The following is a 57,671-nucleotide window of genomic DNA, read 5'->3' as shown; positions in this document are numbered from 1 at the left end:
CTGCCCCGCATCCTGCGCAATGGTGTTGTAGAGCGCGCCGTGCGGTTTGACATAGGTGACGCGCGTGCCCGCCGCCCGCGCCAGCCCCTGCAGCGCGCCGATCTGATAGATCACGTCGGCGCGCAGGTCATCGGGGGCCACATCCATGTTGCGACGACCAAAGCCCACGCGATCGGGATAGGAGACATGCGCCCCCACCGCCACACCGCGCGCGGCGGCCTGTTCCAGCGTCGCCATCAGCCCCCGCGGATCGCCCGCGTGAAACCCGCAGGCCACGTTGGCCGAACTGACGATGTCCAGCATCGCGGCATCATCGCCCATCTGCCAGGCGCCATAGCCTTCGCCAAGGTCGCTGTTCAGGTCGATCGTCGTCATGGTGTTCCCCCTTATTGGCCCAGGAAGGCAAAGATGCTGCTGACCGAAACCGCCCCCATGTACCAGGTCAACGCGCAGGTGATGGCGCTGGCCCACAGCAGAATGCGGTTGTAACGGTGCCCGCCCATCAGGTCGCTGCGTGCAAAGCCGATATAGGTGAAGATCGTCAGACCGATCGGCAGGATCAACCCGTTGAAGCCACCGACAAAGACCAGGATCGCCGCCGGTGCCGTCCCCATCGCAACATAGACCGCCAAGGAAAAGGCGATGAAGGCGACGGTGGCCAGACTGCGCGCGCGTTCGGACCGAACGCCGAAGATGTCGAGAAAGCTGACCGAGGTATAGGCCGCCCCGATGACCGAGGTCAGCGCCGCCGCCCACAAGACGATGCCAAAGACGCGCATGCCCCATTCGCCCGCCGCGACCGAAAAGGCCTGTGCAGCCGGATTGGCCGCCTGGCCCGACAGGTCCAGCGTCACGCCGGATGCGACCACGCCCAGGATGGCCAGGAACAGGATGAAGCGCATGACGCCCGTCACCGCGATGCCGGTCAGGGCGGCACGGGTCACGGCGGACAGATTTTCGGGTCCGGTCAGGCCCTTGTCCAGCAGGCGATGCGCGCCGGAATAGGTGATATAGCCGCCGACCGTGCCGCCGACGATGGTGGTGATGGTCGCGAAATCGACGAAGTCCGGGAAGACCGCCTGACGCAGCGCCTCGCCGACGGGCGGGTTCGACACCAGCGCGACAAAGACCGTCAGCACGATCATCACCAGCCCCAGCCCCACGATCATCCGGTCCAGCAGCAGGCCCGCGCGGCGCGACAGGAAGATGGCGATGGCCAGCACCGCCGACAGGGCGCCGCCGATCTTGGGGTCCAGCCCCAGCATCGCGTTCAGGCCCAGGCCCGCGCCCGCGATGTTGCCGACGTTGAAGGCCAGACCACCGATGATGACCAGCACCGCCAGCAGGAAGCCCGCCCCGGGGATCGCCATGTTCGCCGTCTGCGAGGCCCGCCGCCCGGTCAGCGCGGTGATGCGCCAGATGTTCAGCTGGACCACGAAATCGATGATCACCGACACCAGGATCGCAAAGGCGAAGGCCGATCCCATGCGGGCCGTGAAGGTGGCGGTCTGGGTGATGAAACCCGGCCCGATGGCCGAGGTCGCCATCAGGAAGATCGCGGCGATCAGGCCTCCGCGCAGGGCTGCGGTGTCGGGCCGTTCGGAAACGTGCATGGGCGGGATCCTCCCTGGATCTGATGTCTTGATTGCCCACAGGCTGCCCGCCGCGCCCATGATCGGTCAACTTTTTTATGACGATATGGTGTATTTTGTTGAACAATCCGTTCTGTTTCGCCGGATAATTGCCAATAAATCAGGCATTCCACCTTCGGCTCTTGTTCATTGGGCGGCGATTCGATCAATCTGGGGCGCAAACAGGGACGGACCATGACAAGCCAGACGACCACTCCGGGATTGGCCGAGGAAACGGCCAGCCGATTGCGCGCCAGACTGGTATCGGGTGAATTGCACCCCGGCGAGCGCCTGTCGGAGGCGCGGCTGGCAGCCGAGCTGGAGGTGTCGCGCAACACGCTGCGCGAGGTCTTCCGCCTGCTGACCCGCGAAGGGCTGCTGACCCATCTGCCCAATCGCGGCATGTCGGTGGCGGTGCCGTCGATGGGGACCATCCTGGACATCTATCGCATCCGCCGCCTGATCGAGGTGCCTGCCTTGGCCCAGGCCTGGCCCCGCCATGCGGCGGTGGGCCGGATGGCGCAGGCCGTGTCAGAGGCGTTGCAATGCCGCGACCGCGACGACTGGCTGGGCGTCGGCAGCGCGAACATGGCCTTTCACGCGGCGATCGTAGATCTGACCGACAGCCCCCGGCTGGCGGGGTTCTTCGCGCAGATCACCGCCGAACTGCGCCTGGCCTTCGGGCTGATGGACACGCCCGAATTGCTGCACGCCCCCTTCATCGAGGCCAATCGGCAGATCGTCGATCTTCTGCAACAGGGCCAGCCCCAGGCTGCCAGCGAACGCCTTGCGACCTATCTGGACCAATCGGAACGGGTGGTGATGGCGGCCTTTGCGCGCATCGACGGACAATAGAACGCCCGCAGCCCTTATCAGGGGGCTGCGGGCGCGGGTTACGCGTCCGGCATGGGACCGGGGATCAGGTGGGGATCAGGCCACGTTTAGCACGAAGAAGTCCTGATCGGTCAGATCGCTCAGCTGGTTGCCCGTCAGCGTGATGCTGTCTTCATCGAACTGGATGACGACATCCGCACCCTGCTGGCGGACCGTTCCAAGGGCCTCCAGATCGGCCAGCGACTGAATGCCCAGACCGGTCAGATCCAGCAGGTCGTCGCCGTCCAGGTCGAAATCGGCGATGCGATCCTGTCCGAAGCCCGCTTCGAAGAAGACGAAGGTATCGTCCCCGGCGCCGCCGGTCAGCTTGTCATCGCCCATGCCACCGAAGACGATGTCGTCGCCGGCTTCGGCGCGGACGTTCTGGTCGCCATCGGCAGCCGTCCAGCGGGTCTGGGTCAGCATGCCGTCCTGGTAGCTGCGGGCGATCGAGGAACCGTCCGCATCCTCGATCAGCTGACCGATCCGCTCTCCGCCCTCGAAGATGGCGGTCTTGGTGCGGCCGTCGTCCAGCAGGACCTCGCGGCGCGAGAGGTTGCCTTCGGCATCGAAGACATCGGTGCTGGTGGCGCGCGGCGTCAGGTCGGCGGCATCGGCGGTGGTGACGGTCAGCTTGGTCCCGTCGGCGGCATAGCGGAGCGTGGTGATCGTGCCATCATCGCCGTCGATGACGCGTTCGCGCAGCGTGCCGTTTCCGTCGAAGGTCCGGGTGATCTGCGACCAGTCGGCGTTGCCCGCCGCATCCAGACGCACATCCTGGCTGGTAAAGCCTAGGTTGGTGATCGCCAGATCCTGGTCGCGGCCTGTGTCGGCCTCGGCATAGGCCGTCTGCGCCGTGCCATGATTGGCCGCCAGATATTCCGCGAAGGCATCCTGCTCGGTGCCGTTATCGGCGAAATCGGCCACCCCGTCGCGCAGCCCGTCGGACGTGCCGTCATTGTCCAGATCGAACAGGTCCACCCGATCGGGATTGGCCAGATCGAAGGGATAACCGTCGCCATTCGGGATCAGGAAGTTCAGCGTCACGGTGCGGATCGCAAGATCGGGATCGGCGACCAGGTCGCCGTTGCGCACCAGCGCCAGGACCGAGGCGCCGTTTTCATCGACGATATCGGCCTGCGTCACGCGTTCCCCGGCAGGCAGGTCGGGATCGAAGCTGAAGCTGATGCCCGCGAATTGCCCGAAGGCGCCGCCCCCCGCCGATGCCGCCGCATGTTCCAGCACCTGCAGCAGTTCGGCCGGGGACATGGTGACCAGCGACAGCCCGTTGTTGAAGGCCAGCGCCGAAGCGATGTCGTTCTGCGAGATCGCACCTGCAGGCTTGATCACGTTGCCCTCGCCATCGACCAGTTCGCCATTGGGCAGGCGGATGGGCGCCGTGGCGCCGGCGGGCACCACCGTTTCGCCGATCGAGGCGCGGATCCCGCCGCCATTCTTGATCGAGACCATGACGCTGCTGTCATAATCCTTGGCGTAATCCAGGTTGGCCATCGCGGTCAGGTTGCCGAGGTTGGTTTCCTGCGTACGCACGCCGTCCGGATCGGTCGCCGTCGCGGTGCCCGTGCGGTTGCCGTTCAGGAAGACGTCGGAATAGCCGAAGATGTTGGACTGGGTGGCGACGATCTGATCCTCCAGCTGATCGACGATCGCCTGGATTTCAGGATCGACCAGATCCTCGGCGCCCAGATCGGCGACGCCCTGGTCGTCGGTCGCATAGGCACCCGACACCGCCGCATCATAGCTTTCGGGAATGATATGCCCGTCGGCGTCGAAATCGACCACCAGCCGGCCGACATATTTATAGCTGCCATCGGTGTTCACGACCGCGATCGGGTTGCCATCGGCATCGGTGGTGAAGATCGGGTACTGGCCCTGCACGCTGTCGCCGTCGCGCGGGCGGTCATCCTCGTCCAGAAGGCGGGTGTTCGAACCGCCCGCCACGATGACATCGACGCCCGACAGGCGCGGTGCCAGTTGTTCCTCCATGCCCAGGACCTGCATGTGGGCCAGCAGGATGACCTTGTCCATGCCGGGATTGGCCGCCAGCAGGGCGTCGACCTCGGCCTGGATTTCAGCGGCCAGCGCGTCCAGCTGTTCGGGGGTGGGGTTGTTGTCGAACTGGCCCGGCGCAATGCCCACCGACCCCGAGGACGCGATCCGCGCCAAGGTCGGCGTGGTGGCGCCGACGATGCCCACCAGTTCCGTCTGGCCGGTCTGTTCGCTGTCCATCGACAGCACGACCGACGAGGTGACGGTGCCCGCCTGCGGCGCCTGACCGCCCGCGACCTCCAGCCCCGCAAGGTTGGGATCGGTCGAGAAGTCCAGGTTCGCCGACAGATAGGGGAACATCGCGCCCGCGAAATCCGCGCCCAGGATGTCGCCCGGCGCATCGCCGCTGATCAGACCCGCCAGATTGGCGGTGCCGAAATCGAATTCGTGATTGCCCAGGGACATGGCCTGCACGCCCAGTTCGTTCTGGATCTGGATGTCGCCGATGCCCTTCGACCCGAAGACCGCCTGCGATGCGTCATAGAAGGGCGACCCGATGAAGGCATCACCCGAGGACAGCGTCAGCGTGTTGTCGGCAATGCCGTCGCCGCCCAGATCCTGGCCGCGCAACCCGTTCAGCACCGCCGACAGGTTCGGGGCATCGGCCAGCGCGCCGGTCGATCCCTCCTGATCCGAGAAATGCAGCAGTTCCAGCGAGAAGGTTTCCGAAACCGGGGCCTGCCTCTCCTCGACCCCATAGATGCCGATCGTGGCGGAACCCTCGTTCGTGACGATATACAGCGCCTCGCCGGTGGGGCTGTCCTCGGCGGGGATGAACAGCGTGCCTTCGGGGGCGGTGTCGCCGGCCTGTCCTGCGGTGGTGACAAAGCTGACATTGGCGGGATCGGTGATGTCGAAGATCATCGTGGTGTTGGCGCGCTCCAGCCCGACGAAGGCATAGGTGCTGTCGCCGATCTGGCCGATGGTGACGCCTTCGGGTTCGGGGCCCTTGTTGTCCGACCGCCCGTCATCCCACAGCTCGGGATACTGTTCGGCCAGGATGCGCTCCAGCGCATCGCCGCTGTCAAAGACCATGCGACCGTCCTGATCCAGGATCGAGAAGGACCGACCCCCATAGGTCAGGATCTGGTCGATATCGCCGTCGCCGTCGGTATCGCCATCCAGCAGCGACGATCCCGACACGTTCAGACGACCCAGACCCTCATCAGCCTGCAGGGCTTCGGCATCGGGGAAGGTGGTGGGGTCCAGGGCGACGTCCTTCAGGCGCGTGCTGTCGCCTTCGGGGGCGAAATCGTCGCGGTCGTCGCCTTCATTGGCGATGACATAGTAGTCGCGCCCATCCGCACCGGTATAGGAGGAGATCGCATCCGGCATGAACTGCCCGATCACCGGATTGCCGGTCGTCAGGTTGATCCCGTCATCGCGGTCCGAGAAATCGGCCAGCAGCCCCGCGAAATCCTTGCCGCCAAGCGGCACGATGCGGTCGAAGCTGTTGGTGGTCAGGTCCAGGACGGCAACAGCATTCGCCTCTTGCAGCGTGACCATGGCGGTCAGTCCGTCGGCGGAAACGGCGATATATTCCGGTTCCAAGTCGTCGGACACGCTCTGGCCGTCGAAGATCCGCACGCCGGCCTCGCGCAGGGCGTTTTCCTGACCATCAAAGGCGGTGAAGTCGACCTGAGTGACGGTGCCCGTCGCAAGGTCGATGACGGAAACGCCACCCTTGGGGTTCGACAGCGACAGGTCGGTGGGCTCGCCTTCGTTGGCGACCAGCAGCTTGGTGCCGTCGGGGGTGAAGGTCAGCATGTCGGGCAGCGCGCCAACGTCGAAGCTGGTGACCAGATTGCCGTCCAGATCCAGGATGACCACCCGTCCAGGATCGGTCTTGGGATCGGCGGGCAGGGCCACGGCGATGACGCTGCCATTGGTCGCGACCGAGGTGATGTCGGTCGTCGCGAAATCAAACCCTGCGGCGGTGAAGTCGATGGACTTGGCAAGCACCGGCGCCGAGGGGTCGGTGATGTCCACGATCTGCAGCCCGGTGGCGGCGGTCACGTAAAGGCGCCCGCCCGTATGGGCGGCGATCTCGGCCCCGGCCAGGTCGAAGGACCCCTTGTGGTCCAGGGTCAGCGCGCCGGTGGGGGCGGTATCGCCTTCGAAGGTTGCGCCGTCATAGATTTCGGGCGTGACGGGGCTGTCATCCTGGTCGAAATCGATGCCCACCACGATCGGGTCGTGGTCCGAGGCGCGATAGGGCGTGTCGCCGTCAAAAATCGAAGGATCGCGACCGAAATCAAGGTTGTAATCCAGCGCGTCGGCTTCGTCCGAATTGATGTTCCATTCGATCGCATCGACGATGTGGTTGAACATCTCGAGCGAGGCCAGGGCATAATCCAGCCCGCCCAGCATCGCGTCGAACAGGTAGGAATAGCCCAGTTCCACGAATTCGGCGGCCAGATCGACGAAGCCCGCCGTGTCGATCAGATAGGCCAGCGGATCTTCGGAGGCATAGGAATTCAGGTCGCCCAGCAACAGCATGTTCGGCGTGTCGGACCCGGTCGGGTTCGTCCCCAGCCAGTCGTCCAGCGCCTGCGCGGCCAGCAGGCGCTGGTTGTTGAAGTTGCCCGCACCGTCGCCCGCATCGGCATCCGCGCCGTCGCCGGTGCCGCCCTTGGATTTGAAATGGTTGACCACGACGGTCATCTGATCGCCGCCCGACAGCGTCTCGAAGGTGGTCGCCAGCGAAGCGCGGCTGGTCGAGGGACCGTCGAAGATGCTGCCCGTGCTGCTCTGCGCCAGCAGGGCCGGATCGACCTGCGCGTCGGTCAGGAAGGCGGGCGCGGTGCCCGGCGCCACCTGCACCATGTCGGCGCGATAGATCAGGCCGCCGGCGATGGCGTCGTCGCCCACGAATTCGCTGCCCGGATCGACCCAGGACCAGATCTCGGCCCCGGCGCTTTCGTTCAGGGATGCGACGATGGCCGCGATGGGCAGGCCCCTGTCGCCCTGCGCGCTGGTCGCCCCCGGAGCCATGCCGGGGTCAAGGAAATCGTTTTCCAGTTCGACCAGCCCGATGACATGGGCGCCCGTGCCCTCGATGGCGGTGATCAGCTTGTCCAGCTGGCGGTCGTATTCCTCGACGCTGTCGGCACCGCGACCCTGCTGGTCAAGACCCGGTCCCACGCCTTCGTTGCCCGACCCGTCGATCGAGGTGAAGAAGTTCAGCACGTTCATGCTGGCGATCTTGATGTCGCCTGCCACCTCGGCGATGGCGTCGGGGCGGGGGTTCGTGTCCTCGAACGTGTTCTGCCCGTCCTGCGTCGCCCGGATGCGCCAGGTCGCCCCCGAGGTCGAGCTGCCCGCCCATTGGTAATCCAGGACGCCCGTCAGGTTCGTGACCGTGTCACCCATCGAGGGCGCGGTCGCGTCGGAATATCCCTGGAACCCGTCCAGATTGCCGATCGGCTGGTTCTGCTGGTTCAGACCGTCATCATAGACGACCTGACGGCTGCCGACCTCCTGCAGATAGGCGTCATTGCCGGCGGCATCGGGGGTGTTGAACTGGCTGTAGGTGAATGGGCGTTCGCCGGTGATGGTCGTGCCGCCCGGTCCGGTCTGTTCAAAGCCGTTGGTGTCGAACAGCGTGATCTCGTTGAACCGGTCCAGCTGGAACTGTTCGGTGATGGTCAGCGTGTCGGGCACGGTGACCAGCATCCCCTCATGCGCCTCCAGATCGGCCTGATAGCCGCCTGACTGATCGCGCGAGACATCGCCGCCCAGCTGCAGCACCGCCGCCGTCGGCATCGGGTTGCCCTGCGACAGGACCTGCACGTCGGTGACGCTGCCGATCTGGGTCTGGCCGAAATATTCGCCGACCGTGCCGGTGACGCGCACGCGGTCACCGATCTGCACATCGGTGCCAAAACCGTCGTCGAAGACGAAGATCCCTTCGGACGTCCCCGCATCGCCGTCGGCATCCGCATCCTGTTCCTGCAGATAGAAACCGCCCAAGCTGCGCCCCTGGTCGCCGTCGCCATCCTGGAAATCACCCACGACGATGGCATCGACGGTCACGACCTGCCCGACCAGCGGGCTGGCATCGCGATTGTCGTTTCCGCCCGCAGGGTTCGACCCCTGGCTGTCGGCATTGCCCTGGATGGTCGAGATTCGCGTAACCTCGTCATTCAGGATCGTGCCCTGGGCGGTGGCCTGGGTGATCGCCAGGGTGCCGGTGGGGTCGGACAGGGTGACGCTGAAGGTTTCGGGCAATTCGGGATCGGTATCGCCGGTGATGGCGATCTGGATGGTGGCGCTGGTCTGGCCATCGGCGAAATCGACTGTGCCCGACGCGGCGGCATAGTCGCTGCCGGCGGTGGCGGTGCCGTCCGCGGTCGCGAAATCAAGGCTGGCTGCGCCCGCGCCATCGCTGCGGGTGACGGTGAAGACCATCTGGGCGATGCCGTCGTCACCCTCGGCAACCTGGGCGTCGGCAATGGCATAGGTGGTGACGGAGGGACCCGACACGAAATCCTGCCCCGTATTGGCCGCACCGGGGGTCGCATTCGCCGCAGCCGCCCATGTGAAATCACTGGCCTGCGACCCCGATCCGGTCAGCTGCAGCGACATGCCGATGCCCGTTCCGCCATCTTCGGCCACGCCGACATCGACCGAGGTCATGCCCATCGCGGGCCCGTCCACCGCCGTCATGACGCCTTCATATCCCAGGAACTGCACGACCGCGCCGGCGCCATCGACCAGCGCGATGGCATCGGGCGACCCGTTCTGGATGCCCGGCGCGGCGACCGTCAGCGTGCCATAGCCCTGCCCCATGTCCGACAGCACGCCCGACAGCGGCAGCGTGCCATACATCGCGCCGTTGTTGCCGTTATAGAGAGCGACGCTCCACCCCGTCAGGTCGGTGCCCGCGGGGCCCGCGATCTCGATGAACTCTCCCTCGTCGGCGCCGGCATTGTCATAGTGGAATTCGTTGATGAAGATCGCGGTCATCGGAGAGCCTTACTGTGATGGGGCAGGCGTGTCGCGGGCCGCCTGATGGCAGGGTCCCGAAACGCATGCGGAAACAAAAGGGCACTGGCTGGGCCAGCTTTTGCCGACATGGTTAACGAAGTTTCGTAACGGCATTTTGACGAAGACATGTCCGAATGATGGTCAACTGCCCGTTGCATTGGCAAGTCTCTTGTCGCGCGTGCGGTGGAACAGGGCGGCGACCGGCAGGCCCAACGCGCCAAGATGCGGCGATGTCGACAGGACGGTCGCCCGGTTCGGTCGGGTGCTTGCGGTTGCGCGCGCCTTGTGGCGATGTCAGGGTTTTCGCAGCACCGTGACCGCGCATGCCGTTTCACAAGACGGTTGCCTGCATGTCCAGTTTGGTCACATTGGAACGAACCGAAGCGGACCCTTCGTGTCCTCGGACTGGGATAACATGATGACCATACCCCATCGATCGCTGGCCGGCGCCTGCCTTGCCATCATGCTGTCGGCCACCGCGCCCGCCATGGCGCAGGACGCGGACGCCGTGACATTCGCCCAATCGGTCGAACCTCAGGGCCTGGACCCGACCGTTTCATCGCCGGTGGCGGCGGGGCAGATCACCTGGCAGACCGTCTTCGAAGGGCTGGTCGCCATCGACCGTGACGGCCAAATCGTCCCGCAGCTGGCCACGGAATGGGCCATCGCGGATGACGGGCTGACCTATACCTTCACGCTGCGCGACGGGGTGACCTTCCAGAACGGCGCCGCCTTCGACAGCGCCACCGCGAAATTCGCCATCGAGCGCATCCTGTCCGAGACCTCGACCAACGGCCAGAAGGCCAATTACACCGCCATTGCCGATGTGCAGGCCCCCGATCCGGCGACGCTGGTCCTGACGCTGTCGGAACGCAATGCCGACCTGCTTTACTGGCTGGGCTATCCGGCCGCCGTCATGGTCGAACCCACCAGCGCAGAAACGAACGGCACCGCCCCCGTCGGCACCGGCCCCTTCAAGGTCGATGAATGGCGCAAGGGCGACCGGGTCATCATGTCGGCATGGGACGGTTACTGGGGCGAAGCGCCGGCAATATCGCGGGTGACGGCCCGTTTCATCGGGGATGCGCAGGCGCAGGCGGCGGCCCTGCAATCGGGGCAGGTGGACATCGTCGGCGACCTCAGCGCGCCCGAACTGTTCGAACAGTTCACGACCGACCCCGCCTTCACCGCCGTCGCGGGCGCCGGAGAAATGGAGGTGGTGGCCGGCATGAACAACGACCGCCCCCCCTTCGACGATCCGCGCGTCCGTCAGGCGTTGATGATGTCCATCGACCGGCCCAGCCTGGTCCAAGTCGTCAGCGCCGGCCAGGGCACGCCGATCGGGTCGCATTTTTCGCCCGCCAACCCGTTCTACCAGGACCTGACGGCACTGTTCCCCTATGACCCCGAAAAGGCCAAGGCGCTGCTGGCCGAGGCGGGGCATGCCGAGGGCTTCAGCTTTGATTTCAAGGTCCCCAACCGCGACTATGCCCAACGCTCGGCCGAGATCCTGCAGGCCTTCTTTGCGCAGGTGGGGGTGACGGCCAATATCCAGACCTCGGATTTTCCGGCCGCCTGGATCCAGGACGTGTTCACGGACAAGAATTACGACATGACCATCATCGGCCATGCCGAGCCGCTGGATATCGGCATCTATGCCCGCCATCCCTATTACTTCAACTATGACAGCGCTGCCTTCCGCGACCAGATGGCCGCCATCGCCGCCGCCACTTCCGAGGAGGAGCGGGCGGCAGGCTATCAGGCCGCGCAGGACATGCTGGCCCGCGATCTGCCCGCGTTGTTCCTGTTTTCCTATCCCAAGCTGGGCGTCTGGAAGGCGGGCCTGGAGGGTGTCTGGGAAAACGGGCCGGTGCCTGCGAACGACATGACCGACATCCGCTGGTCCCAGTGATCCGCCGATGACCCCGTCCCCTTCCCGCATCCGCCGGCTGGCGGGGGCCGCGCTGATGCTGCTGGTCACCTCGCTGGTGATCTTCCTGCTGATCGAGGCCGCGCCGGGCGATCCGGCCGAGATCATGCTGGGCACCTCGGCGCAGGCGGATACGCTGGCCGCCCTGCGCGACCAGCTGGGCCTGGATCGCCCGCTGATGGTGCGATATCTGGCATGGCTGGGCGGCGTGGTCACCGGGGATATGGGACAGTCCTATACCTATGGCGTGCCGGTCGCGGGGCTGATCGCGGAACGCATGCTGGTCACGCTGCCGCTGACGCTGATGGCGACGCTGCTGGCGGTTGGCGTGTCGATTCCGCTTGGGGTGATGGCGGCGGCGCGTCCGGGCCGGGCGGGCGACGGGCTGGCCACGGTCTTTGCCCAGATGGGGATCGCCGTGCCGAATTTCTGGATCGGTCTGCTGCTGATCCTGGTCTTCGCGCTGAAGCTGGGCTGGTTTCCGGTGGGCGGGTTTCCGGGCTGGGGCGACGCCGGTTGGGGCGCGGCATCGGCGCTGATCCTGCCCGCCGTGGCACTGGCCATCCCGCAGGCGGCGGTCCTGACCCGCGTCACCCGCGCCGCGGTTCTTGACGTCGCGGCCGAGGATTTCATCCGCACCGCCCGCGCCAAGGGCCTGTCGCGCCGCCGCGCGCTGTGGCGTCACACGGTGCCCAATGCCCTGCTGCCGGTGGTGACGATGCTGGGCCTGCAGATCCCCTTCCTGATTTCCGGCGCGGTGCTGGTGGAAAACGTCTTCAGCCTGCCGGGCATCGGCACGCTGGCCTATCAGGCCCTGTCGCAACGCGACCTGATAGTGGTTCAGAATGTCGTGCTGCTGTTCGCGGCGATCGTCCTGGCGGTCAATGCCGGAACCGACGCGCTTTATGCCCGACTGGACCCCCGGCTGAAGGCGCGCCAGTGATGCGCCTGCCGAAATCACTGATCCTGGGCGCGGCGATCACCGCCATCATGGTAGGGGCGGCGGTGCTGAGCCGCGTCTGGACGCCCGCCGACCCCACGGCGATGAACATTGTGGCCCGCCTGCAGGCCCCGGATGCGGCGCATTGGTTCGGGACCGACCCGATCGGCCGCGACGTGCTGTCGATCATCATGGCGGGGGCGTGGACGTCGCTTGGCATCGCGGTGCTGGCAACGGCCATCGGCGGCGCGGCGGGCACGTTGCTGGGGATGACGGCGGCGGCCGGGGGCGGGCGGGCGGAACGGCTGGTCATGGGTTTCAACGGCGTGCTGTTCGCCTTTCCGCCGATCCTGTCGGCGATCCTGCTGGGGGCGCTGATGGGGCCGGGCGCGGGGACCGCGATCACCGCGATCGGGGTCTTCATGGTGCCGGTCTTTGCCCGCATCAGCCGCGCCGCCGCGATCCAGATCTGGGCGCGCGACTATATCAGCGCCGCCCGCATGGCCGGCAAGAACGACGTGCGCATCACGGCGGAACATGTGCTGCCGAACATCCTGCCGCAGATCATCGTGCAGCTGGCCATCCAGACCGGCCTTGCCATCCTGTCCGAGGCGGGCCTGTCCTTTCTGGGCATGGGCGTGTCGCCCCCCACCCCCAGCTGGGGTCGGATGCTGTCGGAAAGCCAGACCTATCTGGCCGCGGCGCCGCATCTGGTGCTGGCGCCAGGGCTGGCCATCGCGGTCACGGTGCTGGGGCTGAACCTTTTGGGCGACGGGCTGCGCGACCTGACCGATCCGCGACGGGGGCAGGCCGGATGATGCTGGAGATCCGCGATCTGCGCGTCACCTTCGGCGAAAGGCCGGCGCTGAACGGGATCGACCTGTCGCTGGCGCGCGGCCGGACGCTTGGGGTCGTGGGCGAATCCGGGTCGGGAAAATCCGTGATGGCGCTGGCCGTGATGGGCCTGCTGCCCCGGACCGCACGCGCCACGGGGCGCATCGGCTTTGACGGGCGCGACATCCTGACCATGCCCGAACGCGACCTGTGCGCGCTGCGCGGAAACCGGATCGGGATGATTTTCCAGGAACCGATGACCGCGCTGAACCCTGCGATGCACATCGGTGCGCAGATCGCCGAAGGGCTGATCCTGCACCAGGGCCTGTCGCGCCGCGACGCCCGCGCCAGGGTGATGCACCTGCTGGACATGGTCCGCATCCCGCGCGCCGCCGAACGCATCGACAGTTTCCCGCATGAATTGTCGGGTGGGCAACGCCAGCGCGTGGGGATCGCCATCGCGCTGGCGCTGACGCCGGACCTGCTGATCGCAGATGAACCCACCACGGCGCTGGATGTCACCGTCCAGGCCGAGATCCTGGACATTCTGGATGACCTGGTCACCGATCTGGGGATCGCGCTGATGCTGATCTCGCATGATCTGGGGGTGATCGCGCGGATCGCGGATGACACGCTGGTCCTGTATCGCGGTTCCCTGATCGAACATGGCCCGACCGAACGCATCCTGCGCCGCCCCGGTCACGACTATACCTACACGCTGCTGGACGCGCTGCCCCCACGCGTCCGCGCCACGCTGAGGGACGCCCCATGACACAGCCCTTGTTGCAGGTCAGCCGGTTGTCGCGGCATTTTCCCTTGGGCCAAGGCATGGTCAGGGCGCTGGACAACGTGTCGCTGACCCTGATGCCGGGGCAGATCTTGGGGGTGGTGGGGGAATCGGGGTCGGGGAAATCGACGCTTGCGCGGATCGTCATGGGGCTGGACCGCGCGACATCGGGCAGGGTGCAGATCGCGGGGCGGGATATCTTCGCCCTGTCGCCGCGGGACCTGCGTCGGGCGCGGCGGGATTTCCAGATGGTGTTCCAGGACCCCTATGGTTCGCTGGACCCGCGCCACCGCGTGGGCCGCATCATCGCCGAGCCGCTGCATCTGGACCCCACCGCCCCCAAGGGCCGCGACCGACGCGTCCTGGTCGGCCGATTGCTGCGGGACGTGGGTCTGGACGCGGCCGATCAGGACCGCTTTCCGCATGAGTTCAGCGGTGGACAGCGCCAGCGCATCGCCATCGCCCGCGCCCTCATCACCAAGCCGCGCCTGCTGGTCGCGGACGAGGCGACCTCGGCGCTGGACCTGACGGTGCAAAAGCAGATCCTGCGGCTGATCCTGGACCTTCGCGACGAACATCGCATCGGGGTCCTGTTCATCACCCACAATCTGGGCGTGGTGGACCAGATCTGCGACTGCGTCGCGGTCATGAAGGACGGTCGCATCGTGGAAAGTGGGCCGATGCGCCAGATCATGGACCACCCCGCCGAACCCTATACCCGCCGCCTGCTGGAGGCCGAGCCGCGCCTGGACGTGATCGGGCGCAAGGTCCGCCCCAGACCATCGTGAACTCACTCACCCAGAAAGGTCAGTCCCATGCCCCTATCCACCAGGCAATCCGACATGCTGGACCGTCCCGCCCGCAGCATCCTGACCGATTTTCGCAACCGCAGCCTGTCGCCGGTCGATTACATGACGGCCCTGATCGCGCGGGTCGAGGCATCCGAACCCAAAGTCGGCGCGCTGTACCTGTTCCGCCCCGAACGCGCCCTGCAGCAGGCACGGGCGGCGCAGGAGCGCTATGCCCAAGGCGCGCCGATGGGACCGCTGGACGGGATGCCCGTGACCGTCAAGGAACTGATCGCCACCAGGGGCGACCCGGTGCCCATGGGAACCGCCGCCATCGACCTGGTTCCTGCCCCCGAAGACGCCCCCACCGCCGCCCGCCTGCACGAGGACGGCGCCATCATCTTTGCCAAGACGACCTGCCCCGATTACGGGATGCTGTCATCGGGGCTGTCTTCCTTTCACCCGCTGACGCGCAACCCTTGGGGTCTGTCGCAGAACCCCGGCGGGTCCAGCGCAGGCGCCGCGGCGGCCGGGGCCGCAGGCTATGGGCCGTTGCATGTGGGCACCGATATCGGCGGATCGGTCCGCCTGCCGGCGGGGTGGACGGGGCTGTTCGGGTTCAAGCCGACGCAGGGACGGGTGCCGATCGATCCTTACTATACCGGGCGCTGCGCCGGGCCGATGACGCCCACCGTCGATGATGCGGCGCTGCTGATGCATACGATCACCCGCCCCGATTGGCGCGATGCGACGGCCCTGCCCTATCAGGCGCTGGACTGGGATGTCCCGCCCGCGGACGTCCATGGGATGCACATCGGGCTGATGCTGGATGCGGGCTGCGGCAATGCACCCGATCCGCAGGTCGTTCAGGCCGTCAGCCGCGCCGCCCGCCTGTTCCAGGATCACGGCGCGACGGTCATCCCCGTCGCTCCGATACTGACCCGGCAGATGCTGGACGGGTTGGACCATGCCTGGCGGGCGCGGTTCTGGTCGATGATCGAGGCTTTGCCGCTGGACAGGCGCGCGTTGATCCTGCCCTATATCCATGACTGGGCGGCGAAAGGGGCGCTGGCGACCCCCCAGCAGGTGGCCCAGGGCTTTGACCAGATCTTTGCGATGCGGCGCGCCACGGCGCAGGTCTTTCAACAGGTCGACGCGATCCTGTCGCCGGTCAATGCCGACATTTCTTATCCGGCGAATCAGGCGTCACCGACGAACGATCCCGCGCGGCCCTTTGAACATATTTGCTTCACTGTGCCGTGGAACATGGGCGAACAGCCGGCTTGTTCAATCCATTGCGGCCTGTCGACGACCGGGATTCCTATCGGGCTGCAGATCGTCGCGCCCCGGTTCCACGACCTGACGGTGATGGCCCTTGCCCGCGCCTTCGAGGCATGGCGCGGCCCCGTCACCGGCTGGCCGCGCCATGACGGTCACGCCACCACAGAGAGCGATCCGTCGGTTTCCAGGACCACCGCCTGAACCCAGGCCTCGTCGTCATGGCCCGCCTGGCGCAGGGCGGACCGGATCTCCTCGGGGGATATGCGCTGACGGCGCATCGTCGCCTCAAGGTATGTGCCGCGATGGACCAGCAGAGAGGGTTCCGACTTGATCAGGTCGCGGAAGCGCTGCGACCGGACCGAAACCACGGTGATCAGGTATTGCATGCAGATCAGCAAGGCCAATGCAACCATCCCCTCGGCCAGGGGGACGCTGTCGCTGAGAAGGACGGTCGCCAAGGTGGACCCCAGGGCCACCGTCACCACCAGGTCGAAGGCGTTCATCTTGCTGAGGGTCCGCTTGCCCGACAGGCGCAGCATCACCACCAGTCCGACATAGGCGAAACTGCCGACGATCAGGACACGCCAAAGTCCGGACCAGCTGTCAAAGAAGATCGGGTCGCTCATGCCGGGTGCCTTTCCTGCAACGGTCGATACCCGACCCAACCGACACCGGCGCCCATCGTTCCGTGCGGCAACCCGCCCATCGCGACCTATTGGCGCAACGTCCGGCTCGTCGGGCCTTGCGCGCTTGGCCGCAGGGGCGGAATGTCGCAAGGTGGCACGCGGCACCCTTGCCCAAGACCGCCGTCCATGCGCGCGCCTGCTGCCCACCCAAGGACCCGCCCCAAGGACCCAGTGACAGATGAATGAACTTCGTGATCCCCATTCCCCCCAGACCCTGCATTTCGCGGATGAAAAGGGCGCGTCGCGGTCCAAATGGGTGGCGGGCATCCTGGCGTTGGCGTTGACGGCGTGGATGGGCAGCGGCTTTATCCTGCCCGCCCCGCCCCAGGAGGCCGATGCCCCCGTCGACCGGGTCGAGGCGATCACCGTCGCCGTTCGCGACAGCCGCGCCGAAGATGTGACCCAGGTCTTCACCGCCGAAGGCCAGGCACAGCCCGACCGCCGGTCGATCCTGCGGGCCGAAATCGACGGCGACGTCGCGGTCCTGTCGGCGCAGCGTGGGGAATACCTGGCGCAAGGCGACATTATCGCCCGCCTTGGCACCCGCGAGCAGGAGGCCGACGTGGCCCGCGCCCGGCAGGAACTGGCCGCCGCGCAGCGCGATTTCGACAATGCCGAAACGCTGCTGGAACGCGGGGTGGCCACGACCGACCGCGTGTCGCAGGCCCGCGCGGCGCTGGCGCGGGCGCAATCGGACGTGACGCGGGCCGAGGAAGGGATCGATTCCGCAGTCATCCGCGCCCCCTTCGACGGACGGCTTGACGCGCTGGACCTGGAAGAGGGCGCCTATGTCCCCGCCGGGACCGAAATCGGCACGATGCTGGACATCGATCCGCTCAAGATCGTCATCCAGGTTCCCCAGCAGGCCCTGTCGCGCATCCGCGAAGGCGGCAGCGCGACGGTCCGGTTCATCACCGGACAGGAAATCGAAGGGACCGTCGAATATGTCAGCAAGGATGCCGTCACCGAAACCCGCACCTTCCGCGCCGAGATTCGCGTCCCGAACCCCGATGGCAGGATCGCCTCGGGGCTGTCGGTGACGGTGACGATCCCCACGGGGCAGATGTCGGCGCATTTCATCTCTCCGGCGATCCTGTCGCTTGGGACGGACGGGCAGCTGGGCGTCAAGACCGTGCAGGATGACGACACGGTGGCGTTTCATCCGGTGGTGGTCGAACAGGCGCAGACCGACGGGGTCTGGGTCAGCGGCCTGCCGGAACAGGCGCGGATCATCACCATCGGACAGGGTTTCGTCAGCGCCGGCGAACCGGTCGTGCCCACCCCCGAGGATAACGAAGGGGACGCCGGATGAACGGGCTGATCGACGCTGCCTTCGACCGCGCGCGGGTGGTCGTCATGCTGCTGGTGCTGATCCTGGCGGTCGGTGCGCTGACCTATGTGGCGATCCCCAAGGAAAGCTCTCCCGAGATTCCGATCCCCACCGTCTATGTCTCGACCTCGCTGGAGGGCATCGCGCCGGAAGACGCCGAACGCCTGCTGGTGGAACCGCTGGAAACGGAATTGTCGGCCCTGACCGGCCTTGAAGGGGTCACCGCCACCGCCGCCGAAGGCTATGCCAGCGTGCAATTGGAATTCGAGCCGGGCTTTGACGCCGATGCGGCCCTGGACAAGGTCCGCGAGGCCGTCGATCGCGCCAGCAACGAATTGCCCGAGGATGCGACCGATCCCGTCGTCACGGAAATCAACACCGCCCTGTTCCCGATCCTGACCACCATCCTGTCGGGACCCGTCCCTGAACGCACGCTGAACGCGCTGGCCGATGATCTGAAGGACCGGCTGGAGGGGGTGCAGGGCGTCCTGGAGGTCGATATCGGCGGGGAGCGGGTCGAGCTGCTGGAGGTGCTGATCGACCCCACCGTCTTCGAGACCTATGACATCTCGTTCGACGAACTGATCGGCCAGATCAACCGCAACAACCGCCTGATCGCGGCCGGCGCCATCGAAAACGGCGCAGGCCGCATCGTTCTGAAGGTGCCCGGCCTGATCGAGGATCTGACCGACCTGATGGAACTGCCCGTCAAGGTGCGCGGCGACACGGTCGTGACCTTTGCCGATGTGGCCACCGTCAGGCGCACCTATGAGGACCCGTCGGGTTTTGCCCGCATCAACGGCCAGCCCGCCCTGGCGCTGGAAATCAAGAAGCGGGTCGGCGCCAACATCATCGAGACCGTCGCCGCCATCCGCACCGAGATCGAAGCCGCGCAAGCCGACTGGCCCGACAGCGTGCGCATCAACGACATGCAGGACGAAAGCGAACAGGTCCAGACCATGCTGTCGGACCTGGAATCCAACGTCATCGCCGCCGTGCTGCTGGTGATGATCGTGATCGTGTGGGCGCTTGGGCTGCGATCCTCGATCCTGGTGGGGCTGGCCATTCCGGGGGCCTTCCTGGCGGGGGTCTCGGCGCTTTATTTCATGGGGCTGACCATGAACATCGTGGTGCTGTTCAGCCTGATCCTGGTGGTGGGAATGCTGGTCGACGGCGCCATCGTCACGGTGGAACTGGCCGACCGGCTGCTGCACGAAGGGCTGTCGCCCAAGGCCGCCTATGCCCGCGCCGCCAAGCGCATGTCCTGGCCCATCATCGCATCCACCGCGACGACGCTCAGCGTGTTCTTCCCGCTGCTGTTCTGGTCGGGGACGGTGGGCGAATTCATGAAGTTCCTGCCCATCACCGTGATCCTGACCCTGTCGGCATCGTTGTTCATGGCGCTGGTCTTCATCCCCGTCGTGGGCGGCGTCATCGGCCGCCGTCAGCCGCAATCGGCCCGCCAGAAGCGCCAGATCACCGCCGCCGAAACCGGCGATCCGCGGGACATGACGGGGGCCGCGGGGGCCTATGTCCGCGCGCTGGAATGGGCGATCCTGCGTCCGGGGCGGACGTTGGCGTTCTCGGTGATGCTGCTGGTGGGGGCGTTCCTGGCCTATGGGCAGTTCGGCAACGGCATCAACTTCTTTCCCTCGATCGAGCCCGATTTCGCGCAGGTCGAGGTGCGGGCGCGCGACAATTTCTCGATCTATGAAAAGGACGCCCTGGTCAGACGGGTCGAGGACCGGCTCCTGTCCTATGACGATGTCCACAGCGTCTATGCGCGCAGCGGATCCAGCCAGCAGGCCGACGAGGAGGTCATCGGCACCATCCAGCTGGAACTGACCGAATGGGACACCCGCCCCCCCGCCGAACAGATCGCCGACCGCATCCGGCGCGACATGGCGCAGATCCCCGGCATCGACGTGCAGGTCCAGACCCAATCGGGCGGCCCCGCCGCAGGCAAGCCCATCAGCCTGGAGATCGCCGCCCGCGACCGCGACCTGCAGGCGCAGGCGGTCACCGCCATCCGCGACCGCATGGACCGGATCGGCGGCTTCACCGACGTGACCGACACGCGCCCCCTGCCCGGCGTCGAATGGGCGATCACGCTGGACCGGTCCGAGGCCGCGCGCTTCGGCGCCGACGTCGCCCTGTTGGGCCAGGCCGTGCAACTGCTGACCCAAGGCATCACGGTGGCCGAATACCGCCCCGACGACGCCGAGGGCACCGTCGACATCCGCGTCCGCTTTCCCGCCGGCGACCGCACGCTGGCGGAACTGGAAAGCCTGCGCGTGCCGACCAGCTCGGGTCTGGTGCCGGTCACCAATTTCGTCACATTCAGCCCCGCCCCGCGCAGCGGCACCATCAAGCGGGTCGATGAACGGCGCGTGACGACCCTTGCCGCCAATGTCGCGCCGGGCCTGCTGGTCAATGACCAGATCGTGGCCCTGCGCACGGCGCTGACGCAGATGGACCTGCCCGACGGCGTCACCTGGTCCTTTGCCGGCGAGGCCGAGGATCAGCAGGACGCGATGATCTTTCTGGTGGGGGCCTTCGCGGCGGCCATCGGCATGATGATCGTGATCCTGGTGGTGCAGTTCAACAGCTTCTTCCAGGCCTTCGTCGTCATGACGGCGATCATCTTTTCGGTGGCCGGGGTGCTGCTGGGCCTGCTGATCACCGGGCGGCCCTTCGGCATCGTCATGGGCGGCATCGGGGTCATCGCGCTGGCAGGGATCGTGGTGAACAACAACATCGTGCTGATCGACACCTATAACGACCTGCGCAAGACGGGCATGTCCCCGCCCGAGGCCGCATTGCGCACCGGCGCCCAACGCCTGCGCCCCGTCATGCTGACATCGGTCACCACGGCCCTTGGGCTGATGCCCATGGTCATCGGCGTCAGCATCGATTTCTTCCGGCGCGAGATCATCTATGGCGCGCCCTCGACCCAGTGGTGGACGGAACTCAGCGCCGCGATCGCGGGGGGGCTGATGGTGGCCACCGCCCTGACGCTGATCGTGACGCCCGCCATGCTGATGCTGGCCGAACGCGCAGGCGCATGGCGGCGCAGGCGCAAAGAGGCGCGCCAAAGCCGCAAGGGGCTGGACAATCGCCGCGGCCCGGGCCGATTGTCCCAAGACCTGCCCCGCTGACAAAGGCCTGACCCATGACGGACGTGCTGCTTCTGGCCTTCCTGTTCCTGATCGCGGGGGTGGTGTCGGTGCCCATCGCGTCGCGGCTTGGGCTCGGATCGGTGCTGGGATACCTGATCGCGGGGATCATCCTCAGCCCGGTCCTGGCGGTGCTGCATGTGGACGTCCTGTCGATCCAGCATTTCGCGGAATTCGGCGTCGTGATGATGCTGTTCCTGGTCGGGCTGGAGCTGGAGCCCAGGCTGCTGTGGGACATGCGGATGCGCCTGCTGGGCCTGGGCGGTCTGCAGGTCACGCTCAGCGCCGGCCTGATCGCGGGGGCCGGGATCCTTCTGGGGCTGGCCTGGCCCACGGCGCTGGCGGTCGGGCTGATCTTCGCGCTGTCATCGACCGCGATCGTGCTGCAGACGCTGACCGAAAAGGGGCTGATGAAAAGCGATGGCGGGCAGGCGGGGTTTTCGGTGCTGCTGTTCCAAGACATCGCCGTCATCCCGATGCTGGCCCTGCTGCCGCTGCTGGCGGTTCCCGGTGGCGGCGATCACGCGCCGGATGCGGGTCATGGGGGCGGCATCTCTCTGGTCGAGGGGCTGGAGGGGTGGCAGACCGGCATCGTCACGCTGCTGGCCATCGGCCTGGTGATTGCGGGCGGCACCTATCTGACGCGCCCCGCCTTCCGCTTCATCGCCCAGGCCAACCTGCGCGAGATCTTCATCGCCGCCGCCCTGACCTTCGTGATCGGCACGGCACTTCTGATGTCGCTGGTCGGCCTGTCGCCGGCGCTTGGCACCTTCCTGGCCGGGGTGGTGTTGGCCAACAGCGAATACCGGCACGAATTGGAAAGCGATATCGACCCCTTCCGCGGGCTGCTGCTGGGGCTGTTCTTCATGACCGTCGGCGCGGCCATCGATTTCGGCCTGCTGGCCCGCGAACCCCTGGTCATCATCGGGCTGGCGCTTGGCGTCATGGCTCTCAAGGCGGGGGTGCTGCTGGCGCTGGCGCGGGTCTTCGGCGTGCGCGACGAACAGGGCTGGCTGTTCGGCATCGGGCTGGCGCAGGCGGGTGAATTCGGCTTCGTCCTGATCTCCTTCGCGACGACCAACGCGGTTCTGCCCGACACCATCGCGCCGCGCCTGACGCTGATCGTGACGCTGTCGATGATGCTGACGCCGCTGATGTTCATCCTCTATGACCGGGTCATTTTGCCCCGATACCGCTTTGCCGAACCCACCGAGGCCGACCAGATCACCGCGCCCAGCCATATCATCATCGCCGGACACGGGCGTTTCGGCGGCATCATCAACCGCATGTTGCTGAGCGCGGGCCATGAAACGACGGTGCTGGACCATTCCTCGGCCCAGCTGGAAATGCTGCGCGCCTTCGGGGTGCGGGCCTTTTACGGCGACGCGACCCGCCCCGACCTGCTGCGCGCGGCAGGGTTGGAAACGGCGACCGTGCTGGTCATCGCCATCGACAACCGCGACCAGGTGACCGAGATGGTGCGCTATGTCCGCCAGACCTATCCCCATGTCCACATCACCGCCCGCGCCCGCGACCAGAGCCATGTCTATGAGCTGTGGGCCGCAGGTTGCCGCGATGTCATCCGCGAAACCTTCGACAGCGCCGTCCGCGCGGGCCGTTCCGTCTATGAGGCGCTTGGCGTGCCCAAGGATCAGGCCGAACAGACCGCCCGCAGCTTTGTCGCGCATAACCAGCGCACCATCCGCGAGCTGGCCGATCTGCACGACCCCGACACCCCGCCCCAGCACAACGCCGCCTATCTGAAACGCGCGCGCGAGCTGATGGAGGAACAGACTGCCCAGCTGCGCGCCCGCGGCGCATCCCAGGTGGACGGCGATTTCTGACGCGCGACGATGCAGTTTTTTCCCTTTGTCGGAAAATATTGCCCACCCGGTTTGACGCGGGGCAGGTGCTGGGCCACAAACGGCACAAAGGTCGATCTGGGGGGAATGACGACATGAGCTATCTTGGAATCGATCTGGGCACATCCGGCCTGCGGGCCCTGCTGGTCGGGGATGACGGTCAGCCCGTCGGCGCGGTCGAAAGCCATTACCACGCGCGCAACCCCCATCCCGGCTGGTCGGAGCAGGACCCCGCCGATTGGATCGCGGCCTTTCGTGACGCGATGGGCCAGCTGCGCGACCGTCACCCCGAATTCAGCGACCTGCGCGGCATCGCGGTCGGAGGTCACATGCACGGCGCCACGGTCCTGGGGGCCGATGATCAGGTGCTGCGGCCCTGCATCCTGTGGAACGACACGCGCAGCCATGAACAGGCAGCATCGCTGGACGCCCAGCCCGAGTTTCGCGCCCTGACCGGCAACATCGTCTTTCCGGGCTTTACCGCGCCCAAGCTGGACTGGATGGCCGCCCAGGAACCCGACCTGCGCGCCCAAGTCGCGCATGTCCTGCTGCCCGCCGCCTATCTGAACCTGTGGCTGACGGGGGAGCATGTCGGTGATCTCTCCGACGCGTCGGGCACCAGCTGGCTGGACACGGGCGCGCGCGACTGGTCCGACGATCTGCTGGCGCGCACGGGCCTGGACCGCGGACAGATGCCCCGCCTTGTCGAGGGCAGCGAACCCGCCGGCCAGCTGCGCGCAGAGCTTGCCGCCGAATGGGGTCTGCGCAACCCCGTCACGGTGGCGGGCGGCGCGGGCGACAATGCCGCCGCGGCCTGCGGGATCGGGGCCATGACCGAGGGCGCGGGGTTCGTCTCGCTTGGCACATCGGGGGTGTTGCTGATGGCCCGCGACGGCTATCGCCCTGCGCCCGAAACCGCGCTGCACAGCTTCTGCCATGCGGTTCCGGACACCTGGTACCAGATGGGCGTCATGCTGTCGGCCACCGATTGCCTGAACTGGCTGGCCCGCATCACCGGCGCGACGCCCGCCGACCTGACCGCCAATCTGGGCGATCTGCGGGCGCCCGGCGCGGTGCGGTTCCTGCCCTATCTGTCGGGCGAACGCACCCCCCACAATGATCCGCGCATCAGGGGCAGCTTTACCGGCCTGGCCCTGGCGACCGACCGCGACGACATGACCCGCGCCGTGCTGGAGGGTGTGGCCTTCGGCCTGCGCGACAGCCTCGAGGCGCTGCGCGCCACGGGCGCCCGTCCCGACAGCCTGATGGCGATCGGCGGCGGCGCGCGGTCGCGTTACTGGTTGCAGGTGATCGCGACCGCGCTGGACGTCACGCTGGACCTGCCCGCGGGCGGGGAATTCGGCGCGGCCCTGGGGGCGGCCCGGCTGGCGATGGTGGCATCGGGCGCGGGCGACGTGGCGCAGGTGATGACGCCCCCGCAGATCACCGACCGCGTGGCACCCGACCCCGCGCTGCGCGGGGCCTTCGATGATGCCTATCAGGGCTTTCGGGCCGCCTATCCGGCGATCCTGACCGCTCAGAGGTAATTGCGCGCCACCGCGATCGCCACGGCCTGGGTGCGGCTTTTCGCACCCAGCTTGGCGCAGGCCTTCAAGGCGCGCTGCTTGACGGTGGATTCCGCGATCCCCAGCAGCGCCGCCGTTTCCTGCTGGCCCTGCCCGTCGCGGAAACAGCGCAGCACGTCCAACTCCGCCGTGGTCAGCGCGGCGCGGTTCAGCACCATGTCCGTCCACAGGTGGAACTTGGCCGAACAGCGCGCGATCTCGTCATCGGTGAATTCGCGTTCGGGATGGGACAGGGTCAGGAAGGACCGCTTTCCGGCCACCTTGCGGGAAATCGCCACGCCGTAATTCAGCCTGAACTTCTTGGCCGCCGACATGACGCCGCGCAGGTCGGGGATGCGCACCTCGGACCAGCGGGCGGCCCCGTCATGGGTCATCGTCCACATCGCGATCGGATCGCCGAAGAAATAGTTGCGGTCCTCGTAGATCTTCCGCCAGGCGTCGGGATAGGCGTTGAACAGGTGTTCCGGCCCCCGATAGGTCAGGTTGAAACCCATGATCCAGCCGCTTGGCGCAAGCGCGTGCATCTGGGCGATCTCGTCGTCGAAATTCGGTATCAGGTCGTTCAGCATGGCATGCCCAAGTTGCGTGACCTGCAGGATATGCCTTTTCGGACATACTGAAAAGGCAGGTCGTGCCGTTTTCACAAGACAGACACATCTTTGACGCGCACCCTTTCCGGCGTTGATCACGCCCAAAAGGAGACATGCGATGATGGCACATATCAAGGAACCCAAACTGGCCACCGCCGAGTTCAGCCGCGACATGGTCGAAACCATGCTGACCTATTTCGACGCCTATGCCGATGGCGGCGTGCTGCAGGTCGAGGTGACCTCGTGGGGGTTGTGGCTGCCCAACAAGGTGACGGGCGGACGCCAGTTCCTGGGGCTGGCCAAGCTGCCCGACGGCATCCGGCAGTAAGGGGGGCATGACCATGACACGCACCCCCGCCGCCGACATCACCGTCGAACTGATCTGCCTGCCGCGCGACATGGCGCGGTTCGATCTGGTCACCAGCTTCTTCAAGCTGCGCAAGCAGATCTTCGTGGACCGGATGGCCTGGCCCCTGCATCACGCCGAAGGGATCGAGTTCGAGCAATACGACACCTTCGACACCGTCTATGTCATCGCCCATCGCGATGGGCAGGCCGTGGGCGGTGCGCGCCTGAAGCGCACCGATACCAGTTTCGGCGCGGGCAAGGTCGTCTATTCCTACATGATCCGCGACGCCCATCTGGGTCTTCTGCCCGGCATGCCGACAAATCTGTGCCACGAGGACCCCCCCGTCGATGCCGGAGCGTGGGAACTGACCCGCTTCGCGGCCCTGCCCCTGCCCGGCCTTGCGGAGAGCATTCTGGAGGCTGCCAACACGCATCTTCACGCGGCGGGCGCCAGCGATTGCCTGTTTCTGGGGCCGCCCGCCTTCCTGCGCATGGCCGCGCGGCTTGGCTGGACGCCGCGTCCGATGGGGGACCTGGTGTCGAATGACGACGGCAAGTTCCTGGCCTTCGCCTGCGCCGTGCGCGGCCCTTCGGCGGCGATGACGGTCTAAGGGTGGCTGGCCTGCCGGGCCGGTCGGCCCGGCAAGGCGTCCCTGCGACGCAAAGACCCCGCCCCGATGCGGGCACGGATGCCCCGCGACAGGGCATCGATCAGGATCGTCACCAGCGCGGTGGCGACCAGGATGACGAGTGCGCGGTCCATGCGCAGCGCGACGATGGCGTCGTCCAGATAGAACCCGAGCGTCGCCACCCCCAGAAGGCCCAGGATGGCGCTTTCGCGGATGATGATCTCCCACCGATAGAGGCAGAGCGCGACGAAACTGCCGAACAGGCGCGGCACGATTTCCCACCCCCACAGCGTCAGGCCCCGCGGCGCGTCGGGGCGCAAGGTCAGGTCGCGCGCCTGCCGTCCCAGCAGATGGCCGATGATCGCCCCGTTATGCAGCCCAAGCGCCAGGACGGCGGGCAGCATGGATGGCCCGAAGACCTGCAGGAACAGATAGGCCAGCATGTATTCGGGAAAGGACCGCAACAGCACCAGCACCAGATGCCCCAGCCAGGCCCCGACCCGTCCGCTGACGCGCGGCACGATCAGCGCCTGACCCACGAAGGCCAGCGCCCCCGCAAGGATCAGCGACAGCTGCGCGACGACCAGCGTCGCCCCCAGTCCCGGCAGGATCGACCCCGTGGTCAGGTCCCAGAGCCAAGGCCACAGCCCCGCCGGATCGCCCGCACGCAAGGGGGCCGGGATGATGTCCTGGCTGAGGAACCGCCACAGCGCCCCTTGCCCCATCGGGGGCGATGACACCTGTGTCAGCACCCCGACCGCCAGCGCCAGCCAGGCCAGCGCCAGCCGCGGACGCATCCATTGCCGCACGGTCGCGATCAGCAGGATATAGATCGCCATGACCGCGCCCGCCGCGCCGTAATCGCCCTGCTTGAAGAAGCTGTCCAACTGATAGCCAAGCGTCGGCAGCCCCACGAAACCCAGGACCGCCGAAGACCGCAGCCCGCATTCCAGCCGATAAAGGGCATAGCTGACCATCTGCGGCCGCGCCAAGGGCGCGCGCGCCCAGAGGAACCGGGTCAGCGGATCGACCCCTGCCCCCAGCCAGCGCGAGGGCCGGGGATCGGCCTCGTCCAGAATCTCGGACAGGACCTTGGCAAAGATCCCCGCATAGGGCAGCGCGATGGCCAGAAGGCCCGACCAGACGCTGATGCCGAAGACCTGCAGCAGCAGCAGCGCCCAGAACAGTTCGTGCACGGATCGCAGGGCGATGGCCAGCCAGCGCACCGGCCGCAGCCGATAGAAGGGCGCCAGGACCAGCCCCGCCGCACCGCCAAGCGCCACCCCCGCCACGGCAAAGGCGATGGTCAGCGCGACCGCCCATCCGATCTGTTCGACCGCCGTGAAATCGGGGGCCAGGAAACCACGGGCCATGCGGCCCAGCTCGGCCCAGGGGTCATGGCCGGCGGTGGCGAAATCGACGAAGGGCAGGCAGATCAGGGCAAGGCCCAGGAACAGGGCCACGACACCGCCACGCGACACGCTAGCGGGCATAGAGCGCCTCGGTCCGGGCGGGGGCCAACTGATCTGCGGGCAGGTCAAACAGAACCCGGCCATCCTTCAACCCGATGATGCGGGTGGCGAAGGCACGGGCGATGGCCACGTCATGCAGGGCCAGGATGGCCGTCGGAAAGGCGTCGCGGATCTGATGCGCCAAGGCCAGCGCCTGACGCGGATCGACGGCGGACAGCGGTTCATCCCCGACGATCACGTCGCCCCCGCGATGCAGCGCGCGGGCCAGGGCGACACGCTGCTGCTGGCCGCCCGACAGGGTCTCGACCGCGCGATCGGCCAGATCGGTCAGGCCGACGCGAGCCAGATCGGACAGGGCCGCCGCGCGGTCGCTGCGCGACGGGCGGATCAGCGTGCGCAGGTTGCGCAGCGCGCCGTGATCGTCCAGCCGCCCCATCAGCACGTTGCGCAGCGCGGAAAGCTGGGGGACCAGCGCGTGATCCTGGGGGACCAGCGCCACCCGCAGGTCGCGGGCCAGCAGGCTGTCGCGCAACGCGCTCAGCAGCGTGGATTTGCCCGAACCGCTGCGCCCCAGCAGCGCGACCCGCTGGCCGGGGGTGATGGCCAGGCGCAGGTCGCGCAGCACCGGGGCGCCGTCATAGCCGAGATCGACCCCGTCCAGCAGTTGCAAGCGATTACTCCAGCAGATCCAGCTGGCGCCCGACGGCCTCGATCGGGGCATAGTCTTCGTTGGTGGCGGGCACGAAGGCGTTGCGCGGGAAGGCGGCCAGCAGCGCGGGGTCCGTCATGCCGATCAGGGCGGCCTGGACGCGGTCGGCGAAACCCTCGCCCCAACGGGCATCGACATCGCCGCGGATGGTCCAGTTGTAATCCGGATAGGGCGGCGTCTTCCAGATGACCTTGGCGGTCTCGACCTCGGGGGCGCCTTCGGTCACGGCCTGGTCATAGACGGTGAAATTCAGCGCACCGACCTGCCAGGCGCCCGATGCGACCAGACGCAACGTCTGTGCGTGATCGCCCGAGAACCCGACGCGACCGAAGAACTCCTCGGGGGCCTCGCCGGTCTGTTCGCGGATCTGGTATTCGGGCATCAGCCGCCCCGAGGTCGAGGTCTTGGCACCGAAGGTGAAGGACATGCCGCGGGCCGCTTCGGGGAAGCCTTCGGATTCGGTCAGGCCGGTTTCGGTGTTGGCGATGAAATAGGTGACGAAGCTCTGATCCTCGTCGCCCTGCGCGATGGCGCGGGCATCGGGAACCAGCAGCCGCGCCTGCACGCCCGAAAGGCCGCCGAACCAGGCCAGCTGGACCTGGTCGTTGCGAAAGGCCGTGACGGCGGCCGGATAGGATTTCACCGGCACGAATTCGACCGGCACGTCCAGTTCCTGCGACAGGTAATCGGCGACCGCGCCGAAGCGTTCGGCAAGGCGCGTTTCATCATCGTCGGGAATGGCCGAGAAATAGAGCGTGTCCTTGGCATGGGCGATGCCCGCAAGCGACAGGCAGGCGGTGACGGCCAGGGCGGTCAGACGCGACAGGAACATGGGCGGAAATCCTCAGGGTGGCAGGGGACTGCGGGTGGCGGAACACGGCGAAAGGGGGGATAAACGGCGGACCCCGCGCAATGGCTGGCCGGGTCGCGCACCGTGTCGTCAAGCCACCGCCACGCGGTGAAGCCACAGGGCCCAAGCGCACACGGCGCATTGGCTTTTCACCGCCCTCTTAGCAAGTCCGCCCGTCCCGGCGCAAGAGATCGTGAACAGGCCCCCTGCGACCTCACGCGCAGGTCAACTCCCCTTGACTTGGGTGCAACCGGGGCGGACAATAAAGGAGTACCTATCAATGATGACAGGCAGATGGAGGGTCCCATGAACATTGACCTTTCGCGCCGCGGCTTTCTGAGGCTGGCGGGTGCGGGGGTTGCGGCAACGTCGCTAGGAGCCTTGGGCTTCGGCGAAGCCGAGGCAGCCGAGGCCGCGCATGTGCGCGCCTTCAAGCTGGCCACGACGACTGAAACGCGCAACACCTGCCCCTACTGCTCGGTGGCCTGCGGGATCATCATGTATTCCAAAGGCGACGTGAAGGCCGGCGAAACCGCCGAGCTTCTGCATATCGAAGGCGATGTCGACCATCCGACGAACCGCGGAACGCTGTGCCCCAAGGGCGCGGCGCTGAAGGATTTCGTCCTGGCACCGACCCGCCTGACGCAGCCCCGCGTCCGCCGTCCCGGTTCCGACCAGTTCGAGGAGATTTCCTGGGACGAGGCGCTGGACGACATCGCGCGCGCGATCAAGGACGACCGTGACCAGAACTTCATCGCCACGAACGATGCAGGCGTCACCGTCAACCGCTGGACGACCGCAGGTTTCCTGGCCGCGTCCGCAACCACCAATGAAACCGCATGGCTGACCTACAAGACGGTCCGGTCCATGGGGATAGTCGGCTTCGACAATCAGGCACGCGTCTGACACGGCCCTACGGTGTCCAGTTTGGGCCCAACATTTGGCCGTGGCGCGATGACCAACGCGTGGACCGACATTAAGAATACCGACCTTGTGGTCGTGATGGGCGGCAATGCCGCCGAAGCGCATCCGTGCGGCTTCAAATGGGTGACCGAAGCCAAGGCGCATCGGGGTGCCAAGCTGATCGTGGTCGATCCGCGCTATACGCGCACGGCATCGGTCGCGGATTACTATGCGCCCATCCGTCCGGGCAGCGACATCGCGTTCCTGATGGGCGCGATCCGCTGGTGCATGGAAAACGACAAGGTCCAGTGGGAATACGTCAAGAACTTCACCAACGCCGCATTGCTGGTGAAGGATGAATTCGGCTGGAACGACGGTCTTTTCACCGGCTATGACGAGGAAAAGCGCGATTACGACAAGTCCAGCTGGGACTACCAGATCGGCGAGGACGGCTTTGCGCTGACCGACCCGACCCTGCAGGACCCGCGCTGCGTGTGGCAGCTGCTGAAGAAGCATGTCGACGTCTATACGCCCGAATTCGTGGAAAACATCACCGGCACGCCGCGCGACAAGTTCCTGACCATCTGCCAGATGATCGGCGAATGCAGCGCGCCCGACCGGACGATGACCTCGATGTACGCGCTTGGCTGGACCCAGCATTCCAAGGGTGGCCAGAACATCCGCGGCATGGCGATGCTTCAGCTGATCCTGGGCAATATCGGCGTGCGCGGTGGTGGCATGAACGCGCTTCGCGGGCATTCCAACATCCAGGGCCTGACCGATCTGGGCCTGATGTCGAACCTGATCCCGGGATATCTGAACATCCCGACGGAAAAGGAGCCCGACTGGCAGACCTACATGTCGACGCGCGACTTCAAGCCGCTGCAGCCGGGTCAGACAAGCTATTGGCAGAACTATTCCAAGTTCATGGTCAGCTTCATGAAGGCGATGTGGGGCGATGCCGCGACGCCGGAAAACGATTGGGCCTTCCAATACCTGCCCAAGCTGGACGTGCCGTCATACGACATCCTGCGCATGTTCGAGCTGATGGACCAGGGCCGGGTGAACCTGTATTTCTGTCAGGGCTTCAACCCGATGCTGTCCTTCCCCCACCGGGGCAAGATCACGACGGCACTGTCCAAGCTGAAGACGCTGGTCGTGATGGACCCGCTGGAAACGGAAACCTCCAATTTCTGGCAGAACCACGGCATCCACAACGATGTGGATACCGCGTCCATCCAGACCCAGGTCTATCAGCTGCCCACGACTTGTTTCGCCGAGGACGAAGGCGCGCTGGTCAATTCGGGTCGCTGGCTGCAGTGGCACTGGGCGGGGGCGACGCCTCCGGGTCAGGCCAAGCACGACACCTGGATCATGGCGCAGATCTTCCAGCGGGTGCGCAAGCTGTATCAGGAAGAGGGCGGCGCCTTTGCCGATCCGATCCTGAACCTGACCTGGAACTATGCCGATCCGAACGAACCCACCCCCGAGGAACTGGCACGGGAAATGAACGGCAAGGCCTTGTCCACCGTCTATGATCCTGCCGACGACACCAAGGTGGTGGCCGAGGCCGGCAAGCAGCTTTCGGGCTTTGGCCAGCTTCGTGACGACGGATCGACCATGGCGGGCTGCTGGATCTATTCCGGCAGCTGGACCGAGGAAGGCAACATGATGGCGCGGCGGGACAATTCCGATCCCGACGATACCGGCATGTTCCTGAACTGGTCGTTCGCATGGCCGGCCAACCGGCGGATCCTCTATAACCGTGCTTCGGCCGACATGGAGGGCAAGCCGTGGGATCCGTCCCGCAAGCTGATCGAGTGGACCGGCGAGAAATGGGAGGGTTACGACGTGCCCGACATTTCACCGACCGCGAAACCCTCCGAGGTCGGCCCCTTCATCATGAACCAGGAAGGCGTGTCGCGCCTGTTCACCCGGGGCATGATGCGCGACGGGCCGTTCCCGACGCATATGGAGCCGTTCGAAAGCCCGATGGCCAACGTCTTCAACCCGAAGATGCGTGGCAATCCGGTGGCGCGCATCTTTGAAAGCGATGCCGCGCGTCTTGGCACCAGCGACGAGTTCCCCTTCGTGGCGACCTCGTACCGCCTGACCGAGCATTTCCACTATTGGACCAAGCACAACGTGGTGAACGCCGCGCTGCAGCCCGAGTTCTTCGTGGAGATCAGCGAGGAACTGGCCGCCGAGCGGGGCATCAAGAAGGGAGGCCGCGTGCGGGTCTGGGGCAAACGGGGCGAAGTCTGGGCGAAAGCCGTCGTGACCAAGCGCCTGCGTCCCTTGATCTGCGACGGCAAGCAGGTCCATGTGGTGGGCATTCCGCTGCACTGGGGCTTCATGGGGGCTGCCAAGAAGGGCTTCGGGCCGAACAGCCTGACGCCGTTCGTCGGTGACGCCAACACGGATACGCCCGAATTCAAGGCCTTCCTTGTCAACATCGAACCCGCAGCAGAGGAGCCGGTCGCATGAAGGATACAGTCGCCGGTCCCACCACTGCGGTGTCGAACCCGCCCGTGCAGCCGATGAAGGCGTATTTCGATACGTCCGACATCGTCCGCATCTCGGCCACGCGGGATGTTCCGCAACCCGATCGTCAGCTGGAGAAGCTAGCCAAGCTGATCGATGTGTCCAAATGCATCGGCTGCAAGGCCTGCCAATCCGCCTGCATCGAGTGGAACGACACCAAGCCCGAGATCGAGGAGAACGTGGGGGTCTATGAAAACCCCCACGACCTGACCCCGAACATGTTCACCCTGATGCGCTTCAGCGAATGGGAGAACCCCGAGACCGACAACCTGGAATGGCTGATCCGCAAGGACGGCTGCATGCATTGCGAGGATCCGGGCTGCCTGAAGGCCTGCCCGGCGCCCGGCGCCATCGTGCAATATTCCAACGGCATCGTCGATTTCATCCACGACAACTGCATCGGCTGCGGCTATTGCGTCACCGGCTGTCCGTTCAACATTCCGCGGATCAGCCAGGTCGATCACAAGAGCTATAAATGCACCCTGTGTTCCGACCGGATCGCCGTGGGCCAGGGCCCGGCCTGCGCCAAGGCATGTCCCACGCAGGCCATCGTCTTTGGCACCAAGGAGGACATGAAGGCCCATGCCGCAACCCGCATCGAGGATCTGAAGTCGCGCGGCTATGACAATGCCGGGCTTTACGATCCGCAGGGCGTCGGCGGCACGCATGTGATGTATGTGCTGCACCATGCCGACAAGCCGGGCATCTATAACAACCTTGCGGATAACCCGCGGATCTCTCCGCTGGTGGAAGGTTGGAAGGGTGTGACCAAGACCGCCGGTCTGGCGGTCGTGGGGCTGGCGGCCCTTGGGGCGACCCTGCACGGCCTGTTCAGTCGCGGCAACCGCCCCGACGATCATGACGACGAGGCCGCCAAGACGCTGGTTGTCGAACATCGCGATCCTGAAAACGGAGGTCATGTCTGATGGTGCCACGTCCCTATTATTCCGAACGCGGCGATCATATCGACAGCAAGACCCCGGTGACGGTCAGCCGTTACCGGGGGTTCACCCGCATCAACCACTGGATCACGGCGGCGACGCTGATCCTGCTGGCGATTTCGGGTCTGGCCCTGTTCCACCCGTCGCTCTATTTCCTGACGGGATTGTTCGGTGGCGGTCAGATCACACGCTGGCTGCACCCGATCATGGGCGTGGTGCTGTTCTTCAGCTTCCTGCTGATGTTCGTGCAGCTGTGGCGCCTGAACATGCCCAAGCCCGAGGATGTCACCTGGACCACCCGCATCGGCGACGTGGTCAAGGGCAACGAGGACAAGCTGCCCGAGCTTGGCAAATACAATGCCGGGCAGAAATTCGTCTTCTGGGCGATGACCGGGCTGATCCTGCTGTTGATCGTCACCGGCGTGATGATCTGGCAGCAGTTCTTTGCCCATTACGTTCCGGTTCCCATGCGCCGCATCGCGGTTCTTCTGCATGCGCTGGCGGCTGTGGCGATCCTGCTGGTCTTTATCCTGCATGTCTATGCGGCGGTCTGGACCCGTGGCACCCTGCGCGCCATGACCCGCGGCACCGTCACCGGTGGCTGGGCATGGCGTCACCACCGGAAATGGTTGCGCGAAATCGCCAGCCGCGACACAAAAGGCCCGGCAGAGTAATCTGCCGAGGCTTCATCGCCGACCCCCTGTGGCCGGTCGGCCCGGAGAAGACAATGAACACTCAGATCCAACCCGATCCATCGGCCATCGGCGGCGTCCCCAAGGCGCCGCTTGCCTTTTTGCCCGGCCCCGCGAAATTGTTCGCGACCCGGGCCGAGCGGTTCGATTTCCTGGCCGATCACGGCGGCAACGTCGCCCCCTATCTGCGCTTTCTTGGGGCGCTGACGGCGGTTCAGGCCCGGCTGGCGGGTGAATTGCCCGCCGCCGATTCCCTGCCCGCCGACCGCATCGAAACCGCCCGGGCGCACCGCATGCCCCCCATCGACCGGGCCGAAATGGCCACGGATGCCGGGCTTTACGCGACGCTGGACAGGTTCCTGGACCTAGCGGCTCAGATCGAGATGCCCGAACCCGCCCGCATCGCCCTGCAGGCCGTCAAGGCCGCACCCATCGCGGATCGACACTGGCTGCTGGAAAACGTGCTGGCCGACCGCATTCCCGATGACAGCGCCGCAGCGCATCTGTTCGTCGCAGCCGCCGTCCAGCTGCATCTGTCGCGCATCGCCGCGACGCTGCCCGCCGACAAGCTGGTTCCGATCAGAACCGGCATCTGCCCGTCCTGTGGGGGGCGGCCCGCGACCTCCAGCGTAGTCGGCATCGGGGCGCTGGACGGGGCGCGCTATGCCGCCTGTTCCTGCTGCACCACGCAATGGAACGAGGTGCGCCTGACCTGCCTGTGCTGCGGGTCGACCAAGGGCATCAGCTATCGCAGCGTCGAGACGATCGAGGCCACCGTCCGTGCCGAGGTCTGTTCGGAATGCGATCATTGGGTCAAGGTGCTGTACCAGAACAAGAACCACAGCCTTGAACCCATCGCCGACGACGTCGCAAGCTTGGGGCTGGATCTGATGATGAAGGATACCGACAAGACGCGGGGCGGCTTCAATCCCTTCCTGACAGGCTATTGATGAACGGCTTCCGCGCCCTGCCTTCGGTCGATCAGCTGCTGCAGACGGACAGCGTCGCGCAGCTGATCGATGCGCATGGCCGGCAGTTGGTGACGGCGACGGCGCGCGCTGCGCTGGATGCGGCGCGGCAAGCCATTCGGGATGGGGCGGATGGCATGGTGCAGGCGGCGCGCCTGCCGCATCTGCTGGCCGCCGATCTGGCGGGCATGGCGCAGACGGACCTGCGTCCGATCCTGAACCTGACGGGCACGGTGCTGCACACCAATCTGGGCCGCGCGATCCTGGCGCCCGAGGCGATCGCAGCCGCGACGGATGCCATGGCCTCGCCCCTGGCGCTGGAATTCGACCTGACCACGGGCGGGCGCGGACAGCGCGACGATCATCTGCGCGGGTTGTTGTGCGAACTGACGGGGGCCGAGGACGCGACCGTCGTCAACAACAACGCCGCCGCCGTGCTGATCGCGCTGAACAGCCTTGGCCAGGGGCGCGAGTCCATCGTATCCCGCGGGGAACTGATCGAGATCGGCGGCGCCTTCCGCATGCCCGACATCATGTCGCGCGCGGGCACGCGCCTGGTCGAGGTCGGGACCACGAACCGCACCCATCCGCATGATTATCAGGACGCCATAACCGAGGATACCGCCCTGATCCTCAAGGTGCATACCTCGAATTATCGGATCGAAGGTTTCACCGCCGAGGTTGGCGCACCCGACCTGTCGCGGATCGCGCGCGACGCCGGGGTGGTGCTTATGAACGACCTTGGGGCGGGATCGCTGGTCGATCTTTCACACTATGGGCTGCGCCGCGAACCCACCGTGGCCGAGGCCGTGGCGGAAGGGGCCGATCTGATCACCTTCTCGGGCGACAAGCTGTTGGGGGGACCGCAGGCCGGTTTCATCGTCGGGCGGCGCGACCTGATCGCGCGGATCAACAGGAACCCCCTGAAACGCGCCTTGCGCCTGGACAAGATCCGCATCGCGGCGCTGCAGGCGACCTTGCGGCTGTATCGGGACCCCGACAGGCTGACCGCGCGCATGCCCGTTCTGCGCATCCTGTCGCGTCCGCGCGACCAGATCGCGGCGCAGGCACAGCGGCTGGCCCCGCAGGTTGCGGCACGACTGGCACCGCTTGGCTTCGACGCGGCGGTGACCGATTGCGCCAGCCAGATCGGCTCGGGTGCCTTGCCGACCGACACCATCCCCTCGGCGGGGTTGCGGCTGACCGGACCGGGCGGCGATGCGCCGGACCGGCTGGCGGCGCTGCTGCGCGCCCTGCCCCACCCTGTCATCGGGCATATCCGGGACGGGGCGCTGATCCTGGACCTGCGCTGCCTGGATGATGACGATGCGCTGATGCGGGCGCTGGCCGACCTATGATCGTCGGCACTGCGGGGCATATCGACCACGGCAAGACCGCCCTGGTCAAGGCGCTGACCGGCACCGATGCCGACCGCCTGGCCGAGGAAAAGGCCCGTGGCATCACCATCGACCTGGGGTTTGCCTATGCCGATCTGGGAAGCGGCCAGATCACCGGATTTGTCGACGTTCCGGGACATGAACGCCTGATCCACACCATGCTGGCGGGCGCGGGCGGCATCGACATGGCGCTGCTGGTGGTCGCCGCCGATGACGGGGTGATGCCCCAGACCCGTGAACATATGGCGATTCTTGACCTGTTGGGCATGGAACGCGGGCTGGTCGTGATGACCAAATGCGATCTGGCCGATCAGGTGCGGCGCGACGCCGTTGCGGCCCAAGTCCGCGAGCTGACCGCCCCGACCGGTCTCCGCGATGCGCCGGTGCTGATGGCATCGACCGTCACCGGCGAAGGGATCGCCGACCTGCGCGACGCCCTGTCGCAGGCCGAGGCCGAAACAGCCGCCCGACATGCCGATGGTCCCCTGCGCATGACCGTGGATCGCAGCTTTACCCTGTCGGGCACCGGGACGGTGGTGACGGGGACGATCATCGCGGGTCGGGTGGCCGTCGGCGATCAGGTGGTGGTCGGACCGACTGGTCTGAGCGCGCGTGTGCGCGGCATTCATGCCCAAAGCCGCGCGGCAACCCTGGGTCTGGCCGGCCAGCGATGCGCCCTGAACCTGGCAGGCGATCAGATCACCAAGGATGCCATCCATCGCGGCGATGTCGTCATGGCCCCTGCCCTGCATGCGCCGACCACGCGCATCGACGCGATGCTCAGCGTGCTGCCATCCGAACCCACCCCTATCGGCACCTGGTTTCCCGCCCGCCTGCACAGCCATGCCGCAGAACTGGGTGCGCGCATCGTGCCGCTTGGCGATCCGATCGTGCCCGGATCTCAGGGGCCGGTCCAGATCGTGCTGGACCGCCCCGTCGCGGCGGGGATCGGGGATCGCTTCATCCTGCGCGACGTGTCGGCCATGCGGACCATTGGCGGGGGGCGGTTCCTGGACCTGCGCCCCCCGGCCCGCAAGCGCCGCGCGCCCGAACGGCTGGCCCTGATCGAAGCCGCCCGCCATGCCGATCCGGCGCGGGCCCTGCGGGCGATGCTGTCGGTGGCCCCCGTCGAAATGGCGGTATTCGCGCGTGATCGTGGCCTGGCGGGCGCCACCGCACAGCAGGCATTGGACGATGCCCAGGGACACGCCGTCGGGGCCATGGCCCTGTCACAGGCGCAGCTGGAGTCCCTTCGCGACGGCATGCAGACCCAACTGTCGCAATTCCACGAGGAAAATCCCGACCTGGCCGGATTGGGGCGCGAAAAATTGCGACTGGCGCTGACGCCGCGCCTGCCCAAGGAAGCCTATCTGGTCCTGCTGCAATCCGAGGCGCAGGCCGGGCGCATCGTTCTGGACGGGGCCTTCATTCGCCAGCCGGGACACGAGGTGCGCCTGACCGATCAGGATCAGGCGCTGTGGGACCGCATCGCGCCGTCACTGACGGGCCCGCTGAGATTCCGCCCCCCCCGTGTGCGCGATTTCGCGACCGATTTCGGCGTGGATGAAAAGGAGGTCCGGCGCGTCCTGAAACTGACGCAGAAGCTGGGGCGGACCGATCAGATCGCGCATGACCATTTCTTCGCCCGCAGCACCACGTCGGAGATGGTGGCCATCCTGCGCGATGTCGACGCGCAATCGGCCGAAGGCTGGTTCACCGCGCCCGATTTTCGCGACCGCGTCCAGAACGGCCGCAAGGTCGCCATCGAGATCCTGGATTTCTTCGACCGCCACGGCGTCACGCTCCGTCGCGGCGATCTGCGGCGGCTGAACCCCCATCGGCTGGACCTGTTCGGCTAGATCGTCGCGCCGCCCTGTTCGATCACCGCCTCCATCGCGACATGGCTGGAGGTGGCATGGACATAGGGCAGCGACGAGATGCTCTCGGCCATGATCTGGCGGTAATGGGCCATGTCGCGCGAACGCACCTTCAGCAGATAATCGAAGCCGCCCGCGATCATGTAACATTCCTCGACCTCGGGGATGGCGCGGACGGCAGTGTTGAAAGCCTCCAGCGCCTTCTGGCGGGTGTCGGTGACGCGCACCTCGATATAGGTCACATGGCTCAGGCCCAGCTTCAGCGGCGACAGGATCGCGCGATAGCCGGTGATCAGTCCCGCATCCTCCAGCTGGCGGACACGCAGGGCGACGGGGGTCTTGGACAGGCCCACCTTGCGCGCCAGTTCGGTCATGGGAATGCGGGCATCGGCCAGCAATTCGCGCAGGATGCGCCGATTCGTCGGGTCCAGAAGGTCTGACATTGTTCTGTTTTTCCGCTGATTATGGTCATTCCGCCCACGGTCTGATCAACCTTTGGACACATCGTCCATACACTAGACGGTATCATGCGTGAAACGCCAAGGGGGCTGCCATGATTGATCTGTCCGCATTCGATTCCACCGCCAAGTTCCAGCCGGAAGCCCCGCTTCTGGAACAGCTGACAGCCACGGCGGCGCTGTCGGCCGCGGACCGCGAACGGATCAGCCAGAATGCGGCCCGGCTGGTGACCCGCATCCGCAAGGAATCCGATCCCACGATGATGGAGCTGATGCTGGCGGAATACGGGCTGTCCACGCAGGAAGGCGTTGCCCTGATGTGCCTGGCCGAGGCGATGCTGCGCGTGCCCGACCGCGCCACCATTGACGCGCTGATCGAGGACAAGATCGCGCCGTCCGATTGGGGGCGCCATCTGGGGGAATCCTCATCCAGCATGGTGAACGCCTCGACCTGGGCGCTGATGCTGACCGGAAAGGTGCTGGATGACGAACAGCCGGGCCTGGCAGGCACGCTGCGCGGCGCGATCCGGCGGGTGGGCGAACCGGTGATCCGCACCGCCGTCACCCGCGCCATGCGCGAGATGGGCCGTCAGTTCGTTCTGGGCCAGTCCATTTCCGATGCCCTATCCCGCGCCAAGGGGCAGGAAAAGAAGGGCTATTCCTACAGCTATGACATGCTGGGCGAGGCCGCGATGACGCAGGCCGATGCCGACCGCTATGCCGGCGAATACCGCAAGGCCATCGAGGCCATCGCGAGCGCCTGCGACAAGGGTTCGGTGCGCAAGAACCCCGGCATCTCGATCAAGCTGTCGGCGCTGCATCCCCGCTATGAGGTCGCGCAGACCGACCGTGTCATGGCGGAGCTGGTCCCGGTGGTGCTGGATCTGGCGCAGCGCGCCAAAGCGGCGGGGATGGGCCTGAACATCGACGCCGAGGAACAGGACCGTCTGGCGCTGTCGCTGCGGGTGATCCGCGCGGTGCTGGCCGATCCGTCGCTGGCCGGATGGGATGGTTTCGGCGTCGTGGTCCAGGCCTATGGCAAGCGGGCGGGCGCGGCGATCGACTGGCTTTACGCACAGGCGACCGAGCTGGACCGCCGCATCATGGTCCGTCTGGTGAAAGGCGCCTATTGGGATACCGAGATCAAGCGCGCCCAGGTCGAGGGGTTCGAGGATTTCCCGCTGTTCACCCGCAAATCGGCCACCGATGTCAGCTATATCGCCCTGGCACGCAAGCTTTTGGGCATGAACGACCGCATCTATCCGCAATTCGCCACCCATAACGCCCATTCCGTGGCCGCCGTTCTGGACATGGCGGCGGGACATTCCTTCGAATTCCAGCGTCTGCACGGCATGGGCGAACGCCTGCATGACATCGTCCTGCGCGATCATGGCACCGCCTGTCGCATCTATGCCCCCGTCGGCGCGCATCACGACCTGCTGGCCTATCTGGTGCGCCGCCTGCTGGAAAACGGCGCGAACAGCAGCTTTGTGAACCAGATCGTCGATGAGGACGTGACCCCCGCCGAGGTCGCCCACGACCCCTTCGATGCGGTGAAGACCGAGACACCGCCTGCATCGCTGGTGGCACCCGAGGCGATCTATGGCGCGGGCCGGGTCAATTCGCGCGGTTTCGACCTGAACGCCCGCGACGTGCTGGAGCGCATCGCGCAAGCACGCGACGGCGCCATCACCGATGCCGGCCCCCTGACGGTCAGCGCGCCCACCGGCACAGCCCATCCCGTGGTGAACCCCGCCACCGGCGATGTGCTGGCCCGGATCACCATGGCCGATGAGGACACCGTCGCCCGCGCCCTCTCCGATGCCCGGACCTGGGACGCGCCCGCGGCGGAACGTGCAGCGGTGCTGCGCCGCGCCGCCGACCTGTACGAGACCGAGTTCGGTCCCTTCTTCGGCATGCTGGCCCGCGAGGCGGGCAAGACCCTGAACGACGCCGTGGCCGAACTGCGCGAAGCGGTCGATTTCCTGCGCTATTACGCCCAGCAGGGCGAAGACCGCACCGATGCCGCGCGCGGCACCATCGTGGCGATCAGCCCGTGGAACTTTCCGTTGGCGATCTTTACGGGCCAGATCGCGGCAGCGCTGATGGCCGGCAACGCGGTTTTGGCCAAACCTGCCGAGCAGACCTCGCTGATCGCGGCCCATGCGACGCGCCTGCTGTTGCAGGCGGGCGTACCGCAATCGGCGCTGCAGCTGTTGCCCGGTGACGGCGGCACCGTGGGCGCGGCCCTGACGCGCAGCCCCGATGTGGCGGGCGTGGTCTTCACCGGCTCGACCGAGACGGCACAGCTGATCGCGGCCAGCATGGCCAAGCATATGGCGCCCGGCACGCCCCTGGTGGCCGAAACGGGTGGTCTGAACGCGATGATCGTGGACAGCAGCGCGTTGCCGGAACAGGCGGTGCGCGACATCATCGCCTCCAGCTTCCGGTCGGCGGGGCAGCGGTGTTCGGCCTTGCGCTGTCTTTATGTCCAGGAAGACGTCGCCCCCCAGATCATCCGCATGATCAAGGGTGCCATGGACCTGCTGAAGATGGGCGACCCGTGGGACCTGTCCACCGATGTCGGACCGGTCATCGACCAGGATGCCCGCGACCAGATCGACACCTATCTAGAAACACATCGCGACCGTGTGTTGCACCGTTTGGACGTTCCCCAGGACGGCCATTTCGTCGCCCCCACCCTGCTGCGCGTCAACGGGATCGAGGAGATGGACCGCGAGATCTTTGGCCCGGTCCTGCATGTCGCAACCTACAAGGCGCGCGATCTGGACAAGGTCGTGCAGACGATCAACGACCGTGGCTATGGCCTGACCTTTGGCCTGCATACCCGCATCGACAGTCGGGTCGAACAGGTCACCGCCAAGATCCATGTCGGCAACATCTACGTCAACCGCAACCAGGTGGGCGCCACGGTCGGCAGCCAGCCCTTTGGCGGCGAGGGTCTGTCCGGGACCGGTCCCAAGGCGGGTGGTCCGCTGTATCTGCCCCGCTTCTTCGCGCCTGCCGGGCGGGGTCAGATCACCTCAATCCCGGTGCCGGTCACCGATCAGCTGATGCCCGGCCCGACGGGCGAATTGAACCGGCTGAGCATCCTTCCACGCGGCCCGGTCCTTTGCCTGGGCCCCGATGAACAGGATGTCCAAAACCAGATGGCTGCGGTCAAGGCATTGGGCGGCACGCCGGTGACCGGCGATGCCACGGCCCTGACGCAAAGGGATGATCTGGCGGCAGTGCTGTGGTGGGGCGACGACGAAACGGGGCGTGCCCACGCGCAGGCCCTGGCCGAACGCAAGGGGCCCATCGTGGCGCTGATCACGGCGATGCCGGACCGCGCCCATGTCTGCCATGAACGGCATCTTTGCGTCGACACCACGGCTGCCGGTGGTAACGCGGCGTTGCTGGCCAGCTGAGCCTCCGCTCCCCTTGCCAAGGCGGGCGGCCCGGTCCAAATGTGGGGCGGGCCGTGCTTCAAGACGGCTTCGGAGGGGAATCGTCTCTGGTGGGGCGGCCGGACTTCAAATCCGGTTGGGGCAGCGAGCCTGTCCCGGGTGGGTTCGACTCCCATTCCTCTCCGCCAATCCGACCGATGCCGGGAAACATGACAGATTACGCGACCGATTTCGATGAATGGCTGGCCAAATCAATGGCCGAGTCCGATGGCTTCACCATGCTGGTGGTCCTGATCGGATTGTCGGACAGGCGGGTGTCGTTGCTGCGGTCGGCGCATCTGCACGTTATCGGCGATGAACTGACTTGGCCTGTCCTTGCGCAGCACCTGGATGGTGCCGGCGTTTCCTGGGATGCCGTTGCCCTGTTCCGGGCGGGGCGCGAAGGGATCGTGGCCGATGACGTGGCCAAGACCCGTCTGGATGCTCTGGTCAAGGCGATGCATGCCGACCGGACCCTGATCCGCGACGGCGAATTCCTGAACCGCGACGGCCTGCGCCTGCGCCTGGACGACGCTTAACAGGTCTGCGTGTCTTCGGGTTGACCCTTCAGATCCAGGCCACGGGCGGTCGGCGGCTGCCAAGTGGGCGACCGTTCGACCGCGCCTTGGGTGTTCGTGCCCAGCTGCGATCCGCCGGTGCCACCGCTCCAACCCGTGGTACCGGTGTTTTCGGGGGCGGTGCCGTCCTCGGACGGGGCGGGACTGGTGGCGGGTTCGGCCTGGCCGGATTCGTCAGTGCAGGCGGGTTCGGCGCTGTCATTCGTCGCCTCGGAGGAGACCGCCGACGGTTTGCCCGGATTGTCCTGCGCAAGCACCGGCCCCGACAGGCCGATCATCAGGGCCGTGATGCCGATTGCAGACTGAAAGAACGGGCGGGACATGGCGGAACCTTCCTTGTGAATCATGGGGGAACGCCATGCTGGCGTCGCGGTTCCCTTTCATACCTGCTTCGCGATCTGCAGGCCCCGTTCGGCGAATGTCGCGGCCAAGGGCGCAAGATCGCCGGCCCCCTGCCCCGCCGCATTTCCAGCCGCAGCCCTGTCGGCGATGCCCACGAAGATGGCGGAAAAGCGGAACAGGGCAAAAGCCTCGTGGAAGGGCTGCAGCGGGGGCGTTGGGGCTGCGTGGTCGTAATAATGTGCCACGAAGCTGTGCCTGTCGGGGATCCCCATCGCATCCAGATCCAAGCCGGCGATGCCCCCGAACTGGTCCGGGCTTGTGCGCCATGCCATGCAGGCGAAGCCCAGATCGGCCAAGGCCGGGCCAAGGGTCGACAGCTCCCAATCCAGAATGCCGATCACGCGGGGGGCGTCGGGGGAGAAGATCAGGTTGCCAAGACGAAAATCGCCATGCGCGATAGACACGCGTTCGTCCTGATCAGGCAGGTTTTCCGACAGCCAATCATGCAAGGGCGCAAGGGCCGTGATGGGGTCATCACGCAGAAGCTGCGAGTTCTGGTATTGCTGCCACCAACGCGCGATCTGTCGGGGGTAATACCCTTCTGGGCGGCCGAAATCACCCAGCCCCACCTGCACCGGGTCTACGGCATGGAGCGCGGCCATCACGCGGGCCATCTCGGCGAAGATTTCGCCGCGTTCGGAAGGCGCGATCCCCGGCAGGGAATTGTCGTGAAACACCCGCCCGTCCAACCTCTGCATCAGATAGAAGGGGCGCCCGATGACCCCATCATCCGCGCAATAAAGGATCGGTTCGGGAACCGGCACGCCCTGCCCCTGCAAGGCCTGCAGGACGCGATATTCACGGTCGATCGCATGGGCGCCTTTCAGGATCGGACCCAAGGGCTGCGTGCGCAGGACCATCCGCCTGTCACCGTGATCAACCATGCAGGTGGGATTCGACTGCCCCCCCGCGATCGGGCGCAGATCATAGTCTGCAGGGCCGAATCTCGCGTCGAGCCAAAGCTGCAGCCCTGAAAAACGGTTCTCAGGCGTCATGGTCCGCCCCCGCAACCGGCCAGGACCAGAAATCACCCCCCTGCGCCGCATAGGCACGGGACAGCACCATCTTGTGAACCTCGTCTGCGCCGTCGACCAGGCGGGCCTGTCGGGCATAGCGATAGATCCATTCGAGCACGGTATCGGTCGAGTAGCCGCGCGCCCCATTCACCTGAATGGCCCTGTCGGCCGCGTCGTGCAGCAGGTTGGCCACGTGGATCTTGGCCATCGAAATCTGCGGCGCCGCCCGCCGTCCCTGATCCAGTTCCCATGCGGCGCGCATGACCAGCAGGCGGCCGATCTCGATCCGCATGGCCAGATCACCGGTCGCGACCTGCACGGTTTCGCGATCCGCCAATCGGATGCCGAAGCCTTCGCGGGTTTCGGCATAGTCCTGGGCAATCTGCATGCACCGCTTGGCAAGACCCAGCCAGCGCATGCAATGGGTCAGCCTTGCAGGGGCAAGGCGTGTCTGGGTGACGCGCATGCCCTTGCCCTCGGCCAGGATCACGTTTTCCACGGGGATCCGCAGGCCGTCGAATTCCAGTTCGCAATGGCCGCCATGTTCTTCGGGACCCATGATGCCGATGCGGCGCAGGATGCGCCAGCCCGGCTGGTCGGCATCGAACATCATCGCCGTCAGCGCGTCCTTGGGTCCGTCCGAAGTCCGGGCCAACAGCATGAAGTGCTGCGCGCCCTCGGCCCCGGTGATGAACCATTTGCGTCCCGTGACGACATAATGATCGCCCTGCCGCACCGCACGTGTGCGGATCATCGACGGGTCCGATCCCCCGCCGGGTGCAGGTTCGGTCATGGCGAAGGCCGATCTGACCCGGCCCTCCGCGATGGGCGCCAGCCAGCGGGCGCGCTGTTCGGGGCTGGCCAGTTTCGACAGGACCATCATGTTGCCGTCATCGGGCGCGGCGGAATTGAAGACCACCGGCCCGAAGATCGATCGGTTCATGTCTTCATAGCAGACCGCCATGCCCTGGATGCCGACCCCCAGCCCGCCATCGCGTTCGGGAAGCTGCAGGCACCACAACCCTTCCGCTCTGGCCTGGCTGCGCAGTTCCTGCAGCAGCCTGTCGCTGATATTGCCATGGCCGTCATAGGCGGCCCGGTCGCTTTCATGCGGAATGATGCGCGTCTCGACAAAGGCGGCGATGCGCCTGCGAAGATCGTCCAGTTGCGGCGTGATGGTGAAATCCATGACGGCCCCCTCCTCTCTTGAACTCTCAGTCCTGTCTGGTTCCCCTTGGCTGGCGCCAGCTATGGCAGAAGTCTGACCCCGCGCAGACGGGGCTCGGAACGGTTGGCGGCCACGGTGAGCCGAGCCATGAAATGCGAACGGACATAGGTCGCGTGGAATCTCGTCGGGGCGGTCAGGTGCAGGATATCGTTTTCCTGGCCAGCTTCGGTCAGGGGCGCCAGCCAGGCATCGAAGATAGAGGGATCTTCGGCCTGCAACAGGATACGCATCCTGGCCCAGCAGCCTTCAGCGGGTTCGATCTCGGCGCGTCGAAAGGGCACGACATTGGCCACTGCCGGCGATGCCGGTTGATCCGTCATGCGGCTGACATAGTCTTCGCCGATATTCTTCCATGCCGGACGCGTGTCCAGAAGGATCCGCTCCAGATCCAGCCCCAGGACCGAGACGCGTCCGCGTGCGCCCTGACGTTTGACGGTGATCCAAGCAAGCGCGCGCAGTCGCGCCATGTCGCGCTTGACGGTGCGTTCATCCACGCACCAGAGCCGCGCGATCTCTTTCTGGCCCATGGTCAATTCGTTGCGTTGCCAGTTGTAGCGGGTGGTGATCAGCGATATCAGCCGCAGCACCAGCCGTTGCAGGTTCTGGTCGCCCGCAAGGCCATGCGCCATCAGCGCCGACAGGATGTCGTATTTCCGCGCCGCCGCCTCTCGGCCGACGGGTTTGTTCACCTGCATCGTCGCTCCTGCTGCCGGATTGCTCGGCTGACTGCTTGGATGCGGGCCGGGTTCTTGTGGCGCCCCAACGTTTTTCCGCATCCTCACCGCATTTGCGTCCTAAAGCACGATTCTGTCAAGCAGGTAGGTCGATGGTTCTGTCTGGCTGCCTGCTGATCAAGATAAAAACAGGTTTCAATGGTATAGGGGGACGAATGGCGTGTCCCCCTATTTGGATGCGAATGTCCCCTATTCCGGCGCATTCGATTAAAAGCTGTCCCCCATTTTTGGCAGGGTCTGGTTCTTCAAACGATTCCCGTCTTTTGGGGCGATTCGGCCAGTACGGCTTGAAGATCGCTTTTTCCTGCTTTGAGTGAAGTTGTCTTTTGCCAAAAAGGCAAATCAGGCGTAAAAGCGGAAAAGAAGATATTTAGCGTTCTTGAAGACAGGCACAACATGTATACCCACGAAGACCTCGCCCGGTTGCAAGCGCAATCCCTGAAGATGCAAGGCTGGATCCGTCGTCAGACCTTCAGCCCGGCCAATGAGAAGACGTTGCGCCGCTTTTCCAGCTGGGAGGTCGCCGAACTGATCTTCCGAATCAATCAGTCCACCTTCCGAGGCAAGCTGGCGGCGGACCCGAACCTTCCCCTCGGGGAAGTCGAGGAAGACGGTCGGCAGCGTTGGTTCAGCCTGGAAGAAGTGAACGAATTGCGTCGCCGTGTCAGGATCAACAAGAAAAGCCTCATGCCCCCGCGCCCCGAGGGCAAGCGCGCCTTCCGCGCCGCCATCGCCAATTTCAAGGGCGGCGCAGGCAAATCGACCGTCGCGTTGCATTTCGCCCATGCTGCGGCTCTGGACGGCTATCGCGTGCTGGTCGTCGATTTCGATCCTCAGGCCACCCTGTCGCATTCCATGGGCCTGTCGGATGTGGGTGAGGATCACACGGTCTGGGGTATCATGGCCCGCGATTTGGAACGCGAGACGGATCGCATGAACGTCGCCAGCGCCGGTGCCGAGTCGGGGACCGCCCTGCCCCAACGCAAATTGCCGGCCTCGATTCGCGACATGGGATTGGGAACCTTGCGCCCCGCCGACTTCATCAAGCCCACGGCCTGGCCGACGATCGACATCGTCCCCAGCTGCGCGAATGCCGCGTTCGTGGAGTTTGCCAGCGCCCAATATCGCCACCTTAATCCCGAATGGACCTTCTTTGGCGCCGTGTCGCGCTTCTTGGATAGCCTGGCAGATGATGCCTATGATCTGATCCTGTTCGATTGTCCGCCAGCCATTGGCTATCAATCCATGAACGCGGTCTTTGCGGCCGATATGCTCTATGTGCCATCTGGCCCCGGATACTGGGAATATGACAGTACGACCAGCTTCATCGGCCAGCTGTCCGAGGCGCTTGAGGATTTGTCGCACGGGTTCGAAAACTTCCCCACGGGGAAGATCACGCTGCCCAAGACCTTCACGGATATTCGTTTCCTGATGACCCGGTACGAGCCCTCGAATGAATTGCACCAAGCGATGCTGGGCGCTTTTCGACAGGTCTTTAGCGAACGCATGGCCGAACACCCCATCGAACTGACGCGGGCGGTCGAACAATCGGGTCGTTTCCTGTCATCTATCTATGAGATCGACTATCGCGAAATGACCCGGGGCACCTGGCGACGTGCAAGGGCGACTTTCGATCAGGCCTATGAGGAGTTCAGGGGGCACGTCCTGACCGCTTGGGATCAGCTGGAGGATAACGCATGAGCCGCAAACGCCGCATGTTCGACATCGATATTCCCGAGGACGACAATGCAGACTTCCCCGCAGGGAAGGTGGACAAGGTCGACCAGCGCCGGGGTCCGATGGCAACTGCCATCGTTGAGACGGCGGAGTCGACCCGTGATCGCGCCGCCATCGAAGCCCAGATCAGAGCAGAAAACGACGCGCTTGCGCAGGAGCATGTCCGGCTAAAGCGGGCAGGGTTGATCACCGACATGATCGAACTGGACTTGATCGACAGCTCAAAGCTGGTGCGCGACCGCAAGCCGGAGGCTGATCTTGAGCTTGTGGAATTGATGGCATCGATCCGCGATATCGGGCTGTCGAATCCCATCCAGGTCGAACCGTCGGGTGACGGACGCTATCAGCTGATCCAAGGGTATCGCCGTTTGTCGGCCTATCGCAAACTGCGCGATGATTCAGGGCAGGTGGATAAATGGGGACGCATTCCGGCGGGCATCTCTGCTCGTGGCGACCAGCTGGAACAGCTGTACCGCCGGATGGTCGACGAGAACCTGATCCGCAAGGATATCTCATTCGCGGAAATGGCGCAGCTTGCCTTGCGTTATGCGCAGGATCCGCAGACCGCCGAGCCTGACCCCGAAAAGGCCGTCGCAATTCTGTTCAAGTCGGCAGGATATCAGAAGCGCAGCTATATCCGCAATTTCATCCCGTTGGTTCAACATCTGGGCGATGTCTTGATGTTTCCGCAGGAGATATCCCGTGCTTTGGGACTTGCATTGGCGCAGCGCCTTCAGGATGTGCCGGGAATGGCAGCGGCCATCAAGGCCGAGCTGAAAAGCTGGGATAAGCGAAGCGCCAAGGATGAGGTCGATTTGCTGCGCCGCTATGCGGGGCAGGGATCTGAAGATGCAACGGCACCAAGCCGGGATCCCGGTTTCGATAGACCTGCACCCGCTGCCAAAGCCAAGACAACCTTCCAGTTACAGCGTCCCCAAGGCAGCGCCAAGTGCACAGCCGCCAATGGGCGACTGGAGATCCGTCTGCCGCGCGATTTTTCTGCCGTTGACCGCCGCAAACTGGAAATTGCAGTGGCATCCATGCTGGACCAACTGGAGTAGCGGTCTTCCCTGCGGGGAAGATCCTCTGACGACTGCCAGTATCTCGCCTAAGATAGATTATGTATTTCAATAAGATAGGGGTTCTAAGCGCGCCGGAAACCACACAATAGCATTTGCAGATCATGCAAATTGCGTTAGCAATCCTGAGATCCAGCAAAGGCATTCTCATGATCCAGACAAACGCGGCCCCTTTGCGGGGTATCGTCCTGAAATGCGCCAGCGTCAGCGTCTTTACGGTCATGGCGGCGCTGGTCAAGGCGACCTCGATCGGGGACGTGCCTGTTCCGCCCGGACAGCAGGTGTTCTTTCGTTCGTTCTTTGCGCTGCCCGTGATCCTGCTGTGGTTGGTCTTCCGATCCGAACTTCGGGTCGGGCTGACCACTTTTCGTCCGATGGGCCATTTCTATCGTGGCATCGTCGGCACGGCGGCCATGGGCTTCAATTTTTGGGCGCTATCCCTGCTGGCCTTCCCCGAAGCGACGGCGATCGGCTATGCCGCGCCCTTGCTGGTGGTGATCTTTGCGGGAATGTTTCTGGGCGAAGACGTCCGCGCATTCCGACTTGGAATGGTCGCGATGGGGCTGGCGGGCGTGTTGATTGTCCTGTCGCCACAACTGACGGGGGTGGGGCCTTCTGATCCTGCCCATATGCTGGGCGCGGTTGTGGCACTGATGGGGGCGTCATGCGCGGCATTGGCCCAGATCTTCGTGCGCAAGCTGGTCCAGCAGGAACGGACTTCGGCCATCGTCTTCTGGTTCTCGATCACCTCGACTTTGCTTTCGTTGATCACATTGCCCTTCGGGTGGGTGATGCCGGCGGGCGGAACGCTGGCGATGCTGGTCCTGACCGGAGTGCTGGGCGGGCTGGGGCAGATCCTGCTGACATCGTCCTATCGTTTTGCCGATGCCTCGGTGGTGGCGCCGTTCGACTATGCCTCGATGATCCTGGCGGTGCTGATCGGCTGGATGGTCTTTGGGGAAATGCCGACCAGGGCGGTTCTGGGGGGCGCATCGGTGGTGATCCTGGCTGGCATTCTGATCATCTGGCGTGAACATAAACTGGGGCTTGAGCGGACACGCCAAAGGCGCGCCGGCACGCCGCCGGGATAGGGCAGGCCGGGATAGGGCAGGGGGGTCAGCCCGCCTGCCGCGATGACAGGCTGTCCAGCATGGCCACCAGGTCGCGAAACCTCTCGCCCTGGACAAGGACGTGATCGGTCATCGCCTGTGATGCCGCGGCACTGTCGCCCGCTTTGATGGCATCGGCAATCGCGCGATGTTCGGCCATCGACCTTTGCACGCGACCGCGCGCCTGCAGTTGACGCCGACGGTAAGGCTGCAGCATGGCCTGCAAACGCAGCGTTTCGGCCCTGAGGAAGGGATTGTGGGCGGCCGCATAGATGGCTTGGTGGAATTGCGTGTTCCGCGCGTAATAGGCGTCGCTGTCCCCCGCCTGCGCCGCCTCTTCGCAGGCCTGCAGGCTTGTGCGGATGGCCTGAAGATCATCGGCATCGGCGCGGCGACAGGCAAGGGCTGCGCAAAATGCCTCCTGCTGGGCCATCACCTCGAAACGGTGCATCAGCTCGGTCACGGTCAGCTTGGTGACGAAGGTGCCACGCTTGGGCTGGACGACCAGCAGGCCCGAGGTTTCCAGCGCCTGCAACGCCTCGCGTACGGGCGTACGGGAACACCCGTAATCGGCCGCGATGCGGTCCGGGTCGATCCGGTCACCGGGGTGATATTCCCCGTCGACGATGGCGTTTTCCAAAGCCAGCCTGATCCGTACAGCAGTCGGAAGAGTCATGTGTCCGTCCCGTTCCCCGCGGCGATTGCACGCTTCGCCGCAGCAAAAGTCCACCAATCAGGTTGTTATATACATCAATTCATGTACCGTGTATATCAACCGAGGGGGAGGATCGGAACATGGTGAAACAGCGTCTGGCATTTCTGACCGATTTCGTCGAGGCAGTGACCCGTCGCGGTCGCAATTCGGGCGATGAGGCCGATACGTTGAAGGCCTTGGCGCGCCCGGCATCCGAACGCATCGCCGCCGCCTGTTCGGTGCTGATGGGCCGCATCGGGGACGCCGCGCGGGTGGCGGTCGCGGAACAGGCGCTGCGGGCCTATGCGGAATTGCAGCCCGACGAAAAGCTGCGTTTCTTCCAGCGGCTTCGCGATGATTACGGCGTCGATGCGGACAGCATCCGCCAAGCCTATGGCGCATGGGATGCCAATCCCGATGCCGCCGCCGTGGCCGATCTGTTTCGCGTGGTCGAGCCCGCCCGCCAGACATTGCTGCGCCGCCTGAATCTGGCCCCCGGTGCCACGCCGCAACTGGTGGCCATGCGTCGCGATCTGTTGCAGGCGATCGACCAGGACGCCTCGCTTGCCGCCATCGATCAGGATTTTGCCCATCTGCTGGCCTCGTGGTTCAACCGCGGGTTCCTGTCGATGCGGCGGATCGACTGGAACGCGCCTGCGGCGATCCTGGAACAGATCATGCGCTATGAAAGCGTGCACCGGATGCAGGGTTGGGATGACCTGAAACGGCGTCTGGCACCGGCGGATCGCAGGCTTTACGCCTTCTTTCATCCAGCGACGGGTGACGTGCCGCTGATCTTCGTCGAAGTCGCATTGACCCGTGGCATTCCCGATGCCATCGCCCCCATCCTGACCGCAGCCGAAGGTGAGGCGCAGGCGCAGGCCGATACGGCCGTCTTCTATTCCATCAACAACAGCCTGGCCGGCCTGAAGGGTGTGTCATTTGGCAATTTCCTGATCAAGCAGGTAGTCGCCGAGCTGTCGGCCGAGCTGCCGCAGTTGAAGACCTTTGTCACGCTGTCGCCGGTTCCGGGCTTTGCCCGCTGGCTGGCGGGGCAAGACGACGACCGTGCCCGCGCGCTGTCGCAGGCTCTGCAGGCAGCGGACTGGCAGCATGACCCCGACCGGATCGAGGCGCTGCGCCCCGAGGTGCTGGCGCTTGCCGCCCGCTATATCGTGGTCGAGCGGGGCAGGGGGGGCATGCCCGCCGATCCGGTGGCCCGCTTCCACCTTGGCAACGGCGCCTCCGCCCATCGCCTGAACTGGCCGGGTGACATGGCCCCTTCGGCCATGAAGGCGGCGCATGGCTTGATGATCAACTATCTTTACGAAGTGACGCAGATCGAGGCGCGACACGAGGCGTTCGTCCGCGACCAGACCGTGGCCCATGGCGACCAGCTGGCCGATGCGTTGAAAAGCTGAAGGAAAGGCACCTCACGATGCAGACCATAGAACAGAATTTCACCAAGGCCGCTGCCACGCATGGCGACAAGGCGCTGTTTGAACGGCCGGGGCAGCCGGATATCAGTTTCGCCGCCATGCAGGATCTGGTCGGGCGACTGGCCAGGGTCCTGGGCGACCTTGACGTCGCCCCCGGCGACCGCGTGGCCGTCCAGGTCGAAAAATCGCCCGAGGCCATCGCGCTCTATCTGGCGGTCCTCAGGGTGGGGGCGATCTTCCTGCCGCTGAACACCGCCTATACCGGCCCCGAGATCGACTATTTCATCGGTGACGCCGCGCCGCGGTTGTTCGTCTGCGACCCCGCGCAGGAACGGACCCATGCCCATCGGCCAGGCGACGCGCTGACGGTGCAGACGCTTGGGGCGGCGGGTGACGGCACGCTGATGGACAGGGCCGCCGGTGCCGCACCCCGCGCGGACAGCCATGCCGCAGGGCCCGATGACCGCGCGGCGATCCTCTATACCTCGGGAACGACGGGCCGGTCCAAGGGCGCGGTCCTGACCCACGGCAACCTGGTGTCGAACACCGAGGCGCTGTTGGACCACTGGCGCTTCACTGAAAACGACCGGCTGATCCATGCCTTGCCGATCTTCCACACCCACGGGCTGTTCGTTGCGGCCAACATGGCGCTGACGGCCGGCGCCACGATGATCTTCCTAACCCGGTTCGACGCCGAAGAGGTGATCGACCTGATGGCGGATGCGACGGTGCTGATGGGGGTGCCGACCTTCTATACCCGCCTGCTGAAATCGGACCGTCTGACCCAAAAGGCGACGGCGAACATGCGGCTGTTCGTATCGGGATCGGCACCGCTGCTGTCCGAGGATCATCGTGCCTTCCAGGAACGCACCGGCATGGCCATCCTGGAACGCTACGGCATGACAGAAACCTGCATGATCGCATCGAACCCCTATGACGGCGACCGGATCCCCGGGGCCGTGGGCATGGCGCTGCCCGGTGTCACGGTGCGCATCGCGGATCGCGACAGCGCGGCAGTGCTGCCGCAGGGCGAAATCGGCCTGATCGAGGTCAAGGGCCCGAATGTCTTCGAAGGCTATTGGAACATGCCCGAAAAGACTGCCTCCGAATTCCGCGAAGACGGCTTCTTCATCACCGGCGATCTGGGGATGATCGGTGAGGACGGCTATCTGCGCATCGTGGGGCGCGACAAGGATCTGGTCATCTCGGGCGGCTACAACGTCTATCCCAAGGAGGTCGAGGAGGCGATCGATGCCCTTCCCGGCGTTCTGGAAAGCGCCGTGATCGGCCTGCCCCATCCGGATCTGGGCGAGGCCGTGACCGCCATCGTCGTGCCCCGTGCCGGTGCGACCGTCGATCCCGATGCGATCCGCGCCCTGCTGGCCGACGGCTTGGCCCGCTTCAAGCAGCCCAAGCGCGTCTTCGTCGCGGACGCTTTGCCGCGCAATGTCATGGGCAAGGTCCAAAAGGCACAGCTGCGCAAGGAATACGCCGACACTTACGCCTGACTTACAGCCCCCCGCCCGCGCCGGAGGAGGGTGCGGGACGGGGGGACAGATCACATGGGAGGAAACATGATCATCTTCGGAGTCGCGGCCCTGGCCGCCTGCCATCTGGCGGGCGTCATCCTGGGCGACCTGCTGGGCAGTCTTCTGGGCGTCCAGTCCAATGTCGGCGGCGTGGGCTTTGCCATGCTGCTGCTGATCTTCGCCACCGACTGGATGCGCCGAACCGGGCGTCTGCCCGCCATCAGCGAACAGGGCATCCTGTTCTGGAGCGCGATGTACATCCCCATCGTCGTGGCCATGGCTGCCCAACAGAATGTCGTCGCCGCCCTGGCCGGCGGGCCCATCGCCATCATCGCCGGTGTCGGTGCGACCGTCGCCTGCATGGCGCTGGTCCCCGTCGTCGCCCGGATCGGCGGACAGGACGAAGCCCTGCCGCCCCTGACCGCGCAGGAGGCCTGAGCCATGGAGATCGTCGAAATCCTGGAGAAGAACGGCCTGGTCTTTGCCTTCGTCGTCATCGGCCTGGTGATGTGGGTGTCCTATCAGCTGTCCGACAAGCTGTCGGCAGGGCGGCTGCATGGGTCCGCCATCGCCATCATCATCGGCCTGTTTCTGGCATGGCTGGGCGGCACGATCAGCGGCGGGTCCAAAGGTCTGGCGGATCTGACGCTGTTTTCGGGCATCGGCTTGATGGGTGGATCAATGTTGCGCGACCTGGCCATCGTCTCGACCGCCTATGGCGTCGACATGCGAGAGATCCGCAAGGCGGGTCTCGCCGGCGCGACCGCGCTGGCGCTTGGCATCATCGTGTCCTTCGTTGTGGGCGCGCTGGTCGCCGCCGCCTTCGGCTATACCGATGCGATCAGCATGGCGACGATCGGCGGAGGCGCCGCGACCTATATCGTGGGTCCGGTTACCGGCACGGCTCTTGGCGCCAGTTCCGAGGTGATCGCGCTGTCGGTCGCCGCAGGTCTGCTGAAAGCGGTGCTGGTGATGATCGGCACGCCTTTCGTGGCGCCTTATATCGGGCTGAACAATGCCAAATCCGCCATGGCCTATGGCGGGCTGATGGGCACGACCAGCGGGGTTGCCGGGGGCCTGGCTGCCACCGACAAGCGGCTGGTGCCCTATGGCGCGATGACGGCGACCTTCTATACCGGGCTTGGCTGCCTGATGGGCCCGTCGGTTTTCTATTTGGTGCTGCTGGCGATGTTCGGAAACTGACGCGCCAGTCCGGGGGCCCGGATCGCGGTTGTGATCTGCGGCCTTTGGATGGGGCCGCCCTCAGGGCTGTTGCGCGACACGGGGACAGGGCGCTAGGCTTTCCTTCGGAGGAGGGACCGCCATGACCGTGACCTTGTCGCGCCGTGATGCCTTGTGGTTGGGCCTGACCGGATATGTCGCGTCGGTCCTGCCGGGGCAGGTGATGGCGGGCTCGGTCGAGGATCTGATCACCGCCTTTGCGCAGGGGGCCGTGCCCGTCGAACGGGGGATCCTGCTGACCCTGCCCGCCGAGGCGCCGGACGGGTTCGTGGTGCCGGTCCAGGTCCAGGCCGAAGGGGCGACCCGCATCATGCTGCTGGCTTTGGCACGCAAATCGCCACTGGTCGCGACGGCTGTTTTCGGCCCCGCCAGCGGGACGGCCCGCCTGGCAACGCGCATCCGCCTTGCGGAGAGCCAGGACATCATGGCGCTGGCCCGCCGCCCCGACGGGACGGTGATGCAGGCGAAGGCGCCGGTCGCGGTTCTGGTCGCAGGATGCGCGGGATGACACGGATCCGCATCCGCATGCCGGATCTTGTCCAGGCGGGACAAACCTTCACGATCCGCGCGCTGATCACCCACCCGATGGAAACCGGCCTGCGCGTCGATCGGACGGGCATGACGGTGCCTCGTCGCATCATCCACCGCTTTGTCTGCACCCTCGACGACATTCCCGTCATCGACATCGCCTTCGAGCCTGCGATCTCGGCCGATCCCTTTGTCGAATTCGACGCCGTGGCCGAACGTTCGGGCGTGCTGCAGTTTCACTGGCACGACGAATCCGGCGAGGTTCACAGCGCCAGTCGTGATCTGAAGGTGATATGACATGATCCGAAGGGCCGTTCCGGTATCGCGACGCCTGTTTCTTGCCACCGGCGCCGCGACGCTGCTGGCCGCCCCGGCCGTGCTGGCGAAGGGGGCCGCCAGGGTGGTGATCGTGGGCGGCGGGGCAGGGGGGGCTTCGGTTGCACGGATGCTGGCCACCGCCCCCGGCATTCAGGTCACCCTGGTCGAGGCGAAGCCGGTCTACACCACCTGCTTCTTCTCGAACCTCTATCTGGGCGGGCTGCGCAGCTTTGACAGCCTGCAGTTCGGCTATGACCGCATGTCGGGCGCAGGGGTTCAGATGATCCACGACCGCGCCATTGCCGTCGATCGCGACCGGCGCGTCCTTGCTCTGGCCGGGGGCGCCCGGCTTTCCTATGACCGGCTGGTCTTGTCGCCGGGGATCGATTTCGTCGAAGGGTCGGTTCGGGGCTGGATGATGGACGACGCGCAGACGATGCCACACGCCTATCGGGCGGGGCCTCAGACCCAGCTGTTGGGGCGCCTGCTTCGCGACATGCCACAGGGTGGCCTTTTCGCGATGGTCGCGCCCCCCAATCCCTACCGATGTCCGCCCGGACCCTATGAAAGGGTCAGCATGGTCGCCCATCTTTTCACGCGTCACAACCCGACGGCCAAGATCCTGATCTTCGACCCCAAGCCCACCTTTGCCAAGCAGGCCCTGTTCACGGAGGGGTGGCAGCACCATTATCCCGGAATGGTCGAACGGATCGGCCCCGATTTCGGCGGCGCCGACGTACAGCTGCGCCCCGCCGATCGCCAGGTCATCGTGGATGGACAGGCGCAACCGGTCGATCTGTGCAATGTCATCCCGGCACAGAAAGCGGGCATGATCGCCGATCTGGCAGGTTTGACGAACGACACGGGTTGGGCACCGGTGGACGGAACCACCATGACGGCCTTGGCGGACCCCAACATTCATGTGTTGGGTGACAGCGCTGATCAGGGTGACATGCCAAAATCGGCCTATGCCGCGAATTCACAGGCGCGGGTCGTCGCCGACAGCATTGCAGGCCAGCTGACCGATGCACCGTCTTACGCGCCAAGCTATGCAAATATCTGCTGGTCACTGCTGGCGCCCGGGGACGCGGTGCGGGTGGGGGCAAGATACGTGGCCCAAAACGGCCGGATCGTGGCGACGGAGAACTTTGTCAGCCAACCGTCCGAGGATGACGACCGTCGAAGGGCCACCGCAGTCGAGGCCGAATCCTGGTATGACGGGATCACCACCGAACTCTTTGGTGAATCAGCGGTGTGATTCGTCTTATCCTGTTCGTTATCGTTGTTGTTCCCGAGATTTTTGCATGAATTATTCGTTTGATTTCAGGTGTTTGTGCGGATTGTCTGGTTTCATTTCATGAAACTTTCAAAAACCTGCTTGCGTCTGTTTGTTGGTTTGCCTAAACACCGCTTCACCGAAGGCGGGAACGCTTGAGGGGCCGGGACGG

The 57,671-nt window shown here is 65.5% G+C and carries 45 protein-coding genes and 1 tRNA gene (1 of these 46 running past the window's edge); 32 read left to right on the top strand and 14 right to left on the bottom strand.

The window, feature by feature from the left end:
• Together IE00_RS14920 and IE00_RS14915 are read right to left on the bottom strand one after the other, a co-directional pair.
• Positions 1–375: the 5' end (the start) of a LamB/YcsF family protein gene (locus IE00_RS14920; RefSeq protein ID WP_072298001.1), read on the bottom strand. It extends 393 nt beyond the left edge of the window; 375 of the gene's 768 nt are visible here — the first part of the coding sequence; the start codon lies at positions 373–375; the stop codon falls past the left edge of the window.
• A gap of 11 nt (positions 376–386) precedes the next feature.
• The gene (locus tag IE00_RS14915; protein ID WP_072298000.1) at positions 387–1,613 is read right to left on the bottom strand and encodes an NRAMP family divalent metal transporter; all 1,227 of its coding nucleotides are present in this window, start codon (positions 1,611–1,613) and stop codon (positions 387–389) included.
• A gap of 213 nt (positions 1,614–1,826) precedes the next feature.
• On the opposite strand from IE00_RS14915, the gene IE00_RS14910 reads away from it, so the two are divergent.
• Positions 1,827–2,486 (top strand): GntR family transcriptional regulator, encoded by a 660-nt coding sequence (locus IE00_RS14910; RefSeq protein ID WP_072298095.1) that lies wholly within the window; start codon positions 1,827–1,829, stop codon positions 2,484–2,486.
• A gap of 75 nt (positions 2,487–2,561) precedes the next feature.
• On the opposite strand, the gene IE00_RS14905 is transcribed toward IE00_RS14910, so the two are convergent.
• Entirely contained in the window at positions 2,562–9,542 is a 6,981-nt protein-coding gene (locus tag IE00_RS14905) for an ExeM/NucH family extracellular endonuclease (RefSeq protein WP_072297999.1), read from the bottom strand.
• 439 nt (positions 9,543–9,981) lie between these two features.
• On the opposite strand from IE00_RS14905, the gene IE00_RS14900 reads away from it, so the two are divergent.
• From IE00_RS14900 to IE00_RS14875, 6 genes are read left to right on the top strand one after another with little or no spacing between them, the layout of a single operon-like run.
• The gene (locus IE00_RS14900; protein WP_072298094.1) at positions 9,982–11,475 is read left to right on the top strand and encodes an ABC transporter substrate-binding protein; all 1,494 of its coding nucleotides are present in this window, start codon (positions 9,982–9,984) and stop codon (positions 11,473–11,475) included.
• 7 nt (positions 11,476–11,482) lie between these two features.
• The gene (locus tag IE00_RS14895) at positions 11,483–12,436 is read left to right on the top strand and encodes an ABC transporter permease (RefSeq protein ID WP_072297998.1); all 954 of its coding nucleotides are present in this window, start codon (positions 11,483–11,485) and stop codon (positions 12,434–12,436) included.
• A gap of 5 nt (positions 12,437–12,441) precedes the next feature.
• The gene (locus tag IE00_RS14890; RefSeq protein WP_205949689.1) at positions 12,442–13,251 is read left to right on the top strand and encodes an ABC transporter permease; all 810 of its coding nucleotides are present in this window, start codon (positions 12,442–12,444) and stop codon (positions 13,249–13,251) included.
• Positions 13,251–14,039: an ABC transporter ATP-binding protein gene (locus tag IE00_RS20645; RefSeq protein ID WP_240493929.1), complete on the top strand. Its 789-nt coding sequence runs from the start codon at positions 13,251–13,253 to the stop codon at positions 14,037–14,039. Before IE00_RS14890 ends, IE00_RS20645 begins: the two co-directional genes overlap by 1 nt.
• Positions 14,036–14,842, top strand: coding sequence for an ABC transporter ATP-binding protein (locus IE00_RS20640; RefSeq protein ID WP_072297995.1), 807 nt, complete (start codon positions 14,036–14,038; stop codon positions 14,840–14,842). The genes IE00_RS20645 and IE00_RS20640 overlap by 4 nt, the downstream gene beginning before the upstream one ends.
• Positions 14,843–14,869: 27 nt before the next feature.
• Positions 14,870–16,324: an amidase gene (locus IE00_RS14875; protein WP_072297994.1), complete on the top strand. Its 1,455-nt coding sequence runs from the start codon at positions 14,870–14,872 to the stop codon at positions 16,322–16,324.
• On the opposite strand, the gene IE00_RS14870 is transcribed toward IE00_RS14875, so the two are convergent.
• Positions 16,276–16,749: a DUF421 domain-containing protein gene (locus tag IE00_RS14870; RefSeq protein ID WP_072297993.1), complete on the bottom strand. Its 474-nt coding sequence runs from the start codon at positions 16,747–16,749 to the stop codon at positions 16,276–16,278. The two genes, IE00_RS14875 and IE00_RS14870, sit on opposite strands and share 49 nt — an antisense overlap.
• Before the next feature lie 238 nt (positions 16,750–16,987).
• Between IE00_RS14870 and IE00_RS14865 the strand changes: the two genes are divergently transcribed.
• The 4 genes from IE00_RS14865 (at position 16,988) to xylB (ending at position 24,724) form a co-directional block, all read left to right on the top strand.
• Positions 16,988–18,121: an efflux RND transporter periplasmic adaptor subunit gene (locus IE00_RS14865; protein WP_072297992.1), complete on the top strand. Its 1,134-nt coding sequence runs from the start codon at positions 16,988–16,990 to the stop codon at positions 18,119–18,121.
• Positions 18,118–21,297, top strand: a complete 3,180-nt coding sequence (locus IE00_RS14860; protein ID WP_072297991.1) for an efflux RND transporter permease subunit — start codon at positions 18,118–18,120, stop codon at positions 21,295–21,297. The genes IE00_RS14865 and IE00_RS14860 overlap by 4 nt, the downstream gene beginning before the upstream one ends.
• A gap of 14 nt (positions 21,298–21,311) precedes the next feature.
• Positions 21,312–23,159 carry a cation:proton antiporter gene (locus IE00_RS14855; RefSeq protein WP_072297990.1) on the top strand — a complete coding sequence of 616 codons (1,848 nt, stop codon included), beginning with the start codon at positions 21,312–21,314 and terminating at the stop codon, positions 23,157–23,159.
• Between the two features lie 113 nt (positions 23,160–23,272).
• Positions 23,273–24,724 (top strand): xylulokinase, encoded by a 1,452-nt coding sequence (gene xylB, locus IE00_RS14850; RefSeq protein ID WP_072297989.1) that lies wholly within the window; start codon positions 23,273–23,275, stop codon positions 24,722–24,724.
• On the opposite strand, the gene IE00_RS14845 is transcribed toward xylB, so the two are convergent.
• Positions 24,715–25,332, bottom strand: coding sequence for a LuxR family transcriptional regulator (locus IE00_RS14845; protein WP_072297988.1), 618 nt, complete (start codon positions 25,330–25,332; stop codon positions 24,715–24,717). The genes xylB and IE00_RS14845 overlap by 10 nt on opposite strands.
• A gap of 142 nt (positions 25,333–25,474) precedes the next feature.
• Between IE00_RS14845 and IE00_RS20205 the strand changes: the two genes are divergently transcribed.
• Together IE00_RS20205 and IE00_RS14835 are read left to right on the top strand one after the other, a co-directional pair.
• Positions 25,475–25,681, top strand: coding sequence for a hypothetical protein (locus IE00_RS20205; protein WP_158530001.1), 207 nt, complete (start codon positions 25,475–25,477; stop codon positions 25,679–25,681).
• Positions 25,682–25,688: 7 nt separating this feature from the next.
• Positions 25,689–26,312: an acyl-homoserine-lactone synthase gene (locus tag IE00_RS14835; protein ID WP_072297986.1), complete on the top strand. Its 624-nt coding sequence runs from the start codon at positions 25,689–25,691 to the stop codon at positions 26,310–26,312.
• Here IE00_RS14835 and IE00_RS14830 read toward each other — a convergent pair.
• Genes IE00_RS14830 through IE00_RS14820 form a run of 3 tightly spaced genes read right to left on the bottom strand, consistent with a single transcriptional unit; the run spans position 26,309 to position 29,343 of the window.
• The gene (locus IE00_RS14830) at positions 26,309–27,823 is read right to left on the bottom strand and encodes an ABC transporter permease (RefSeq protein ID WP_072297985.1); all 1,515 of its coding nucleotides are present in this window, start codon (positions 27,821–27,823) and stop codon (positions 26,309–26,311) included. The genes IE00_RS14835 and IE00_RS14830 overlap by 4 nt on opposite strands.
• Positions 27,813–28,472: an ATP-binding cassette domain-containing protein gene (locus IE00_RS14825; protein ID WP_371328448.1), complete on the bottom strand. Its 660-nt coding sequence runs from the start codon at positions 28,470–28,472 to the stop codon at positions 27,813–27,815. The genes IE00_RS14830 and IE00_RS14825 overlap by 11 nt, the downstream gene beginning before the upstream one ends.
• A gap of 4 nt (positions 28,473–28,476) precedes the next feature.
• A complete protein-coding gene (locus IE00_RS14820) occupies positions 28,477–29,343 on the bottom strand; it encodes a putative selenate ABC transporter substrate-binding protein (protein ID WP_072297983.1) in 867 nt (288 codons plus the stop codon).
• 324 nt (positions 29,344–29,667) lie between these two features.
• Here IE00_RS14820 and fdnG point away from each other — a divergent pair, with 324 nt between their 5' ends.
• The 6 genes from fdnG to selB are packed head-to-tail and all read left to right on the top strand — an operon-like array spanning position 29,668 to position 38,665.
• On the top strand, positions 29,668–32,751 hold the full coding sequence (gene fdnG, locus IE00_RS14815; RefSeq protein WP_083554458.1) for a formate dehydrogenase-N subunit alpha: 3,084 nt from the start codon (positions 29,668–29,670) through the stop codon (positions 32,749–32,751).
• Complete coding sequence (gene fdxH, locus IE00_RS14810; RefSeq protein ID WP_072297982.1) at positions 32,748–33,734, top strand: formate dehydrogenase subunit beta; 987 nt, start codon at positions 32,748–32,750, stop codon at positions 33,732–33,734. Before fdnG ends, fdxH begins: the two co-directional genes overlap by 4 nt.
• Positions 33,734–34,423: a formate dehydrogenase subunit gamma gene (locus IE00_RS14805; RefSeq protein ID WP_072297981.1), complete on the top strand. Its 690-nt coding sequence runs from the start codon at positions 33,734–33,736 to the stop codon at positions 34,421–34,423. The genes fdxH and IE00_RS14805 overlap by 1 nt, the downstream gene beginning before the upstream one ends.
• Positions 34,424–34,476: 53 nt before the next feature.
• Complete coding sequence (fdhE, locus tag IE00_RS14800) at positions 34,477–35,391, top strand: formate dehydrogenase accessory protein FdhE (protein ID WP_072297980.1); 915 nt, start codon at positions 34,477–34,479, stop codon at positions 35,389–35,391.
• Positions 35,391–36,767 (top strand): L-seryl-tRNA(Sec) selenium transferase, encoded by a 1,377-nt coding sequence (selA, locus tag IE00_RS14795; RefSeq protein ID WP_072297979.1) that lies wholly within the window; start codon positions 35,391–35,393, stop codon positions 36,765–36,767. Before fdhE ends, selA begins: the two co-directional genes overlap by 1 nt.
• Positions 36,764–38,665: a selenocysteine-specific translation elongation factor gene (gene selB, locus IE00_RS14790; RefSeq protein ID WP_072297978.1), complete on the top strand. Its 1,902-nt coding sequence runs from the start codon at positions 36,764–36,766 to the stop codon at positions 38,663–38,665. Before selA ends, selB begins: the two co-directional genes overlap by 4 nt.
• Here selB and IE00_RS14785 read toward each other — a convergent pair.
• On the bottom strand, positions 38,662–39,126 hold the full coding sequence (locus IE00_RS14785) for an Lrp/AsnC family transcriptional regulator (RefSeq protein WP_072297977.1): 465 nt from the start codon (positions 39,124–39,126) through the stop codon (positions 38,662–38,664). The two genes, selB and IE00_RS14785, sit on opposite strands and share 4 nt — an antisense overlap.
• 110 nt (positions 39,127–39,236) lie before the next feature.
• On the opposite strand from IE00_RS14785, the gene putA reads away from it, so the two are divergent.
• The 3 genes from putA to IE00_RS14775 all read left to right on the top strand — a co-directional run bounded on the left by putA (position 39,237) and on the right by IE00_RS14775 (position 43,129).
• Positions 39,237–42,572 carry a bifunctional proline dehydrogenase/L-glutamate gamma-semialdehyde dehydrogenase PutA gene (putA, locus tag IE00_RS14780; protein ID WP_072297976.1) on the top strand — a complete coding sequence of 1,112 codons (3,336 nt, stop codon included), beginning with the start codon at positions 39,237–39,239 and terminating at the stop codon, positions 42,570–42,572.
• A 71-nt stretch (positions 42,573–42,643) separates the two neighbouring features.
• Positions 42,644–42,739 (top strand) — tRNA-Sec (locus IE00_RS20200).
• A 21-nt stretch (positions 42,740–42,760) separates the two neighbouring features.
• Positions 42,761–43,129 carry a hypothetical protein gene (locus tag IE00_RS14775; RefSeq protein ID WP_072297975.1) on the top strand — a complete coding sequence of 123 codons (369 nt, stop codon included), beginning with the start codon at positions 42,761–42,763 and terminating at the stop codon, positions 43,127–43,129.
• Here IE00_RS14775 and IE00_RS14770 read toward each other — a convergent pair.
• From IE00_RS14770 to IE00_RS14755, 4 genes are read right to left on the bottom strand one after another with little or no spacing between them, the layout of a single operon-like run.
• The gene (locus tag IE00_RS14770) at positions 43,126–43,491 is read right to left on the bottom strand and encodes a hypothetical protein (RefSeq protein ID WP_139291470.1); all 366 of its coding nucleotides are present in this window, start codon (positions 43,489–43,491) and stop codon (positions 43,126–43,128) included. The two genes, IE00_RS14775 and IE00_RS14770, sit on opposite strands and share 4 nt — an antisense overlap.
• A 57-nt stretch (positions 43,492–43,548) precedes the next feature.
• On the bottom strand, positions 43,549–44,565 hold the full coding sequence (locus tag IE00_RS14765) for a phosphotransferase family protein (RefSeq protein ID WP_072298093.1): 1,017 nt from the start codon (positions 44,563–44,565) through the stop codon (positions 43,549–43,551).
• Positions 44,555–45,775, bottom strand: coding sequence for an acyl-CoA dehydrogenase family protein (locus IE00_RS14760; RefSeq protein ID WP_072297973.1), 1,221 nt, complete (start codon positions 45,773–45,775; stop codon positions 44,555–44,557). The genes IE00_RS14765 and IE00_RS14760 overlap by 11 nt, the downstream gene beginning before the upstream one ends.
• Before the next feature lie 59 nt (positions 45,776–45,834).
• A complete protein-coding gene (locus IE00_RS14755) occupies positions 45,835–46,509 on the bottom strand; it encodes a DnaA N-terminal domain-containing protein (RefSeq protein WP_072297972.1) in 675 nt (224 codons plus the stop codon).
• Positions 46,510–46,944: 435 nt separating this feature from the next.
• Between IE00_RS14755 and IE00_RS14750 the strand changes: the two genes are divergently transcribed.
• From IE00_RS14750 to IE00_RS14740, 3 genes are all read left to right on the top strand, one after another.
• Positions 46,945–48,249: an AAA family ATPase gene (locus IE00_RS14750; protein WP_072297971.1), complete on the top strand. Its 1,305-nt coding sequence runs from the start codon at positions 46,945–46,947 to the stop codon at positions 48,247–48,249.
• On the top strand, positions 48,246–49,346 hold the full coding sequence (locus IE00_RS14745; RefSeq protein ID WP_072297970.1) for a ParB N-terminal domain-containing protein: 1,101 nt from the start codon (positions 48,246–48,248) through the stop codon (positions 49,344–49,346). Before IE00_RS14750 ends, IE00_RS14745 begins: the two co-directional genes overlap by 4 nt.
• 167 nt (positions 49,347–49,513) lie before the next feature.
• Positions 49,514–50,455, top strand: a complete 942-nt coding sequence (locus IE00_RS14740; RefSeq protein ID WP_072297969.1) for a DMT family transporter — start codon at positions 49,514–49,516, stop codon at positions 50,453–50,455.
• A gap of 25 nt (positions 50,456–50,480) precedes the next feature.
• Here IE00_RS14740 and IE00_RS14735 read toward each other — a convergent pair whose 3' ends face one another.
• Positions 50,481–51,149, bottom strand: a complete 669-nt coding sequence (locus tag IE00_RS14735) for a GntR family transcriptional regulator (protein WP_072297968.1) — start codon at positions 51,147–51,149, stop codon at positions 50,481–50,483.
• A gap of 119 nt (positions 51,150–51,268) precedes the next feature.
• Here IE00_RS14735 and IE00_RS14730 point away from each other — a divergent pair, with 119 nt between their 5' ends.
• The 7 genes from IE00_RS14730 to IE00_RS14700 all read left to right on the top strand — a co-directional run bounded on the left by IE00_RS14730 (position 51,269) and on the right by IE00_RS14700 (position 57,481).
• Positions 51,269–52,588 carry a malonyl-CoA decarboxylase domain-containing protein gene (locus tag IE00_RS14730; RefSeq protein WP_072297967.1) on the top strand — a complete coding sequence of 440 codons (1,320 nt, stop codon included), beginning with the start codon at positions 51,269–51,271 and terminating at the stop codon, positions 52,586–52,588.
• 17 nt (positions 52,589–52,605) lie between these two features.
• Entirely contained in the window at positions 52,606–54,114 is a 1,509-nt protein-coding gene (locus tag IE00_RS14725; RefSeq protein ID WP_072297966.1) for a malonyl-CoA synthase, read from the top strand.
• Positions 54,115–54,180: 66 nt separating this feature from the next.
• Entirely contained in the window at positions 54,181–54,573 is a 393-nt protein-coding gene (gene madL, locus IE00_RS14720) for a malonate transporter subunit MadL (protein ID WP_072297965.1), read from the top strand.
• 3 nt (positions 54,574–54,576) lie between these two features.
• A complete protein-coding gene (gene madM, locus IE00_RS14715) occupies positions 54,577–55,338 on the top strand; it encodes a malonate transporter subunit MadM (protein ID WP_072297964.1) in 762 nt (253 codons plus the stop codon).
• A 121-nt stretch (positions 55,339–55,459) separates the two neighbouring features.
• Positions 55,460–55,885, top strand: a complete 426-nt coding sequence (locus IE00_RS14710; RefSeq protein ID WP_083554435.1) for a thiosulfate oxidation carrier protein SoxY — start codon at positions 55,460–55,462, stop codon at positions 55,883–55,885.
• Positions 55,882–56,202, top strand: a complete 321-nt coding sequence (soxZ, locus tag IE00_RS14705) for a thiosulfate oxidation carrier complex protein SoxZ (protein WP_170864169.1) — start codon at positions 55,882–55,884, stop codon at positions 56,200–56,202. The genes IE00_RS14710 and soxZ overlap by 4 nt, the downstream gene beginning before the upstream one ends.
• A gap of 1 nt (position 56,203) precedes the next feature.
• A complete protein-coding gene (locus IE00_RS14700; protein WP_072297962.1) occupies positions 56,204–57,481 on the top strand; it encodes an NAD(P)/FAD-dependent oxidoreductase in 1,278 nt (425 codons plus the stop codon).
• Positions 57,482–57,671 lie beyond the last annotated feature (190 nt).

It is taken from the genome of Paracoccus sp. SM22M-07, from assembly GCF_001887735.1.
Taxonomy (GTDB): Bacteria; Pseudomonadota; Alphaproteobacteria; order Rhodobacterales; family Rhodobacteraceae; genus Paracoccus.
This window is presented reverse-complemented; position numbering and strand designations above follow the sequence as displayed.

Coding starts and splice junctions, on each gene's coding strand:
- IE00_RS14735 (WP_072297968.1), bottom strand. CDS start 51,149: ATGACTCTTCCGACTGCTGTACGGATCAGGCTGGCTTTGGAAAACGCC.
- IE00_RS20640 (WP_072297995.1), top strand. CDS start 14,036: ATGACACAGCCCTTGTTGCAGGTCAGCCGGTTGTCGCGGCATTTTCCC.
- IE00_RS20205 (WP_158530001.1), top strand. CDS start 25,475: ATGGCACATATCAAGGAACCCAAACTGGCCACCGCCGAGTTCAGCCGC.
- selB (WP_072297978.1), top strand. CDS start 36,764: ATGATCGTCGGCACTGCGGGGCATATCGACCACGGCAAGACCGCCCTG.
- IE00_RS14835 (WP_072297986.1), top strand. CDS start 25,689: ATGACCATGACACGCACCCCCGCCGCCGACATCACCGTCGAACTGATC.
- IE00_RS14915 (WP_072298000.1), bottom strand. CDS start 1,613: ATGCACGTTTCCGAACGGCCCGACACCGCAGCCCTGCGCGGAGGCCTG.
- selA (WP_072297979.1), top strand. CDS start 35,391: ATGAACGGCTTCCGCGCCCTGCCTTCGGTCGATCAGCTGCTGCAGACG.
- IE00_RS14870 (WP_072297993.1), bottom strand. CDS start 16,749: ATGAGCGACCCGATCTTCTTTGACAGCTGGTCCGGACTTTGGCGTGTC.
- IE00_RS14845 (WP_072297988.1), bottom strand. CDS start 25,332: ATGCTGAACGACCTGATACCGAATTTCGACGACGAGATCGCCCAGATG.
- IE00_RS14860 (WP_072297991.1), top strand. CDS start 18,118: ATGAACGGGCTGATCGACGCTGCCTTCGACCGCGCGCGGGTGGTCGTC.
- IE00_RS14755 (WP_072297972.1), bottom strand. CDS start 46,509: ATGCAGGTGAACAAACCCGTCGGCCGAGAGGCGGCGGCGCGGAAATAC.
- IE00_RS14865 (WP_072297992.1), top strand. CDS start 16,988: ATGAATGAACTTCGTGATCCCCATTCCCCCCAGACCCTGCATTTCGCG.
- IE00_RS20645 (WP_240493929.1), top strand. CDS start 13,251: ATGCTGGAGATCCGCGATCTGCGCGTCACCTTCGGCGAAAGGCCGGCG.
- IE00_RS14805 (WP_072297981.1), top strand. CDS start 33,734: ATGGTGCCACGTCCCTATTATTCCGAACGCGGCGATCATATCGACAGC.
- IE00_RS14785 (WP_072297977.1), bottom strand. CDS start 39,126: ATGTCAGACCTTCTGGACCCGACGAATCGGCGCATCCTGCGCGAATTG.
- fdhE (WP_072297980.1), top strand. CDS start 34,477: ATGAACACTCAGATCCAACCCGATCCATCGGCCATCGGCGGCGTCCCC.
- IE00_RS14740 (WP_072297969.1), top strand. CDS start 49,514: ATGATCCAGACAAACGCGGCCCCTTTGCGGGGTATCGTCCTGAAATGC.
- IE00_RS14830 (WP_072297985.1), bottom strand. CDS start 27,823: ATGCCCGCTAGCGTGTCGCGTGGCGGTGTCGTGGCCCTGTTCCTGGGC.
- IE00_RS14875 (WP_072297994.1), top strand. CDS start 14,870: ATGCCCCTATCCACCAGGCAATCCGACATGCTGGACCGTCCCGCCCGC.
- IE00_RS14725 (WP_072297966.1), top strand. CDS start 52,606: ATGCAGACCATAGAACAGAATTTCACCAAGGCCGCTGCCACGCATGGC.
- IE00_RS14770 (WP_139291470.1), bottom strand. CDS start 43,491: ATGTCCCGCCCGTTCTTTCAGTCTGCAATCGGCATCACGGCCCTGATG.
- IE00_RS14910 (WP_072298095.1), top strand. CDS start 1,827: ATGACAAGCCAGACGACCACTCCGGGATTGGCCGAGGAAACGGCCAGC.
- IE00_RS14730 (WP_072297967.1), top strand. CDS start 51,269: ATGGTGAAACAGCGTCTGGCATTTCTGACCGATTTCGTCGAGGCAGTG.
- IE00_RS14700 (WP_072297962.1), top strand. CDS start 56,204: ATGATCCGAAGGGCCGTTCCGGTATCGCGACGCCTGTTTCTTGCCACC.
- IE00_RS14895 (WP_072297998.1), top strand. CDS start 11,483: ATGACCCCGTCCCCTTCCCGCATCCGCCGGCTGGCGGGGGCCGCGCTG.
- madL (WP_072297965.1), top strand. CDS start 54,181: ATGATCATCTTCGGAGTCGCGGCCCTGGCCGCCTGCCATCTGGCGGGC.
- xylB (WP_072297989.1), top strand. CDS start 23,273: ATGAGCTATCTTGGAATCGATCTGGGCACATCCGGCCTGCGGGCCCTG.
- IE00_RS14765 (WP_072298093.1), bottom strand. CDS start 44,565: ATGACGCCTGAGAACCGTTTTTCAGGGCTGCAGCTTTGGCTCGACGCG.
- putA (WP_072297976.1), top strand. CDS start 39,237: ATGATTGATCTGTCCGCATTCGATTCCACCGCCAAGTTCCAGCCGGAA.
- IE00_RS14905 (WP_072297999.1), bottom strand. CDS start 9,542: ATGACCGCGATCTTCATCAACGAATTCCACTATGACAATGCCGGCGCC.
- IE00_RS14775 (WP_072297975.1), top strand. CDS start 42,761: ATGACAGATTACGCGACCGATTTCGATGAATGGCTGGCCAAATCAATG.
- IE00_RS14745 (WP_072297970.1), top strand. CDS start 48,246: ATGAGCCGCAAACGCCGCATGTTCGACATCGATATTCCCGAGGACGAC.
- IE00_RS14760 (WP_072297973.1), bottom strand. CDS start 45,775: ATGGATTTCACCATCACGCCGCAACTGGACGATCTTCGCAGGCGCATC.
- IE00_RS14900 (WP_072298094.1), top strand. CDS start 9,982: ATGACCATACCCCATCGATCGCTGGCCGGCGCCTGCCTTGCCATCATG.
- IE00_RS14750 (WP_072297971.1), top strand. CDS start 46,945: ATGTATACCCACGAAGACCTCGCCCGGTTGCAAGCGCAATCCCTGAAG.
- soxZ (WP_170864169.1), top strand. CDS start 55,882: ATGACACGGATCCGCATCCGCATGCCGGATCTTGTCCAGGCGGGACAA.
- IE00_RS14820 (WP_072297983.1), bottom strand. CDS start 29,343: ATGTTCCTGTCGCGTCTGACCGCCCTGGCCGTCACCGCCTGCCTGTCG.
- fdxH (WP_072297982.1), top strand. CDS start 32,748: ATGAAGGATACAGTCGCCGGTCCCACCACTGCGGTGTCGAACCCGCCC.
- madM (WP_072297964.1), top strand. CDS start 54,577: ATGGAGATCGTCGAAATCCTGGAGAAGAACGGCCTGGTCTTTGCCTTC.
- IE00_RS14710 (WP_083554435.1), top strand. CDS start 55,460: ATGACCGTGACCTTGTCGCGCCGTGATGCCTTGTGGTTGGGCCTGACC.
- IE00_RS14855 (WP_072297990.1), top strand. CDS start 21,312: ATGACGGACGTGCTGCTTCTGGCCTTCCTGTTCCTGATCGCGGGGGTG.